The organism is Dysosmobacter sp., assembly GCF_034093755.1.
In the GTDB taxonomy this organism is placed as follows: domain Bacteria; phylum Bacillota; class Clostridia; order Oscillospirales; family Oscillospiraceae; genus Oscillibacter.
Map to the genome: position 1 here is coordinate 1 of NZ_JAXEBZ010000026.1, position 41,891 is coordinate 41,891.

Consider the following 41,891-nt stretch of genomic DNA (forward strand, 5'->3'; position numbering starts at 1 on the left):
CTCCGCCTTGGGGGCGGCGGGAGCGAAGGGCGCCGCCTCCGCCTTGGGGGCGGCGGGAGCGAAGGGCACGGCCTCCGCCTTGGGGGCGGCGGGAGCGAAGGGCACCGCTTCCGCCTTGGGGGCGGCGGGAGCAAAGGGCACCGTCTCCGCCGCGGGTGCGGCAGGAGCAGGCTCGGCCGCGGCGGGCTTTGCCAGCGGGGAGCCGCAGGTCATGCAGAAACGGGAGTCAGCGTCATTTAACGTGCTGCACTTGGGGCAGGGAATCTTCTCGCCGGCTGCGACGGCGTTGATAAAATTAGCTCTCATTTTCGCGTCCATCATCCATTCTCCTTACACTTTAATGCGCCGGTTGGAATCAGCCAGCTTCCGCACGTACTGGTCCGGCGAAATCTGATCCAGGAAATCCACGACTTTCTGGCTTTCGCCGTCCTTGGCGGCGAATTCCGCCCGGAAGTCCACCACTTCGGCCAGCGTCGCGCGGATGATCTCCAGACCGCTCTTCAGCCGCTCTGCGAATTTCTTCTCAATGTTCTGGCGATTGACCTCGATCTTCTTTTTCTTGGAGAAGTGGTTGATGACCATGCCGGCACCGGCGATGGCAGCGATGAGGCCCATAAACAGGCTTCCGGTGACCAGCATACCCAGGCCGAGGCAGGCGATGCCGCCGCCGCCGTAGAGGCAGAACTTGTCGAACCCGCTGAGCACACACTGGGCCAGGGCCTTCTGCTTCTCCGCCTCAATGAGGCCGCTGTACTGCTGCAGCAGCGCGTCCTCGTTCTGACCGTCCGTGGTTTTGGCGTTCAGGAGATCCACATTGATTTCGATTTCGTTGGGAATCTTCATCCGGTTCTGGGCGGTGATGTCGTTATAGGCGTTGGTCACCCAATCCTTGGACAGGGCGATGGCGAATTTCTGGGTGGAGACGCTGGCGTGAGCGCTTTCGGGCTTCATGGCCGCGTCCGTCAGCAGCTGGGTGAAATCCTTGTGGGTTTCAAAGGCGGATTTCTCAATGGCCATGTTCTGGCGCGCCCGCTTCTCGTCGCCGCCGAAATCCACAACGAACTGCTCGAATTTCTCCTGCTTCCGCAGCTCCAGCTCTTCCTCGTCAAAGTCGGTGACCAGGCTGGTCAGAATGTCATCCAGCTGCTCTTTCAGCGTGGCGGTGCTGGCTTCCTGGGCAAAGATATTGGTGAAATAGGACAGGATCTCCGCGTGCAGGTTGGCGCCCTCCAGAATGTCCTCCAGCACCGGCCAGGTGCGGCTGTACTTTTTCAGATAGACGTAGGAGGCCGTGTCGATGGGCTTGCGCTTCAGGTTGATGGCCTCGGACCACTGGGTGGTCTGCTGCTCCACAAAACCGGGCTTGTCGGCCAGGTGCTCCAGCCACTCCGTCATCTGGCGGGAGATGACGCCCTCGGAGTCGGCGCCCAGCAGACCGCTGGCGTAGGCGTCCAGAATGATGACGGCCTTGTGGTCCAGATTCTCCTCGTCCTGATTGGCCAGGTAGCGCTGGGTCCATTTCAGGCAGGCGGCCTTTCTGTCCGCGCGGCGGCAGATCAGGGCGAAGAACAGGGAGGTCTTCTCGTCGCTGCGCTTGATGCCTTCCCGGAGCGCGGTTTCCGCCAGTTCGGGCTGATCGTTGATCCATGCGGCCAGGGCCACCAGGCAGGGGGCCAGCCAGTAGTTGGGGGTGGAGATCATCAGCTCCTCCGTGGCGTTGCTGATGGTTTCCTTCTTGACGATGCCCAGGTCATCCGCCTGCAGGATACCCGTGGTGGTCCGGCGCACGATGTCATAGTGGCCGTACTTCTTTTCAATCTCCTGGCGGATCTTCACCAGACGGGTCTCGGCCTGCACCAGACGATTCTCACGCTGCTGCATGTCGACAAACTCGTGGAACTCCTTTGCAAGGGCGCCCACTTCGTCATAAACCACCTGAACATTGCTGTTCACGGTGCCCACGCCGGTGTCAATGGACTGCAGATCCTTGTGGATCGCTCCCAGATTGTTTTCAATGGTTTTCAGATCGGCCTGCTGAATCACTCTCTCAGACATGTTTCTCTCCCTCGCTTTTGTGTAGTTCTTTCAGATAATCGGCAATGTACTTTTGCCGCTGACCTGCGTTCAGTTGGGGCTGCCGCTCCAGAATGCAGCCGAGGATGCACCGGCGCGCGCAGTCATTTCCCTGGTGGAGGGCCCGGACCGGCCCGGCGTTCAGAAACGCCATCAGCTCCGCCGGACGGTACTGGTGGGCCGCCCACTTTGCCAGCACCTGGTCCACGGCGAGACCGGTATCCACAAAGGCCTTGACAGCCGCATAGTGCCGGCACCGGTTTTCGCAGTAAGCACAGCCCGCGTGGTTGCTGACAACCTGGTCGTATCCGTCGGCAATCCGCTGGACCTTCTGGCGGGCTTCAAGGATGACTTCTCCGCGGCTTTTTTCGTAATAGGAGGTCACCAGGGGGAATTTGACGCACTTGGGCTTGCTGTCCCCCTCGGAGTAGACCGCGGCGTATCCCCGCCGCAGGGAACTGAGATACCCGATCTGATCGTCATTCATGTTCATGGCGCGGCCCATGGTCTCCCGGTCCTCCAGGGCCACGGTGCGGTGGACGATTTTCAGATTGGTGTTCTTGATGGAGTCCGGGGCGATTTTGGTGGGGATCTGGTCGGCGATCATGATTCCCTGGCCGAAGGTGCGGATTTCCGCCAGCAGATTGCAGAAAAACTCTACGGACTTGGCCCGCGTGTTTCCGCCCTCGCCGCCCTCCGGCACGTTTTTCAGCAGCCGGTGCGCCTCCTCCACCATCAGCACGTGGGACAGCTTTTTGGCGCCTTTGGTCATCAGGGATTTCCGGTATTCGTACAGCTGCACCAGAAGGATGCCGATGACGAAGGATTTCGTTTCATCGTCGCCCAGGTCCTCCAGCTCCATGACAACAGGGCGCGACAGCAGCTCGCCGATGGGTACGGAACGCGGCGTGTTCAGCATGGCGCCCTTTCCGCCGATCATCAGGGAATAGATCCGGGCCTGGAGGGCGGCTTTCATGTTGGATTCCACTTCCTGGTGGTATCCCATGCTGTCCACGATCACGTCCACCTTGTTGTACAGGTCGGACAGGGTGGGGTACTCCGTCAGGCCGTACCGGTTCCGGTTTTCCACAATATCCCAGCCGCGGTCGGTGTAGATTTCATAGACGCACTTTTCAAGGATGTGGGGCAGCGGCGGGAACAGGTCGAACGCCGCCTTGAAGGTGGACAGGAGATAGTCAATGTGGGTCTGCAGGGAAATGCCGGGGTTGGTCTCGAAGGGGTTGATCCGGTAGCGGACCGCCGTGCGGGGGTCCTCGGCGCCGAGGGTGAACACCAGAATATCCTCAAAGCCCTTCAGGTTCCGCAGCTCCCAGTACTCCCGCTTGGCGGATTCAATCACCAGGAACGGAACCCGGTCCTTCGGGTCCGGCGTGTTCCACAGCGTGTTCAGAAGGGACTTGGAGGTGTTGGTTTTGCCGCCGCCGGTGATGCCGATGATCAGAGCGTGACGGGTGAGGTCGTCCTTTTCCATAAGGTACTGGTTGTTGGCGTCCTGGGACTGCTTTCTTCCGGCGGTGCAGATGTCCCCGATGACCAGCGGCTCGCGGAGGGTTCCTCTGGTGCGGTTGGAAACGTCAAACTCCACGTAGTCATCGATGTAGAAGCCGGGAAACTCCTTGGTGGGCAGCTGGCACAGCGCTGCCAGCTGGTCGCTGCTCAGCAGCGTCTGGAATTTATAGATGTAGAGGGAGATCTCCTGGCTGACGCCCTCGCGTCTCCAGCGCCCCAGCGGATGCAGGTCCAGCCGGTCGGACAGGTCCGCCATCATATAGGTGTTGACGATGACCTCCCGGATCCGGTTGTATTCAATGACCCGGAAGGGCTCCGGCCGGGAATCCGCGCCGGAGAAGCTGGCCTTGATAATGTTGCCCAGCTTCCTGGCGTCCAGCTGGTTGCCGGCGGCGTAGTAGCCGCTGACACGCCACATGCCTCTGGCCGCGCCCTGCTTCAGGCTCTTTTCCAGAATCTCCAGGTTCTCAAAGTAATCCTTGCTGTAAAAATCCTGGTGCTGGGCCTGCAGGTTGCCCTGGGCGCCGCCGGAAACCGTGCGGTTGATCAGGCCGTAGACGGTCTCCATTTCCTCCAGGAGCCTCTCGTGTCCGAAGGTGACCGCAATGCTGCTGATTCCGGAGGCCAGGATGACGTAGGTGAAATCCCGGCCGGCCATCCCACGGCAGATGTTTTCAATCTGAAATCCCTTTTTCTCGGCGCTGATCTTATCGGTGGGAATGCCGGTGAAGATGCCGCCGTAGGCGGCCGCGCAGGTGCGCAGGGGATTGTCCGGGACATACTCCATGTCCACGCCGGGATACGATGCCTCGTAGGAGGATTTCAGACTGTCCAGCAGCACCTTCAGGGTGCCGATGTAAATCTGAATGCCGTCTTTGCTGCCGCTGATGACATACGCGAAGGGAACGCCGTGGCGCACGCAGCTGTTGAGGATGTCTCCGGTCAGCTGGCTGGCGTCCAGGTCCGGCTCATGCTCCCAGAAGCGGGTGCAGCCGGCGATGCGGCAGAAGGACATGTTGCGGCACTCTTCGTATCCGTTTGACAGGAAATTTCCATTGGGGATCAGGTCCAGTTCTTTGCGGCAGACAGCGTAGTTCTTTTCGGCTGATGTGTAGACAGTCATCTCTCGTGTCCTCCCGGGCAGTCCGCCCCTTTACAGCTTCCGGAACAGGGTGAATATGGCGCCGAACAGAACACTCAGCACCTTCAGAACGGCGGGGAGATTTGTCAGGCAGAGAAGCAGAATGACGGCCCACATCACTCCCAGGGGGCCCAGACTGCCCACAACGGCCCAGACCAGAACGAACAGCAGCACGGTGATGACCCAGACCGCTGCCACGCCCAGAGTGCGTTCGGGGGTGACCGTGGTGCCGCTGGCCTTGTTTTTGATGGTGGTGGCCACGATGTTGTTGTTGGCGTCCCTGCGGCCGTAGACTTCAATGTCGTTGTTCTCCGCAATGGAGCCGTTTTTCAGCTTTCCGTATACGATCACCTGGTCGCAGACGTTGCCCTGGGCGTTCAGCGCGGTTCCCGAATAATCCGGAAACACCTGGAACATGGTGATGTCGCCGTCCAGGGTAAAGGGAACGCCGGAGAACAGCGCCCGGAACCACCGGCGGAGAAACGAGTATTTCTGCACGTCGGAGGAGATGTTTTTCGTAATGCCGCTGGTGATGGGACCCTTGACCGCCTGACCGGCCTTCCCGGAGGCCGCCGGCTGCGCCGGAGCGGCCTGCGTCTGGGGCAGGGGGGCCTGCCCGGGACGGTACACCTGCACATCGGAGGGCTCGTCCTGAGGCTGAAGCTGGTTTCCGTAGGGATCCACTGCCGTCGGCGCGCTGCTGTTGAGCAGGACCCGGCGCCGTTTCCCGGAGGAGACGGGGGATGCCGCCGGCTCCGGATCACCCAGCAGGATCTTCCGGTTGGAGGAGGCGCCGGTGCCGGCGGTCTCCGCACCGCCGCCGTAGCCCGGGTTTACCGCCGCGGCGTACGGGTCTTCTCCGATTGCGCACAGCTCACAAACGTCACCGGGGTTTTCCACATCGTTGAAACCGCAGATTCTGCATTTATAGGCCATAAAATCACCCCTGATTAAAATTCACTCTGTGTCATGTCCGGCAGCGGTTTCACCCCGTGTTTTTCCGGTCAGTGGCCGCAGCCGATAGCTAATGGAAATTATACCATAGCTTCCTGCCGCAGACAAGGGAAAGTGTGTCAAAAAAGGGATGAATTTCCAGAATGTCGTCGATGCTCCGGGGAATGTGACGCAGCCGCCCGACAGACCCTTTTCCACCGGGAAATCGGCCGCCGGTTTCCCTCCGAAAAAGCGGCGCCGGCGAAAATCGAATTGAGAAGTTGACATATTCGATCACAGCTGGCGGAAAGTATTTACATCCGCTCAATTCTTCGTTAAATTGCAATTGTAGACAGCATGGTGAACAAATGAGATGGCGATTCATGCAGCAAATTGTGCAAAAGCACAAAAACGGAAGGGGCGCTGAGGCGCCGCTTTCCGGGGGATCGGAGAGCGGATGGAGGCAGAGCGGTGGAAGTACGGCAGCAGTTGATTCAGATCGGCATCATGATGCTGATGGGGTTTCTGGGGATCAGGCTCCGACTGCTGCGGGAATCCTCCCTGGATGCGCTGGCCGCCTACGCCATGAAAATCGCGATGCCCTGCGTACTGATTTACAAGTTGCCCATGGTTTCCAGCCGTGAGACGGTGCTGTCCTCCGTGCGGGTATTCGTGTTCGCCTTTTTCATGTACGGCGTGATGCTGCTGGCAGGCTGGGCCTGCGGAAAGCTGTGCCGCTATTCCGGCGACCGCCTGCGGGTCCATATGGTGCAGACCGGCATCGGGAACATGGCCATCATCGGGTTTCCCATGATTGCCGCGGCCCTGGGGGATGCGGCCACGATTTATGTGGCCATCATTTTCCTGGTGGACCAGATCTATCTGTACCTGGTGGCGTATCCCCTGTCCTTTCCGGCGGAGAGCGGCGTGAGGATGAACCTGGCCATGCTGCGCAGGATGCTCAGTCCCATGGTGATCGCCCTGTTGGCGGCGGTGGCCATGATTTTCCTGAATCTCCGTCTGCCGGAGGACAGCATCATCACCGCCGCCATCGTGAACGTGGCCAATTCCAGCCAGCCGGTGTCCATTGTGTTTGTGGGCGGCATCGTGGCGGGCCTGCGGCTCGGCAGGAACGCCGGTCTGCCGGGAGCGGCCATGACGGTTGTGGTGCGGATGCTGGTGATGCCCATTGTGGTGTTCCTGGCCGCGGACGCGCTGGGATTCGCCGTAATGGAGAGCAAGACCCTGGCGCTGACGGTGGCGCTGCCCAGCCTGATCTCCATGGCCATCATGTCCCGGGCCAACGGGTCCGACTGTGAATACGCCACGGTGAACACCTGCGTCACCACGGTGTGCTGCTTGGGGACGCTGCCGGTTGTGATCGGGGTGCTGAACCGGCTGGCCTGACGGATTCGCTAATCTTGTAAACCTCGCGGCGGATTTCCGCGGCGCGGCAATAAATCTTATTTTTCAGGAGGAAAAGTTTATGAGCAGAGACAGTGGCGTATGGCCGATTCAGTACATGCATTATATGCCCGGCGAGTCCCTCCGGGTTGAGATGATGCGCGGCGCCTACAAGCTGTGCACCGAGTGCGCGAACATTCAGCCCGGTGAAAACGTTGTGATTTCTTCTGACTTCAACAAGCTGCGCATCGCTGAGTGCATCGCGGGCGCTGCCCTGGCCCTGGGCGCCAAGCCCACCATCGTCATGATTACCCCCACCGGCGCCCACGGCCGTCAGCTGACCAAGCCGGCGGAGGACGCCGTGGCGGCTTCCGACGTGTTCTTCCTGCCCGCCACCTACTCCCAGACCCACACCGACGCCCGGGTCCGCGCCCTGGCCAACGGCGCCCGCGGCACCACCATGTGCGAGGTGACGGAGGACCTGATGTGCACCGGCGCCATGCTGGGCAACTATCTGGAGTGCGACGAGCGGGGCCACAAGCTGGGCGCTTACATCAGCAAGGGCAAGAAGTGGCGCTTCGTCACCAAGGAGGGCACCGACCTGGAGGGCATCATCGAGGGACGGCCCATGCAGTATGAGACCGGCCTGTTCCGGGAGCCCGGCACCTTCGCCGCGTGGCCCAACAGCGAGATCAACATCGCCCCCATTGAGGGCACCGCCCACGGCAAGATCGTGGTGAACGTCCGCATTATGAATATCGGCGTGATGCGGGACGAGCCCACCACCCTGTTTGTGGAGAACGGCCTCATTGTCGGCGCCGAGGGCGCAGGCGGCGAGGAGCTGATGAAGCTGCTGGAGAGCTACAACGATCCCACCGCCTACAACGTGGCCGAGTTCGGCCTGGGCCTGAACCCCGTGTCCCGTATGTATGCCAACAACCTGGAGGATCTGGGCAAGTGGGGCACCGGCCACGTGGGCATCGGCAGCAACTACGCCATCGGCGGCAAGGTCAAGGCTCCCTGCCACGTGGATGTGTCTTTCTCTGACATTCAGGTTTACATCGACGATGTCCTGATCTATGAGAAGGACAAGATCTATGTGTAAGTTCCCGGAGAATCGCTGAAACGAAAATAAAATTTTGATCAGGCGGAGCGGCTCTCCGCCCTCCGCCTGATTCAGAAAGCGAGCGTTGCTGTGCGATTACATCATGTAGCCCTCCATACCAGAGACACGGACCGCGCCATTGCGTTTTACAACCTGTTTGGAGGAAAAATCATCGATCAGACCGTCACGTACATCGCCAATAAGCCGGGCCATTTCTGGAAGCTGACGCTGATGGAGGTGGCGGGCGATTTTGTCATTGAATTCAAGGAGCCCAGCTTTCCGGAACAGATGCCTCTTTCGGACGACGGCTTTTTCAATCACATCTGCCTGCAGGTGGACGACGTGGAGCAGATGATCGACTATCTGAGATCCAGGGGCGTGGACACGTTTATCCCTCCCGTGCTGCGCAAGCATGAGATTTACAGCCCCGGAGGCATCAAAAACACGTTTTTGCGGGGACCCGACGGAGAGCAGATTGAACTCATCGAGTACCTGGAGTGAAACGAAGCGGACACTGAAAAAAGAGAGGAAACAGCCATGAAATTCAGCTATCAAGATCGTGTGGCCATTATTGTGGGCTGCTCCAACACCAAGGGCTTTGCCTATGCCACGGCCAAAATGCTGGGCGAGCAGGGCGCTGTTCTGGTGGCGGCCGACATCAATGAGGAGGGCGCCAGGGCTGTGGCGGAAATCCTGCGCCAGGACGGCTATCAGGCCATTGCCCTGCCGGTGGACGTCACCGACGAGGCCAGCCAGGAAAATCTGATGAAGACCGTGTACGAGAAATACGGCCGCATCGACGTCATTATGAACGTGGCCGGCATCAGCCAGTCCATCCGCACTCTGGAGATGACCACGAAGGCTTGGGACCGTATGATCGCCATCAACCTCACCGGTACGTTCCTGACCATGAAAACCGCCATTCCCTACATGCAGAAAAACGGCTATGGCCGCATTGTCAACCTGGCGTCCGTGTCCGCCAAAAACGGCGGCGGCGTGTTCGGCGGTCCCCACTATATTGCCGCCAAGTCCGGCGTCATCGGTCTGACCCGGGCGCTGGGCAAGGAGTTTGTCCGGGACGGCATCACGGTCAACTGCGTGGCCCCCGGCCCCTGCAACACCGGATTGCTGGACACCGATTTTACGCCGATGGCTGCCGGTATTCCCGCCGGGCGCATTGCCGTGCCGGATGATGTGGCAGCCGCCATGGTGTTTCTGGCCAGCGAGGAGGCCGGTTACATCACCGGCGTCACCGTCAACGTCAACGGCGGTGCGTACATGGGCTGATTCCCCGCGGTTCAAAGGAAGCACATACGGTAAATAAGGAGGGAAACTATGGCATCCATCCTGGAGGAAAGAAAAGTACTGAACAACGGTGTGGAGATGCCCATGATGGGCTTCGGCACCTGGCAGATGACCAATGAGAGCGCCGCGGTGGCGGTGCGTCAGGCAATTGAGGCCGGCTACCGGCTCATTGACACGGCCGCCTTCTACAACGTGGAAGAGGGCGTCGGTCAGGGCATCAGGGACAGCGGCATTCCCAGAGAGGAGCTGTTTGTCACCACCAAGGTGTGGCCGACCATGATCTATCAGGACCGGGTGGAGGAGGCGCTGGAAGGCAGCCTGAAGCGCCTGGGCCTGGATTACGTGGATATGTGTCTGCTGCACTGGCCCGTCAATTACGTGGAGGGCTGGAAGAAGATGGAGCAGCTCTACAAGGCCGGCCGCGTCAGAGCCATCGGCGTCTCCAATATGCGGGTCAAGCAGCTGATGACCCTGATGGACAACACGGAGATCATCCCCGCGTTCATCCAGATCGAGTGCAATCCCCTGGTGAGCCAGTACGAGATCCGGGCGCTGTGCGAGTACAAGGGAATTGCCGTGGGCGGCTGGCAGTCTCTGGGCAGCGGCGCCCAGGGCGGCGTGCTGAACAATGAAATCATCATGGCCATTGCGGAAAAGCACGGCAAATCCACCGCCCAGGTGGCGCTGCGCTGGGCCTATCAGAACGGCGTGATCACCGTGCCCAAGACGGTGACGCCCGCCCGCATGGCGCAGAACGCCGACATCATGGACTTTGCGCTGACGCCGGAGGACATGGCGCAGATCGGAAGCCTGCCCCAGCTGCCCCGCTATGACACGGAGATCGCAGACGTCCCTGTCCGGATCATGGAGCAGGTGAAGCGCGGCGTGTGCTTCGCGGAAAAGGGATACGCAGGCAATCTCACCGTGGATTTTTACAAGGACAAATAACACACCGGAAGTCAAACGGCGAGTCCGTGATCCCAAGGGCGGCGGTTTCCGGTCTGTTGGTGTATCGGCTGTTTTAGGAGAAAAAGATGAAACAATTCTTTAAAATTATGGGCGGTATCGAGGCGGCCCTGTGCTGCACGTGCACGATTGTCATGCTGACGCTGGCTTTCGCCAACGTGGTGGGCAGATATGTGCTCCATTCCTCCATCTCCTTCACGGAGGAGATTGTCTGCGGATTGTTTGTGCTGCTGAGCATGATGGGAACCTCCATTGCCATCAAATACCAGTCCCACCTGGGCTTGTCCATTCTGACGGACAGACTGCCCCGCAGGCTGCAGAGCATTCTGGCTGTGCTGGCCAATCTGCTGGGCGCGGGCGTCGCGGTAATGCTGATCAAGCTGGGCTGGGAGATGATTCAGACCCAGATCCGGCTGGGGAGCATTACGGCAACGCTGCAGTGGCCCGCCTGGATTTACAGCATGGCCATTCCTGTGGGCGGTGTATTCATGCTGATTCGCTTTGTGCAGGCGGCTGTCTGTAAAGCGCTGGACAAGGAGGTGCTGTAAGTGCCGACATTAATTCTGATCGGCGGCTTTTTCCTGCTGCTTGTGCTGAATGTGCCCATCGGACTGTGCCTGATGCTGTCCGCCGTGGCCACGCTGCTCCACGAGGGCATGTCCCTGAGCATGAATGCCACCAACTACTACGCGGCCTGCAACAAGTATCTGCTGCTGGCCATCCCGTTCTTCATCATCGCCGGCAACATCATGGAGAAGGCACAGATTTCCACCCGGCTCATTGACTTCTTCAAGTCTCTGGTGGGCCACAAAAAGGGCGGCCTGGCCATGGTGTGCGTGATTGTGTCCTGCTTCTTTGCCGCCATTTCCGGCTCCGGACCGGCCACTGTGGCCGCGCTGGGCGCCATTGTTATCCCCGCCATGATTACCAGCGGCTACCGCAAGGACCAGGCCTCCGCCCTGATGGCCACCGGCGGCGCCATCGGTTCCATCATCCCGCCTTCCATCACCTTCGTGCTCTACGGTTCCATCACCGGAACCTCCATCGGCTCCCTGTTCATGTCCGGCATGGTGCCCGGCGTTCTGGTGGGCATCTCCCTGTTCTACGCCATGAAGTTTTCCGCCCGGAAGCAGGAGCTGACGCAGCTGCCCAAGGCCTCCGGCAAGGAAATCTGGGACTCCTTCAAGGACGCCATCTGGGCGCTGATGATGCCCGTCATCATTCTGGGCGGCATTTATACCGGCGTATTCACCCCCACCGAGGCAGCCGCCGTTTCCGCGGTGTACGGCCTGTTCGTGGGCGTGGTGATTTACCGGACCGTGAATATGAAGGTACTGTACCACATCTGCATTGACTCCATCCGTTCCACCGGTCAGATCATGTTCATCTGCGCCTGCGCGGCGGTGTTCTCCTGGGCGCTGAACGTGCTGGGACTGGCCGTGGCGGCCAGCAACGGCCTGATTGCCATGGCCGGCGGAAACAAGTACATCTTCCTGATGGTGGTCAACGTCATCCTTCTGATTGCCGGCTGCCTGCTGGACGGCAGCTCCGTGTTCCTGATCTTCACTTCCATTCTGTTCCCCGCCGCAATGAAGCTGGGAATCGATCCCATTCACTTCGGCACGGTCATGGTCATCAACGTGGCCATCGGCCAGGTGACTCCGCCTGTGGGCCTGAACCTGTACGTGGCCTGCGGCATCGGAAAGGTGTCGCTGAAGGAGATCTCCTACGCGGTGATTCCCTTCGTGCTGGCGTCCTTCGCGGTCTGCCTGCTGGTGACCTACTGCCCGATCCTGGCCACATTCCTGCCCAACCTGCTGGCAACCTGAGCCCGGTCCAACTTCATGCATAAGTGCCGCGGCGAAAGCGGCACTGTGTAAATAAAAAAATAAGGAGATTCGTATGAAAAAGTTTTTGTCCGTTCTGATGGCTGTCGCAATGACACTGTCGCTTGCTGCCTGCGGAAGCAGCAATGAACCCGCAAAAAGCTCCGGCTCCGCCCCCGCTGCCTCAAGCGCCAGCAGCGGCCCCGCGTATCCCAAGATTACCATCAACATCTCCACCTCCGGCGCTGACACCGGCATCGACACCCAGGCTGCCAACCGGTTTGCCGAAAACGTGAGCCAGGCTTCCGGCGGCCAGATCACGGCCAAGGTCTATCCCCAGGCCCAGCTGGCCAACGGCGACCAGTCCAAGGTGGTTGAGATGCTGGCTGCCGGCGGCTCCTTCGAGTTCGCCATCGCTTCCGGCGCGAACCTGAGCTCCCTGAGCAGCGCCTTCCAGACCCACCAGCTGCCCTTCCTGTTCTCTACTTATGAAGAGGCTGAGGCCGCTTTCGACGGCGCCGGCGGCGCGGCCTACAACGAGATCCTCAACAGCAAGGGCCTGACCTTCATGGGTGCTCTGCACAACGGCCTGCGCCACTGGACCAACAACACCCGCCCCATCGTCACTCCTGAGGATGTGAAGGGCCTGAAGATGCGGATCCCCTCCGGCGAGGTGGGCATGGCCGTGTTCAAGGCGCTGGGCGCCGACCCCGTCACCATCAACTTCTCCGAGCTGTACACCGCCCTGCAGATGGGCACCGCCGACGGACAGGAGAACGGCTATCAGACTGCCGGCGCCGCCAACCTGTATGAGGTGCAGAAGTACGTGACCGAGTGCGCGTGGCAGTATGACGCCTGGTTCGTCATCGCCAACCAGGCCACCTGGGAGAGCTATGACGACGCCACCCGTCAGCTGCTGGAGGAGACCTGGAAGGAAGCCATCCAGTGGGCCCGTGACGCCATCTCCGAGCAGGACCAGGAGTACAAGCAGATCTTTATCGAGAAGGGCTGCGAAATCACGGAACTGACCGACGAGCAGCTGCAGGCGTTCAAGGACGCCGTCTATGACGTGAAGATGTCCTTTGTTGACAAGTACGGCGAGGATATCTGCAAGGCCTTCGGCGTGATCTGACAGCGGCCGGAGAGCATTCCCGGAATATTCCTTTGTAAACGGATGGCAGTGGGGCAGTTTTATGCCTCACTGCCATTCCCGAAAAATGCGTCTGAATGATTGCACAGCGTGAAAAATGCAAGAGGTGTGAAGCATGTTTGATTCTCTGTTTTCTCCCATTACCATCGGCAGCATGACCCTGAAAAACCGCCTGGTCACCACCGCGATGGAGTCCTGCTACTGTGATGACAACGGCGTTGTCACACAGCGCTATATTGACTATGTAACCGCCAGGGCCAGAGGCGGCTGGGGAATGTTGTCCACGGAGCTGACCTCCGTTTCCAAAACGGGACGCGCCTTCTACCGCTGCTGCGAGCTGTGGGATGACAAATTCATCCCGGGCCACCGGAAGGTGACGGAGGCGGTCCACGCCAACGGCTCGAAAATCTGCATCCAGCTGGCTCACGGCGGCCGCCAGACAGGCTTTGCCGTTACCGGCGTGCAGAACGTGGCGCCCTCCGCGGTTCCCTGCCCTGTCCGGGCCAACAACCCGGCGGATGTACCCAGAGAGCTAACGGTGGGGGAGATTCAGGAGCTTGTCAACGATTTTGCCCGGACTGCGCGCCGGGCCAAGGAGGCCGGGTATGACGCCATTGAGATTCACGGCGCCCACGGCTACATGATCCAGCAGTTCTTCTCCCCCTTCTCCAACAAGCGCACCGACCAGTACGGCGGCAGCCTGCGCAACCGGGCCCGCTTTGCCCTGGAGGTGATCGCCGCCGTCCGCAGGGAAGTGGGAGAGGATTTCCCCCTGATTTATCGTCTCACCACCACTGAGATGATGGGCGCCGCCCGTCTTGAAATCGGCGACACCAGGGCACTTGCCATTATGCTGGAGGAGGCGGGAATCAATGCGATCAACGCCTCTGTCGGCTCCCATTCCACTGCCGGCTTCACGCCCAATGTGCCCGCGGCCGTTGCCCACGGATACAATCTGGATTACACGGAGGAGATCAAGAAGGTTGTCTCCATTCCTGTTTTCGGCAACGGGCGGATCAACGACCCCTACATTGCGGAAGCGGTTCTGCGCAGCGGCAAAGCCGATGTGATCGGCATGGGGCGCGCGTCCCTGACGGATCCGGAATTCCCCAATAAGGTGAGAGAGGGCCGGATTGATGAAATTGTGACCTGCGTTGGCTGCTCTCAGGGCTGCACCGGCAACATCAAGCGGGGAAGCACGCCCATTGAGTGCCTGGTGAACCCGATTCTGGGCCATGAGGGCGAGTATACCTTCCAGCCCGCGGAGAAGAAAAAGAAGGTTGCCGTGGTTGGCGGGGGCATCGCCGGCTGCGCGGCGGCCATTGCCGCCAGACGCCGCGGACACGATGTGGAGCTTTTTGAAAAGAGCGACCGTCTGGGCGGCCAGTTCAGCCTTGCGGCGGTCCCCCCCACCAAGCAGGAATACACAACCCTGATTGTGTGGCAGGAAAATGAGCTGAATCGCCTGGGTGTTCCCGTCCACTGCGGCGCGGAGTTTACCAAAGAGACCGCTGTGGAGGGCCGGTACGACGCAGTCATTCTGGCCACCGGCGCGGTTCCCATCATCCCCCGCATTGAGGGTGTCGATCTGCCGGAAGTCATGCTCGCGAACGACGTGCTGAACTTCACCGCTAACCCCGGCCGCAGAGTGGCGGTGATCGGCGGCGGCCTGGTGGGCGCCGAAACGGCGGCCTTCCTGTCCCACCAGAGCAGGGAAGTGGTTGTTCTGGAAATGCGGGATAAGATTCCGACGGAGGGCGAGCCCGGTCCCAACTACTACATGACCAGGGACTTCGCGGTGCACAATGTGGAGCTGATTCCTGACGCGACCGTGAAGAGAATCACCGCGGACAGCGTGATTTATGAGAAAAACGGCGTTGAGCAGGCGGTTACCGGCCTGAACAATACGATTCTGGCCATCGGCTCCCGCGCTTACAATCCGCTGGAGAGTGAGCTGGCCGGCGTTGTGGAGAAGGTGGTTGTGGCCGGTGACGCGGAGCAGGCCGTCATGTCCGGTGAGGCCGGAAAGAACGGCAGAGGCCTGATTTCCCATGCCCACGGCTTCCGCGCGGGATACTATATCTGATATTTGCCGCAGCAGAAAGGAAGTGCAGCGATATGTATACACGGGCGCAGGACTGCCCTGTGCGTGAGGGCTGCCTGCATCATGGCAGCGGAATTACCAAAATTACGGATCTGGCCACCCGGGAGCAGATGTACAACACCGCCCGGCTGTTTGCCCGGATTACCCTGGAACCCGGCTGCAAAATCGGGTATCACCTCCATGAAAACGAGGTGGAGTTCTATTACATCCTCCAGGGGGAGGCCGTCCTGGTGGACAACGGCCAGGAAGTGATTCTCTACCCCGGCGACGTCAGCGCCACCGCCTCGGGGGAGTCCCACAGCCTGGAAAACCGGGGGACGGAAACCGTGGAGCTGATGGCGCTGGTGGTTCTGCAGTAAGAACCCCCGCGAAGCAGAAGACCGAAGACCCCGGAAGCCGCCTGCAGGCGGCTTCCGGGTTCTTTCCACGCAAAAAAGGGACCGCGGCGGCGGAAGCGCCCCGCGGTCCCCTCACCTGAAGGATCAGATATAGACGTAATGCTCAGAGGAGTATTTTGCGTATTCGCTGGGGGACATTCCGGTTTTTTTGCGGAATGTGCGGATAAAGTGGGTGTACTCGTTGAAGCCCACCTTGGAGTAAATCTCCCGTTCGCTGAGCCCCTTTTTCAGCATGCAGCAGGCCTTCTGAATCCGGTAGGCAATGATGTAGTTGCCGATGGAAATGCCGGTGGCGTTTTTGAAAATCTGGCTCAGTCTGGATTTGCTCAGGTAAAACTGCCGGGAGATGGTCTCCAGGGAGATGTTGTTCTGATAGTTCTGGGCGATGTAGGACAGGATGTTGTCCACCACGGAGGGCTGATCGTCGGAGACGTGGGGGGCGATATTGCTGTGCTGCGCCACGCTGAGCATGGAGAGCATGAACTGCTGGAAAATGATGTCCCGGGAAAAATCGTTTCCCATTTCGGAGGAGGGCTCCTGCTCCAGAACGCGCAGGTAATTCAGCACGGCGGTGAGGTCCGGCGGAGAAAGCTGGGTCACCAGGGGAGCGTTCTCAATGGCGTCGATGAAGTTGGTGCGCTTTGTGGAGATGTCCTTCAGCGTGTCCCGGGGCAGGTAAATGGTGTGGCACTCGTAGGTGTTGTCCTGGTTGCAGGTGAAGCGGTGAATGTCCTGAGAACTGAAAAAGCAGGCCTGACCGTACCGGGCGGGATAGCTTCGCTCGTGGACATAAAAGGTGGCATTGTTGTTCAAAGGGATCATGATTTCATAGTATTCGTGAAAATGTGGCCTGACATCGGTGGTCCAGCAGTTGTGATAAATGGCGTAATGCAAATCCACGGCAAGATCCCTCCTTCTGAGAATCTGCGAAAAATGATAAAAATTTAACAAAATAGCAAAAATACCGCATTTTATCGTCCAATTATAACATAAAGTATCCGGGAAAGCAAACTGAAAAATGGAAATATCATACTGGACGGCTGCGCCTTTTCCGCGGGGCGGTCAGGGCGCCGCGGGAAAACTGACGCTTGACAATTGAATTGGAATTGATATAATAATCTTAGAATTATTCTAATTTTGAACGGATAGATGCCACATGACAAAGTACGAGAAAGCAATTTACGACATCGTTGTCACGAGTCATGAGCACCTGACGGTGAACCAGGTGTATGAGCGGCTGAGGGAGCGCTACCCCAGGGTGGCGCCGGCCACGGTTTACAACAATCTGAACAAGCTGTGGGAAGCCGGACTGGTCCGGAAAGTCTCTGTTGAGGGCATGCCGGACCGGTATGACTGGATGCAGAAGCACGATCACCTGGTCTGCAGGCGCTGCGGGAAGATCATGGACATCTCCTTTGACGATCTGACCGCCCCTCTGCGCAGTCAGCTGGGGGAGGACTTCCTGTTCTATGACCTGAAGGTGTACTATCTCTGCCCGGCGTGCAGGGCGGAAAACGAAAAGCGCTGACCTGGAAAAGCGGTACATGCGGGCGCGGAAGCGGCCTGTAAATATGAATGAGAAGGAGCAGAAACCATGAGAAGCATTACGACATTGGATCTTCAGTATGCCCACAGATTTTACGGATTCAAGGGTGAGGCCCAGTATCTGCACGGCCACACGGGCGTGCTGACCATTGAGGTGGAGGACACGGTTGAGCCCGGCGTGAACATGGTCTTTCCCTGCAACGAGATTCAGAAGACCGCCTGGGAGGTTCTGAAGAACTTCGACCACGCGCTGATCCTGCGGGAGGATGATCCCCTCCTGCCCGCGATTCTCGATGTGTATGAGAAGCAGGGCATCCGGAACGGCGCGCCCACCAACAAGATGAAGGGCCCCGCCTTCAAAACGGAGCTGGCCACTGCCTATCCCGAGTGCCGTCTGGTGGTCACCAAGGAGACCATGACCGTGGAAGGCATGATCAAGATTGTCTACGATCTGCTGAAGGACAAGCTGAACATTGCCAAGCTCACCTTCACCAGCGGCGTCAACGCGGCCTCCGCGGAATTTGAGACGAAGAATCAGATCGACCGCTGCCCGCTGTGCGGCATCGCATTGAATGAGAACGGCGTCTGCCCGAAGTGCGGATACAAGAAGGGCTGATGGGAGACATTTCCATAGTATTTCCATAGGAAGAGAAGCGCCGGGGTGTCCCCCCCGCCGCTTCTGATTGTGTTAGTTTCACGGGAATAAAAGAACGTCGGAGCAAAGCGGACTTTGCTCCGACGTGTTAAGTGGCTTCATTCCGGATGTTTTTGTTCCTCACCCGAACCGGAATCCAGCGGAGCGAATCCGGTTCGGAAGCGAGGAGCAGCAGAATGAGCGCGGGATGACTTTTTGATGCGGCGCATAAAAAACTCGTCGCAAGCGATATGGCGCTTGCGACGAGCTGGTGCCGGTGGTGGGACTCGAACCCACACGCTGTCGCCAGCGGCGGATTTTGAATCCGCTACGTCTACCATTCCATCACACCGGCTTAAGCCTTATTACTATACCATACCCGCCGGGGAAATTCAAGCCTGATTTTCCCGGGCGGAAGGGGAAGGGAAAAGATGACCATTCTGTAAAATGCGAAAGAAGTGGCTACCCAAACGGGAAAAAAGGTGCTATGATGTATTCGTTGGATTCTATTCATCTGCCGGAAAGGGGGAAGGGCCATGGGAAGCTGGAAAAAGCTGTGGGCGGTGTGCTGCCTGGCGGCGGCGTGCTGTCTGTTTGCCGGCTGCGCTCCCATCAAGTTCCGCCTGGCGGCGCCGGAGGAGCTGTACAGCCTGCCCAGCCTGCCGGTGGAGTACACGGAGCTGAACAACTGCATCAAGGCCCTGCTGGACCAGGGGGCGGAGTACGCCGCGCCGGTGTCCGGCGCCAACACCCAGTCGGTGCAGCTGGTGGACCTGGACGGCGACGGCCGGGAGGAGGCGCTGGCGTTCCTGCGCAGCGGCTCCGAGGAAAAGCCGCTGAAAATCTACATTTTCACCCCCGTCGGCGAGGGCTACGAGCAGTCCATGGTCATTGAGGGCAGCGGCACCTCCTTTTACAGCGTGTCCTACCGGGACCTGGACGGCGACGGCCGCATGGAGCTGCTGGTGGGCTGGAAGGTGGGCACCAACCTGCAGGCCCTGACGGTCTACGCCCTGCGGGGAAACCGGGCCGAGGAACTGCTGCGGACCAACTATGTGAAGTATGCCGCCGCCGAGCTGGACCCGGACCGGGAGGGCACGGAGCTGGTGGTGCTCCAGCCCGACGAGGAGGGCGACGGCGTGGCGGACTTTTACACCTGGGACCGGACCGCCGGCCCCGCAGCCCTGACCCGCACCTCCAGCGCCCGGCTGTCCATGAACATGGCGGAGCTGAACTCCGGCCGGGTGGTTTACGGGGCGCTGCAGGACAGTGTTCCGGCGCTGTTTGTCACCGGCGTCAGCGACTCCAGCGTGGCCATCACCGACATTCTGGTGACCAAGGAGGGGGAGCTGACCAACGCGGTGCTGTCCGACACCACCGGCGTGTCCACGGCACTGTTCCGCCACCAGATGCTGTTTCCGGCGGACATCAACGGCGACGGCGTGACGGAGGTTCCGGCGCCCTCCACGCTGCCCTCTCACGGCGGCGGGGCGGATTATCTCATCAACTGGCGGCAGTACAGCCGGGACGGCTCCGGCACCACGGTGTGCTTTACCTACCACAACAACGATGACGGCTGGTACCTGGAGGTGCCGGAGGGCTGGGTGAACCGCATTGTGGCCACCCGCAGCCAGAACGGCGTGGGCGAAAGCGCCGTGACCTTTTCCATCCGGGGCGTCACCGAGGAGGATGACAGGGATTTCCTGCGCATCTGCGCCATCACCGGCGACAGCCGGGAGATCCGCGCCACCCGGGGCGACCGCGTCATTCTCAGCCGGCAGACGGAGACCATCTACGCCGCGGAGCTGCTGGACGCCAACCGCCAGTGGAGCGGCGGCATCACGGAGGACGAACTGCGCAGCCGGTTCAACCTCATCACCACCGAGTGGAGGGCGGGGGACAACTGATCCCCCGCTGACGGAATATCACGCGGGCCCCGGCGGGCCCCGCAGAAAGGAAGCATCATGAAGAAGGTTCTGGTTCTGGAGGATGAATCCAGTATTCGCAGTTTTATTGTGATCAATCTGCGCCGGGCCGGGTATGACGTCATTGAGGCGGAGACCGGCGAGGAGGCGCTGGAGCGGCTGAAGGAGCATCGGGACACCAAGGTGGCCCTGCTGGACATCATGCTCCCCGGCATCGACGGCTTTGAGGTCTGCCGCCGCATCCGGGCCGTCAATACGAAAATCGGCATCATCATGCTCACCGCCCGCTCCCAGGAGATGGACAAGGTGACGGGCCTGATGACCGGCGCCGACGACTATGTCACCAAGCCCTTCTCGCCGGCGGAGCTGACCGCCCGGGTGGACGCCCTGTTCCGCCGGGCCGGCGGAGAGGAGACCGCCCAGACCGGCGAGATCCGGCAGGACCCCTTCCTGCTGAACACCCGCAACCGGACGCTGGAGAAAAACGGCCAGCGCATCAAGCTGACCCAGGTGGAGTACTCCATTATGAAGGTGTTTATGGAGAACCCCGGCAAGGCCCTGTCCCGGGAGGAGATTCTGGACATGGTCTGGGGCCGGGACTACTTCGGCGAGCTGAAGATCGTGGACGTGAACGTCCGACGCCTGCGGCTGAAGATCGAGGACAATGTCCAGAACCCCACCTATATCACGACTGTGTGGGGCTACGGCTATAAATGGGGCTTCTGAGAATTCCGGGAGACATTGTCCCCGCCGTGCCGAAGGGCGCGTACAAGCGTTTTGCGGAGCAAAACCTTGGCGCGGCGGAATTCATTTCCGCCGTGCAGGTGAAATGAAAAGGGCTCCCATGAAGCGGCGCTTCATGGGAAATCAATGTCCAGAACCCCACCTATATCACGACTGTGTGGGGCTACGGCTATAAATGGGGCTTCTGAGCGCATATCACCGCTGACGGGAGGGACCGCCCATGAGGGGACGGAAACAGTCTACGGCCTGGGAAAAGGAATACCGGGAAAACTGGCGGCGGGAACAGAAATTCCTGCGGGACCACAGGGAGGCGCGGATTTCTCCCCTGGACCGGAAGCTGGATGAGCTGGCGCCGGAGGCGCTGTCCGGGACCCTCCACGCCGCCTTTGTCAAGGCGTTTGAAGTGGTGTTTCAAAAGGGCACCGGCGTCATCGGCCGGGTGGGACGGCGGGAAAACCGCCGGATGGACGCCAAAATCCGCCAGTACAAGGCGGAGCTCCGGGAAAACCGGCGGAATCTCCGGGCCTTTTCCCGGGCTGCGGACCGTTCCGGCCTGGGCAACACCCTGGCTGCCGGCGCCGCCGGCGCGGGCATGGGCCTGTTTGGAGTGGCGCTGCCGGATGTGCCGCTGTTTACCGCCATGCTCCTGAAAAGCGTGTATGAGACGGCGGAGAGCTTCGGCTTCGGCCATGAGACGCCGGAGGAGCGGCGGTTCGTGCTGCTGATCATGGAGACGGCCCTCTCCGGCGGGCCGGAGCTGGAGGACGGCGACCGCCGCCTCAACGAGTTTATGCGGGATGGCGCGTGGCGGCCGGAGGAACCGCCGCTGGGAGAGCAGGTGCGCCGCACCGCCCGGCGATTGTCGGAGGCGGTGCTGTATGGAAAGGTGCTGCAGAACATCCCCGTGGTGGGGGTGGCCGGCGGCCTCCGGGACGGCGTGCTGGTCAGGCGGGTGCAGCGATACGCCGCCATCAAATACCGGCGGCGGTTTCTGCTGGCCCGGCGAAAACACTGACATCAGGGAGAGGAGGGAATGCCGGTGAGCGCTCCCATCCAGGGGGAAAACAGAAGAAAGCGCAGCCGCCACATCCGGGGCCTGCGGGAGCGGTGGATCATCAACACGGTGATGCCGGTGTTCCTGCTGGTGATTTTCATTGTGGCGGTGGCCTCCGTGGGCATTGCCTCCTATTACTATCAGGGCATGCGCACCGGACTGGAAAACCGGGCCCAGGCGGCCTCCGACTCCTTCAACAGCTACTTCATGAACAGCTACACGGAGTACTACCAGAAGGCCGTCAGCTACGCGGACAATTTCGAGGACAAGGATTACATCGAGCTGCAGTTCATCAGCGCCAGCGGCCGGGTGCAGGTGTCCTCCTCCAATCTGACGGCCGGCTCCTCCCCGGGAACCGATGACATCTCCACGGCCCTGACCCAGGGCGCCATGGAGTCCTTCCGGGGAGTGGACCCCCAGACGGGGGAGGAGATCCTGTCGGTGACGTCGCCCCTGTTTTTCAACGGGCGCATTGTGGGCGCCATGCGGTACGTCACCTCTCTCAGCAAGGTCAACGCCCAGATTCTCTTCTCCGTGGCCATCATCCTGCTGGTGGCGGTGCTGTGCATGGCCATGGTCATCATCTCCAACCTGCTGTTCATCAACAACGTGGTGGAGCCGGTGGCGGTGGTGTCCGACGCGGTAAAGCGCATCTCCGCCGGCAGCTACGGCGTGCAGGTGGAGAACAAGTACACCGGGGAACTGGGGGAGCTGGTGGACAACATCAACACCATGTCCCTCACCATCGGACAGAACGAGAAAATGAAAACGGAGTTCATCTCCTCCGTGTCCCATGAGCTGCGGACCCCCCTGACGGCCATCAACGGCTGGGGCGAGACCATTCTGGAGGACACCGCGGAGAATCCGGAGGAGATGCGCCGGGGCATCCGCATCATTCTGAAGGAGGCCCGCCGCCTGACCACCATGGTGGAGGAGCTGCTGGAATTCTCCAAAATGGAGGACGGCCGCTTCACCCTCCGGATGGAGGAAGTGGATCTGCAGGCGGAGTTTGAGGATGCCATTTTCACCTATCAGAAGCTGTTCCGCCAGGAGGACATCAAGCTGGAATACGAGCCCTCCGACGAGCTGATGGACCCGATTCCCGGCGACCCGGAGCGGCTGAAGCAGGTGTTCTGCAACGTGCTGGACAACGCCGCCAAGCACGGCGGCGCCGGCAAGCGCATCGCCGCCTCCATCCAGCGGGAGGGCGACATGGCGGTGATCCGGGTCCGGGACTACGGCCCCGGCATTCCGGAGGCGGAGCTGCCCTACGTGAAGCAGAAGTTCTACAAGGGCTCCTCCAAGGCCCGGGGCAGCGGCATCGGCCTGGCGGTGTGCGACGAGATCGTCCACCTCCACAACGGAACCTTCGACATCGGCAATGCCGAGGGCGGCGGGTGCATCGTCACCATCCGGCTGCCCATGAAAAACGAGTGAGAAAAATCGAACAAATGTTGCATTTTTAAGGGAAATACGGTACAATACGGGAAAGGGATACTATGGCAGAAAATCAGAAAGCCTGCTTCCGCACCAGCATCGGCGGACAGGCCCTCATTGAGGGAATCATGATGCGGGGTCCGGAAAAGCAGGCGGTGGTGGTCCGGGACCAGGACGGCCGGCTGGTGGAAAAGGTGGAGGAGCTGAAATTCATCAAGGACCGCTACCCCATTCTGGGCTGGCCGCTGATCCGGGGCCTTGTGAACTTCCTGGGCGCCATGGTCAACGGCGTCCGGGCGCTGATGTACTCGGCGGACTTCTATCCGGAGGAAGACGAAGGGGAGCCGTCCCGGCTGGAGCAGTGGCTGGAGGCCCATCTTTCCAGCAAGAAGCTGGAGAGCCTGATCCTGGGTCTGGCGGTGGTGATGGGCGTGGGCCTGTCCCTGTTTCTCTTTATGGTGCTGCCCACCTTCCTCACCGGCGGACTGCTGTACTTTTTCCCCGGCTTCCCCCTGTGGGGGCGGAATGTGCTGGAAGGATTGATGAAGATCGCCATCTTCCTGCTGTACCTGTGGGCCTGCTCCCGGATGAAGGATATGCGCCGGGTGTTCCAGTACCACGGCGCGGAGCACAAGACCATTTTCTGCTACGAGGCGGGCCTGCCCCTGACGGTGGAGAACGTGCGGGTGCAGCCCCGGCACCATCCCCGCTGCGGCACCAGCTTTCTGTTTGTGGTGATTTTCGTGTCCATCCTGGCCTCCGGCGTGGTGTTCGGCATCTGGCCCGTCACCAACGTGTGGCTGCGGACGGCGGTGCATCTGCTGCTGCTGCCGCTGGTGGTGGGCGTCACCTATGAGTTCAACCGCTGGGTGGGCCGCCACTCCCAGGAGGGGGGCCTGGCGGCGGTGCTGACCGCCCCCGGACTGTGGATGCAGAATTTCACCACCTTTGAGCCGGACGACTCCATGATTGAGGTGGCCATCCGGTCCCTGGAGCTGGTGCTGCCCAGCCAGCAGGGCAAAGACGCGTGGTAAAATAATCCGACGTGACCCAGCGCAGCGGTCACGGAGGAAGAGGAGGAGCAAGGGAGCGGACGGAGTTTTCGCGGGCAGCGGAAACGGAGTCCGGCGGACTTTGCGACGACGTTATGGCTACGACATATAACAATTTGTATTTGGATGTCCGCCGGAAGCTGCGGGGCGCCGACGTGGGAGACCCCACGCTGGAGGCCCGGGAGTTGGTTTGCTTCGCCACCGGCAAGAGCCGGGAGGAGTTTTACCGGGACGGCGGGCTGTACGCCTCGCCGGAGCTGGAGCAGCGGACGTGGGCGCTGGTGCAGCGCCATCTGGACGGCGAGCCGGTGGCCTACCTCATCGGCGAGTGGGAGTTCTACGGACTGCCGCTGGACATCTCCCGGGACGTGCTGATCCCCCGGCCGGACACGGAGGTGCTGGCCGCGGAGGCCATCGCCTACTGCAATACTCTGGGAGAGTGCCGGGTGCTGGACCTGTGCGCCGGCAGCGGCTGCGTCGGCCTGGCGGTGGCGGCCAACGTGCCCAAGGCCCGGGTGGTGCTGGGTGAGCTGTCCGACGGGGCGCTGAAGGTCTGCCGCCAGAACATCCGCCGCAGCGGCCTGACCGGCCGGGTGGTGCCCATGCAGGTGGACGCCATGGAGAAGCCCCCCGCCAACCTGGGGGAGTTTCATTGCATCGTCTCCAACCCGCCCTACATCCCCACCGGGGACATTTCCGGCCTGGACGCCTCCGTCCGGGATTACGAGCCCCACATGGCCCTGGACGGCGGCGAGGACGGTCTGCAGTTCTACTGCGCCATCACCCAGCTGTGGCGGGACGCCCTGGTGCCCGGCGGACGGGTGTACTTCGAGGTGGGCATCGGCCAGGCGGACACCGTGCTGCGGGTGATGCGGGCGGTGGGCTTCGGCGACATCCAGGTGGTGAAGGACCTGAACGGCATCCCCCGGGTGGTCTACGGCACCCTCTGCACGGAGGTATGACGGAACCCGTACTGCGCAGAAATCTGCGCAGTGTGAAGTGATATCTTTCTATATAGAGCAACAGCACCCGGCGGAGGCCGGGAGGACATACAAGGAGGAAGAGAACTATGGCAAAAGAAAAGGCACCGCTGCCCACGGCCGCTCCGGCGGAGGACAAGAAGAAGGCCATCGATACCGCCATGGCCCAGATTGAGAAAATGTACGGCAAGGGCTCCATCATGCGCTTCGGCGACCAGACGAACCTGAACGTGGATTTCATCCCCACCGGTTCTTTGAACCTGGACCTGGCGCTGGGCATCGGCGGCCTGCCCAAGGGCCGCATTGTGGAGATCTACGGGCCGGAGTCCTCCGGTAAGACCACCCTGGCCCTCCACGTGGTGGCGGAGGCCCAGAAGCGGGGCGGCGAAGTGGCCTTCGTGGACGCGGAGCACGCCCTGGACCCCACCTACGCCCGGGCTCTGGGCGTGAAGGTGGAGGAGATGCTGATCTCCCAGCCGGACACCGGCGAGCAGGCGCTGGAAATCACGGAGGCGCTGGTGCGCTCCGGCGCCATCGACGTCATCGTGGTGGACTCCGTGGCGGCCCTGGTGCCCCGGGCGGAGATTGAGGGCGAGATGGGCGACAGCTATGTGGGCCTCCAGGCCCGGCTGATGAGCCAGGCCCTGCGGAAGCTCACCGGCGCCGTGGGCAAGACCAACACCATCGTCATCTTCATCAACCAGCTGCGGGAAAAGGTGGGCGTCATGTACGGCAACCCGGAGGTCACCACCGGCGGCCGCGCCCTGAAGTTCTACTCCTCCGTCCGCATTGACGTGCGGCGGGTGGAGGCTCTGAAAAACGGCTCCGAGATCATCGGCAACCGCACCAAGGCCAAGGTGGTGAAGAACAAGGTGGCGCCCCCCTTCCGGGAGGCGGAGTTTGACATCATGTACGGCGAGGGCATCTCCCACGTGGGCGAGCTGGTGGACCTGGGCGTGAAGCTGAACCTGGTGCAGAAGTCCGGCTCCTGGTTCTCCATGGGCGAGGTCCGCATCGGCCAGGGCCGGGATGCCGCCAAGCAGTATCTGAAGGACCATCCCGAGGAGGCGGAGCGCCTGGACGGTGAGATCCGGAAGAATTTCGACAAGCTGATGAGCAGCCAGTCCAAGGTGGCTGCCAGGGCCGCCGGTCGGGCGGTGGACGTGAGCGCCGACGATTTCAACGATGAGAATTGACCGCATCCAGCCCTCCCGGCGGAAACGGGGCCGGGTACTGGTGTTTCTGGAGGACGGCGCCCTGCTGAAAATCACGGAGCAGGAGCTGCTGGACTTCGGCCTGCGGCCGGGAGACGACCTGACGGGGGAGACGCTGGAGCGGCTGAAGGCCGCCGCCGGCGTGTCCGACGTGAAAACCACGGCGGCGGACCTCATCGGCCGCCGGGCCATGTCCCGGGCGGAGCTGGAGCGGAAGCTGCGGGAAAAGGAAGCGTCGGACAGCGACGCCCGGTACGCCGGGGAGTGGCTGGAGGCCATCGGCGCCCTCAATGACGCGGAATACGCCGCGCTGCTGGTGCGCCACTGCGGCCAGCTGGGTTACGGTCCCGCCCGCGCCCGGGAGAAGCTGCGGGAAAAGGGCGTGCCCAGGGAGCTGTGGGAGGACGCTCTGCGGGAGCTGCCGGACCCGGCGGAGGCCATTGACGCGTTTCTCCGGAGCAAGCTCCGGGGGGAGCTGGACCAGCGGGAGAAAAAGCGGCTGTCCGACGCCCTGCTGCGCCGGGGCTTCGCGTGGCCCGATGTGAAGGCGGGCCTGAACCGCCTGGGGGCGGAGCTGTACGAGGAGTGAGGAGACATGGTGCTCTATGAGCTGCATTTTTCCCGCCCGTCGCTGGCGCCGGTTTGGATGTCCATTGCCCTGGCGTTTCTGGTGTTCTGCCTGTGGGGCCTTTGGACAACAATCGGAGAGGTGCGGCGCCGCCAGGAAAAGAGGCGGAAACTGCTGGGGCCGGGTTTGCTGGCTCTGCTGGGTCTTCTGGCATTCCGGGGGATCTGGATCAGCCCGGTGACGGAGTATCTTTCTCTGCGGAGCGCCTGTGAGAGCGGCGCTGTCAGAACCGCGGAGGGTGCGGTGAGCGGCTATGACTGCCGGCGGGGCGGAAACGGTATCTGGTATGAGCGCTTTACGGTAAACGGCGTGGAATTTACATGCGATAACTGGAATGACTATCCCGGCTATGCCGTGCGGGGCGGCGTCTTCTCGCCGAAAGTCAGCGCCATCACCGGCGACGGCCAGCAGCTGCGGGTCACCTATGTGCCGGACTGGCCCTATGAGGATGGCAGAATCAACGCCATTGTCAGAATTGAAGAATTATCCTAACTGACGGAGGATCGGATTTTGAGCTACAAAGTATCATTCATCTCCCTGGGCTGCGCCAAAAACCAGGTGAACTGCGAGCAGATGATGGCCACGGTGCAGGCCGCCGGCCACACCATCGTCATGGACCCGGACGGGGCCGACGTGGCGGTGGTGAACACCTGCGGCTTCCTGGCCAGCGCCTGCGAGGAGGCCATTGACAACATCCTGGAGATGGCGGAGCTGAAAAAGGCCGGCCGGCTGAAAAAGCTGCTGGTCACCGGCTGCATGGCCCAGCGCTACAAGGAGGACGTGCTGGGTGAGCTGCCGGAGGTGGACGGCATTCTGGGCACCGGCAGCTACGGTGCCATCGCCCAGGCCATTGACGAGGTGATGGCCAGGGGCCTGCGGCCCTGCCATCTGGGCAACATCCACACCGCCAACCAGAGCGGTGAGCGGATCCTGTCCACCCCGCCCTGGTACGCCTATCTGCGGATTGCCGAGGGCTGCGACAACCACTGCGCCTACTGCGTCATTCCCTCCCTGCGGGGCAAGTACCGCAGCCGCCCTATGGACGAGCTGCTGGCGGAGGCCCGGGAGCTGTCTGACGCCGGGGTGCAGGAGCTGCTGGTCATCGCCCAGGACATCACCCGCTACGGCACGGACCTCAACGGGGAGCACCAGCTTCCGGCGCTGCTGCGGGAGCTGTGCCGGCTGAATTTCCGCTGGATCCGCCTCCACTACCTCTATCCTGACCAGATCACCGACGAGCTGATCGACGTCATCGCCGGGGAGGAGAAAATCCTGCCCTATCTGGACATCCCCATCCAGCACTGCAACGACCGGATTCTGGAGGCCATGAACCGGCGGGACACCAAGGCTTCGCTGCTGGAGCTGCTGGGGAAGCTGCGGGAGCGCATCCCCGGTCTGGTGCTGCGCACCAGCCTCATCACCGGCCTGCCCTACGAGGACGAGGCGGCCTTCGAGGAGCTGTGCGATTTCCTGCGGCAGGTGCGCATTGAGCGGGCCGGCGTGTTCCCCTTCTCTCCGGAGGATGGCACCCGGGCCGCGCTGATGGACCACGTCAGCACCGAGGAGGCCCAGCGCCGGGCGGAGCTGCTGGTGGACGTGCAGTCCGACATCATTGACGCCTATAACGACAGCATCCTGGGCCAGACCCGGGAAGTGCTGTGCGAGGGCTTCGACCAGCAGGCCCAGATGCTGGTGGGCCGCAGCTATGCCGAGTCCCCGGACATCGACGGCCGCATTTACTTCACCGCCGACGGCGCCGTGGAGCCGGGTACCTTTGTCACCGTCCGGCTCACCGGCGTCATGGACGGCGAGCTCACCGGCAAGCAGGTGGAGGAGTAAGGCAGGAAAGGATGGTATCCCATGAATTTGCCCAATAAATTAACTCTTTTGCGCATTTTATTGATCCCTGTGTTTATGGTGGTACTGTATTGGGGCTTTCCCGGCGCCAATTACGCGGCGCTGGCCATCTTCATCATTGCCAGCTTCACCGACATGCTGGACGGCAAGATCGCCCGGAAGTATCACCTGGTGACGGACTTCGGCAAGTTCGCCGACCCCCTGGCGGACAAGATGCTCACCACCGCCGCCATGCTGTGGTTTGTGGAGAACGGCCAGATGGCCGCCTGGGCGCTGCTGATCGTGGTGTGCCGGGAGTTCGCCGTCAGCGGGCTGCGGATGCTGGCCGCCGACAAGGGCAAGGTCATTGCCGCCGGATGGTCCGGCAAGGTGAAAACCGCCTCCACCATGGTGTGCATTGTGCTGATGTTCCTGAACATTCCGCCGCTGCTGAACACCCTGTGCGTGTGGGTCATCGTCCTCACCACCCTCTACTCCGGCGTGGAGTATTTCCTGATGAACAAGGACGTCATCGCCACCGCCTGAACTGAAAAGCGCCGGCCCGGCCGGGACGGCGCTTTTGCATATATGTCGGACTTACAGCCGGGTGAGGAAGCTCCACAGCAGCTTCCCGCCGTAGAACAGGATCACGGCGCCGCAGACCCGGTTGATGGCCCGCAGCACCCGGGCGTTGAACTGCTCCCGGAATACGGAGATCATCCAGGTGAGGGAGGGGAACCAGAGGCAGGAGGCGGTGGCCACGCCGGAGATGAAGGCGGTGGACTGGGCCGGCGGCAGCGACGCGTGGAAGGCACCCAGCATCATGGTGCCGTCCAGAATGGCCTGGGGATTGCACCAGGTGACCACACAGGCGGTGGAGATGGTTTTCCAGAGGGAGATTTCCGCTGCCGGGGCGCGGATGTCCTCCGGCTGCGAACGGAGCAGCGTCACGCCGATGAACAGGACAATGAGGCTTCCCGCCAGCAGAATCACCTTCTGCAGCCACGGATACCGCACCATCACCGCGCCGACGCCGAAAAAGCAGGCCAGCGCCAGCGTCACGTCGAAAAAGATGACGATGAGGGAGGTCAGCAGGGCGCGTCTGCGGGAGGAGGACAGGGCCGAGTGGATGACAAACAGGTTCTGCAGCCCTACGGGGGCCACGTAGGCCAGCCCCATGGTCAGCCCCTGAAGATAATATGCCACGGCTCTCCCTCCCATCCGGTTCCGCGCGGTACCGGCCGCGTTGTTTCTGTTACAGTATACCGCACCGTCCGCCCCAAGGCAAGAAAAAACGGCGTCCGGCGGGAGGAAACCGGCGCTGGCTTCCTGCGCTGATTCTGGTTTTCGGGAAATCGTTCATCAGAATGACAGAACGGGATTCGTTTCCAGGCCGGCCAATCCCGTTCCGCTGTCCGATAAAGCGGAAATTGTCGAGCTGAATTATACAGGTGTTCCGACTTCAATCAGATTTCCGTCAGGGTCATAGAATCTGACCACCTTTTGTCCCCAGCTGTGTGTCATCAGGTGATTGACGTATTCGGTTTCCGGGTAAAGCGTCTCAAGACGTTCTGCAAATTGTTCTATGTCAGGCTCTTCAAAATATAATTCGGACTGATTACTGTTTGGAATGATGCTTCTTTTCGTGAATTGTTCCCAGTAACCTGATTCCTGTAAATACAGGTTATCTGTCAATTCCATATTTCCATCGTTGTCCTGAAGCAGTTGAAACCCAAACATATCACTGTAGAACTTCAGCGCACGGTTGCAATCTTTCACAACAATAAGCGTTCCTTTGTATTTCATATGTGTTCTCCTCCACAAATTCCGATTTGTTGACTGACTTCCATATTACTATATTTCTCTGCCCGGATCAAGGATTGGCAAACTGCCGCGGTTTGCGCCGCCAACATTTCAAGTTCATTGCCTCCGGCGCTTCTCCGCTTGACAACGGGCAAAAATCCTGCTACGATACTATCCGAAATCGAATAGCGCAATGAACGGAAAGAGTAACAGACCGCCTGAAGGGCAGAGAGGACGCGTCACCGGCTGCAAGCGTGTCCACGGAGGGAGCTGCGAAGTGCGTCCGGGAGCGCGGGGGATGTGGAAGCCCTCCGTCCGGCCAGCGTCAATGGCCTCCTTGAGCGATAAAAGAGAGTGGAACCGCGATTCGTCGCCTCTCGTACCTTGGTACGGGAGGCGTTTTTTCATCCTCCCGACCACACACACAAGGGAGTGTTTGTAACCATGCGCATGACCCGACTGGGCGGCCTTCTGGCCGCCTACCAGCGCCGCGACCCCGCGGCAAGAAGCAAGCTGGAAATCTTCCTGCTGTATCCCGGCGTCCACGCGGTGATCTACCACCGCATCGCCCACTGGCTCCACTGTCACAAGCTGCGGTTCCTGGCTCGGGCGGTGTCCCAGTGGAGCCGGTTCTGGACCGGCATCGAGATTCACCCCGGCGCCGCCATCGGCCACCGGCTGGTGATTGACCACGGCATGGGCATCGTCATCGGCGAGACCGCCGAGGTGGGAGATGACTGCCTGCTGTATCAGGGGGTGACTCTGGGCGGCACCGGCAAGGACCAGGGCAAGCGCCACCCCACGCTGGGCAACAACGTGCTGGTGGGCAGCGGCGCCAAGGTGCTGGGCCCCTTCACCGTGGGAGAGAACGCCCGCATCGCCGCCGGCGCGGTGGTGCTGGAGGAGGTTCCCCCCAACAGCACCGCCGTGGGCGTTCCCGCCCAGATCGTCCGGGTGGACGGCCGCCCCGTGTATTACGCCGACGATGTGGACCAGATCCACATCAAGAACCCCACGCTGGAGAAGCTGAACGCCCTCACCGCCCGGGTGGAGGAGCTGGAGCGCCGGCTGCGGGAAAAGGAACAGCAGTGATCCGCGGACCTTCCGCGGCGAAAGGAACACACCATGGAACTGAGCATTCACCACACCGCCATCATCGCCTCGGACTATCAGGCGGCCAGGACATTCTACGTGGAAAAGCTGGGGCTGCCGGTGCTTTCGGAGCGCTTCCGCCCGGAGCGGGGCGACTGGAAAATCGACCTGCAGGCGGGAAACAGCCGGATCGAGCTGTTTGTGATCCCCACCGCGCCGCCCCGGCCCAACTACCCGGAGGCTCTGGGCCTGCGGCACCTGGCCTTCCGGGTGACGGACCTGGACGCCGCCGTCCGGGAGCTGGAGGGCAAGGGCATTCCCTGCGAGCCCATCCGGACGGACCCGGTTACCGGCTGCCGGTTCACCTTTTTCAAAGACCCAGACGGGCTGCCCCTGGAGCTGTACGAAAATCAAGGATGAAGGAGAAGCATCATGTATCTTTACAATTCTGCCACCCATAAGAAAGAGGAGTTCAAAACCCATACCCCCGGCCACGTGGAGATGTACACCTGCGGCCCCACGGTGTATCACTTCGCCCACATCGGCAACCTGCGGTCCTATATCATGGAGGACGTGCTGGAGAAGTATCTGCGCTACGCCGGCTATGACGTGAACCGGGTCATGAACATCACCGACGTGGGCCATCTCACCTCCGACGCCGACGAGGGCGAGGACAAGATGCTCAAGGGCGCCAAGCGGGAGCACAAGTCCGTCATGGACATCGCCAAATTCTACACCGACGCCTTTTTTGAGGACTGCCGGAAGCTGAACATCAAGCGCCCTGACGTGGTGGAGCCTGCCACCAACTGCATCGACGAGTATATCAAGATCGTCTCCGGCCTCATGGACAAGGGCTACGCCTACTTCGCCGGCGGCAACGTGTATTTCGACACCTCCAGACTGGACCACTACTATGTGTTCAATGACCACAACGAGGAGGACCTGGCGGTGGGCGTCCGGGAGGGCGTGGAAGAGGACACCAACAAGCGCAACCGCAATGACTTCGTGCTGTGGTTCACCAAGTCCAAGTTCGAGGACCAAGCCCTGAAGTGGGACTCCCCCTGGGGCGTGGGCTATCCCGGCTGGCATATTGAGTGCTCCGGCATCTCCATGAAGTACAACGGCGAGTATCTGGACCTCCACTGCGGCGGCGTGGACAACGCCTTCCCCCACCACACCAACGAAATCGCCCAGTCCGAGTCCTATCTGGGCCATCCCTGGTGCCCCCAGTGGTTCCATGTCCACCACCTGAACACCGCCACCGGCAAGATGTCCAAGTCCAAGGGCGAGTTCCTGACGGTGTCCCTGCTGGAGGAGAAGGGCTACGATCCCCTGGCCTACCGGTTCTTCTGCCTCCAGAGCCACTACCGCAAGGCGCTGGTGTTCAGCTGGGAGAACCTGGACAACGCCCAGGGCGCCTACAACAAGCTGCTGAAGAAGATCGCCGCCCTCACCGACACCGCCGGCACGGTGGATGAGGAAGTGGCCGGGACCTTCAAGGAGAAGTTCATCCAGCAGCTGGGCAACGACCTGAACACCTCCATGGGCATCACCGCCCTGTACGACGTGCTGAAGGCCAAAACCAACGACGTCACCAAGCGGGCCATCCTGGCCAGCTTCGACGAGGTGCTGGGCCTGTCCCTGCTGGAGAAGGCGGACGCCCTCCGGGAGAAGGAACAGAAGGCGGCTACCGCCGTGGGCGGCTACACCGTCACCGGCGAGGGTGACCCGGCCATTGACACACTGGTGCTGGCCCGGGGCGAGGCCAAGAAGGCGAAGAACTTCGCCGAGGCGGACCGCATCCGGGAGGAACTGAAGGCCCAGGGCATCGAGGTCACCGACGTCCCCGGCGGCGCCGTGTGGAAGCGCGTCTGAGAAACAGCAAAACCGGCAGAGGGGGCTTTCACCCTCTGCCGGTTTTTCCGCCCTTGACAAAATCCGACAAAGCGCCTAAGATATAGGAGAAATCGCACAATATAATGGCCTTTTGCCGGAAAGGACGGCTGTGAATATGGAACTGAACCGGGCGGTGGCCGCCAACATCAAGCGCATCCGCAAGCAGCAGAAGCTGAGCCTGGAGCGGACGGCGGAAGCCGCCGGCGTGTCCCGGAGCATGCTGGGACAGATTGAGCGGGGGGAGGCCAACCCCTCCGTGGCGATTCTGGGAAAGCTGGCGGCGGCGCTGAAGGTCCCGGCGGAGGAGTTCCTCCGCTGCGACGCCTTTGAACCCACCCTGCTCTCTCGGGAGCTGGACAACAAGCCCCAGCGGCTGGACGGCGGCAAGGTGGTGCTGCGCCGCTCTATGCCCTACGAGGAGGGGACCCGCAGCGAGACCTGCTTTCTGGACGTGTACATCAGCGGCACCTACACCCCGGACAGCGCTGTCACCGGCAGCCTCTGCACCGTCACCATGATTTCCGGCACCGGCTTTCTGACGGTGGACGGGGAGACCTATACCCTGCAGGAGCGGGACGCCATGCGCTTTGCGGCGGACCAGCCCTGGTCCCTGCGGAACCAGGGCAACGCCACGGTGCGGGCCATGCTGCTGTGGCAGTATCGAAAGGAAGGATAACCCATGGAACTGATCCGAAATGCCGTTCCGGCGGACGCGGAGGCCCTGACCGCCATTGAGGCGGCCTGTTTCCCGGCGGCGGAGGCCGCTACCCGGGAGGAGTTCGCCGCCCGTCTGGCGGTGTACCCCAACCACTTCTGGGTGATGGAGGAGGACGGCCGCATTGTGGCCTTTGTCAACGGCATGGTCACCGACGAGCCCACCATCCGGGACGAGATGTTCGCCGACGTCTCCCTCCACAACGAGAAGGGGGCGTGGCAGGCCATTTTCGGCGTCAACACCCTGCCGGAGTACCGGCGGCAGGGCCGGGCCGCCCGTCTGCTGAACCGGGCCGCCGATGACGCCCGGGCCCAGGGCCGGAAGGGCTGCATTCTCACCTGCAAGGACCGGCTGGTCCACTACTACGCCTCCCTGGGCTACGCCAGCGAGGGCGTCTCCGCCTCCGTCCACGGCGGCGCGGTGTGGTACGATATGCGGCTGACGTTCTGAGGTCAGCGGGAAGGAGGCGTGTGCCATGGCGGATCATCACGGAAAAAAGCAGAATTACGCCGGGGGAGTGGGACTCCTGCTGGCCACCGTCTGCGTCTGCTACCAGGCGCTGAAGCGGGTGGAGGCCCGCCTGAAGGAAAAGGCGGAAAAGAAGAAATAAACGGAAGGGACGCAAGTCCCTTCCGTTTATTTTAATATGTGGCATTCCGGTCCTTTTCCCGGCAGAGCTCCGCCCAGCGGCAGTCTCCGCACACGGCGGACAGCTTGCCGGGCGCCAGAATGCGGCTGACAACGGCCTCCCGGAAATCGCCCCAGGTGAGGGTCTGGCCCGGCTCCAGACCGCACAGCTCCAGCACCCGGCGGTCATAGTCCCCGGCGTCGGGGCAGGGGGCGAACCGGTTGGGGCAGCAGGCGCACAGCGTGTCATGGCCCTCCGTCAGGCGGATGGGGGTGTCCGGCGTCAGCTCCGAGAGCACCGCCGCCATGTTGCGGCTGAACTCGCCGCTGTACCCCTTTCCCTCGAAGAACCCCAGGCACAGCCCGTGGTGAGGCCGCAGGGCGCACTCACCTGACATGGCGTCTCAGCACCCGGCTCAGGGCGATGGCCATGGCGATTTTCACCAGATCGGGAATGATGAAGGGGAACACGCACCAGCCCAGGGCGGTGACCAGACCCACGGCGCCGGAGGTGCGGGCGTAGACGATCATGAACCAGGCGGTGCCGAAGGCGTAGCACAGCGCCAGACCCAGCACCATGGTGACCGCCACCACAGGGGTGCTGGTGCCGAGGCGGGCGGTGAGGAACCAGTACAGCAGGCCCACCAGCAGATAGCTCAGCAGGTAGCCGCCGGTGGTGCCCAGCAGGGCCCCCAGGCCGCCGGAGAATCCGGCGAACACCGGCAGGCCGATGGCTCCCAGCAGCAGGTAAACCAGGATGGCGGTGGTGCCCCGCCGGCCTCCCAGCAGGCCCAGCACCATGAAAATGCCGAAGATCTGCATGGTGAAGGGGACGGTGGCGGGAATGGTGATCCAAGCGCAGACGGCGATGATGGCGGCGGACACGGCACAGTAGACCAGATCGCGGGTGCGCTGGGCGGAAGCGGATGCAGACATAACAAGACTCCTTTCAGGCGGAAAAACTGGAGTCATTCTACCACGGGATTCGCTGACTGTCAACTCTGTTATCTAAATTGGGTTGACAGAATTGACAAAGCCACAGGCGGGACTCTTGTCCCGCCTGTGGCTTCAGATTTTCGTTCGCTGGCAGATGGCCCGGACGTGGGCCTGGATGGATTTCAGGTCCTCGAAGGTCTCCGGCCGCTTGGACACGTCCCGCAGCAGGGCGGAGGGGTGGTAGATGGCGGTCATGTGGACGCCGTTTCGCTGGAACCACTGGCCGTGCTCGGCGGTAATGCGGAAGTCCTCCCGGATGATCTCCTTGGCGGCGATGCGCCCCAGGCAGACGATGATTTTGGGCCGCAGCAGCGCCGTCTGGCTGCGCAGCCAGCCCAGACAGGCCTCCTGTTCTACGTTCAGCGGGTCCCGGTTCTGGGGCGGGCGGCACTTGACGGTGTTGGTGATGTACACCTTGGTGCGGTCCAGGCCGATCATGGCCAGCATGTCGTCCAGCAGCTGTCCCGCGGGGCCTACAAAGGGCACGCCCTGCTCGTCCTCCCGCTGGCCCGGCCCCTCGCCGATCAGCAGGATTTCCGCGTCCCGGGCGCCGTCGCCGAACACCACGTTGGTGCGGGTCTCCCACAGGGCACAGCCCCGGCAGTTGAGGCAATCCCGTTTCAAGTCCTCCCAGGCAGCCATGATGGTCCCTCCTTTGCGTTTTTGCCATTGTAGCATATTTTCCCTACCGGCACAACCGGCATATTCCCGTCCCGGCCGGAGACACTGTGGGAAAAGGGGGATGGCGATGGCACTGGCGCTGTGGGAGTTCTGGACATACAGTTTTCTGGGGTATCTGCTGGAAAAGGGGTTCGCCGCCGCCACCCATGCCCGCCAGCAGACCCGGAAGGGGTTTCTGCTGCTGCCCCTGTGCCCGGTGTACGGCCTGGCGGTGACGGCGGTGCTGGCGCTGCCGCCGGAGCTGACGGCCACCTTCGGAGGCCGGTTTTTCTGGGGCGGCCTGACGGCCACGGCGGTGGAGTACGCCGTCCACCTGCTGTATGACCGGCTGCTCCGCGTCCGGTTCTGGGACTATTCCGGGCTGCCGGGAAACCTGGTGGGGCGGGTGTGCGTCCCGTTTTCCGCCGTATGGGGGCTGCTGCTGGCGGCGGCGGTTCCAAGCGTCCAGGCGGCGCTGGCGCCGCTGCTCTCGTCCGTTCCGCCGGGGTGGACCTACGCCATGCTGCTGCTGTTCACCGCCGATGCGGTGGCCTCCGGCCGGGTGCTGCAGGTGACGGGGGACCCGGAGGCCCTGTCTCTGCGGGGGTGAAAAAACGCCGAAGCTGTGCTTCGGCGTTTTTCCGTCATGATTTCCGCCGGAGGAGGGCGGACAGGCTCCGCTTGTACCGGCACAGCTGCTCCTGACAGTTCCGGCACCGGAGGGCGTCATTGCCGCACTCCAGAAACCGCTCCGGATGACGGCGGCAGGTGACCTCCCACCGCAGGAAAATCGCCGCCGAGAGCAGGCAGGCGCTGACGCTCAGGGGGCCGGGGACGGCCAGCAGGGGCGTGCACAGCATCAGGTAGTCCCAGTCGAAAATGCGGCAGGTGGTGCAGCAGCGGTTGTGCATCAGCCAGGACTGGAAGGGGCAGTAAAACAGGATGCAGAAGATGTCACACACGCCGTAAAGTCCCGCCAGACACACCAGAAACCGGCGGCCCACCCAGCCCCTGGCATACAGCAGGAAAAAGGGCAGGTTGACGGCAATCCACAGCAGGGCGGACTTCCCCGTGCCCCGGTTTGCCGCCCGGATTTCCTCCGGCGGGGGGAGGGCGCCGGTGGGGCGGAAACGGGCGGCGTATTTTTTCTGGCACCCCAGACTCTCCCGCCGGGAGGGAAACAGCCGCAGCGCCATGGACGCCATCAGCCCCAGCCAGGCCAGGGTCAGGGGCGTCAGCCCCCGGGGATGGGACAGGTCTGCAAGAAAGGCCTCCGGCGCCGCCAGGGCGTACCACACCAGCAGGAAAAAGATGGCGGCGCGGAGGAGGAAGCAGAACAGATAGTATTCTCGGGTCCGGGAACGGTTCATGAGACGGCGGCTCCTTTCAGCTGTTCCTCCAGCCACAGCCGCAGGTCGTCGTACACTGTCTCCCGCCAGCAGTCATTGAGAATCTCATGGCGGGCCTCCGGGTAGAGGTGCATGGTGACCTGCCGCATTCCGGCTGCGCGGAAGGATTCAAAGGCCTTCCGGACGCCCTTTCCCATGTCCCCCACCGGGTCCATGGCGCCGGAGACGAAGTGGATGGGGGTGGCCGGGTCCATTTTCCGCAGGTTCGACGGCCGGGTGATGAAGCCGATGCCCCACAGCATCTCCCGGAACAGCCCCACAGAGGCGCTGCCGCCGCACAGGGGATCGCTGATGTACCGGTCCACGTTGTCCTCGTCCACCGACAGCCAGTCGCTGCCGGTGCGGTTGGGGGCGAAGGGGCGGTTGTAGGCGCCGAAGGCCAGCTTCTGCACCAGGGGACTGATGCGGTCGGCGCCGATGCGGAGGGCCTCCAGGGCCGCCACCAGCCGTCCGCCCAGAAGCAGGAGGGGACCCTGCTGGCCGGTGCCCATGACGATGGCACCGTCCACGGTGCCGGGATAGCGGATCAGGTAGGTGCGGGCCAGGAAGGACCCCATGGAGTGGCCCAGCAGGAAGCAGGGCACACCGGGGTAGTCCCGGCCGATGCGGCAGCGGGTCTCGTACAGGTCATCCACCACCGTGTTCCAGCTGCCTTTGGGACCGAAGTACAGCCGGGGGGCGCCGGGAGCCACCGACTCCCCGTGGCCCAGATGGTCATTGCCCACCACGGCGAAGCCGTGGCCTGTCAGGTACGCCGCGAAGGGCTCGTACCGGTTGACGTACTCCGCCACGCCGTGGGAAATCTGCACCACGGCCCGGACATCCCCCTCCGGCCGCCACTCCACCGTGTGGATGGGGGAGCGGCCGTCCCGGGAAAGACGGGTGGATTCGGTTTTTTGCATGGAAAATCCCTCCTCCGTGTGTTATCATAAAAGAAGTATAACACGGATTGCCGAAAAACGCAAAACCCACATGCAGACAGGAGGAGTCCTATGGAAACCTATGTGATGGCCCTGGACCAGGGCACCACCAGCTCCCGCGCCATCCTCTTCAACCGGGCCGGCGAAATCGTGGCCCGGGCCCAGTACCCCTTCCGGCAGATCTATCCCCAGCCCGGCTGGGTGGAGCACGACCCCATGGAAATCTGGGCCACGGAGAAGCGGGCACTGGCGGAGGCGGTGGACGCCGCCCACATCGACCCCCGGCGCATTGCCGCCATCGGCATCACCAACCAGCGGGAGACCACCATCCTGTGGGACGCCCGGACGGGGGAGCCGGTGCACAACGCCATCGTCTGGCAGTGCCGCCGCACGGCGCCGGAGTGCGACCGGCTGAAGGCGGAGGGCCTGGGGGAGACGGTGACGGACAAAACGGGATTGCTGATTGACGCCTACTTCTCCGGCACCAAGATCCGCTGGATGCTGGACAACGTCCCCGGCGTCCGGGAACGGGCGGAGCGGGGCGAGCTGCGGGCCGGCACGGTGGACAGCTGGCTCATCTGGAACCTCACCGGCGGCAAGGTCCACGTGACGGACTACTCCAACGCCTCCCGCACCATGCTGTTCAACATCCACACCCTCCAGTGGGACGAGGAGCTGTGCCGGGCGGTGGGGGTGCCCATGAGCCTGCTGCCCCAGCCCCGGCCCAACAGCGAGGTCTACGGCGCCGTGGCCCCCGGCATCCCCGGCCTGGAGGCCCTGGCGGGCATCCCCATCTGCGGCAGCGCCGGGGACCAGGCGGCGGCGCTGTTCGGCCAGGCCTGCTTCCGCCCCGGCCAGGCGAAGAACACCTACGGCACCGGCTGCTTCACGCTGATGAACGTGGGCGCCGCGCCGGTGCGGTCCAGAAACGGGCTGGTGACCTCCGTGGGCTGGTGCCTGAACGGGGAGCTGACCTATGCCCTGGAGGGCAGCGTGTTCAACGCCGGCAGCGCCATCCAGTGGCTGCGGGATGAGCTGAAGCTGATTTCCAGCGCCCCGGAGTGTGACCGGCTGGCGGAGAGCGTGCCGGACTCCGGCGGCGTGTATCTGGTGCCTGCCTTCACCGGTCTGGGCGCCCCCTACTGGGACATGTACGCCCGGGGCACCATTGTGGGCCTGACCCGGGGCACCACCCGGGCCCACATCGCCCGGGCCACCCTGGACGCCATCGCCTTTGAGGTGACGGACCTGGTGCTGGCCATGCAGGCCGACGCCCCCTGCCCCGTCACCACGTTGCGGGTGGACGGCGGCGCCTCCGTCAGCGACATCATGATGCAGACCCAGGCGGACCTGCTGCGCCTGCCGGTGGACCGGCCCGCCATGGTGGAGACCACCGCCTTCGGCGCGGCGGCCCTGGCGGGCCTGGCGGCGGGAGTCTGGAGCGGCACGGAGGAGTTGGAGCGCCTGCGCCGCAGCCAGCACGTGTTCGCGCCGCTGCGGGACGGGGAAGCCTGCGCCGCCGACTACCGCCGGTGGAAACGGGCGGTGGAGCGGTCCACCGCCTGGGCGGAGCGGGAGACCTGAAACTTTTTTTGAATAAAGCGTAAACGATGGGCAAACCGGTTGCGCTTTTCAAAGTTCTGCGGTATACTGTTCCCAGAATCCGGGGGAGAACCGGGGACCCGAAGCTGAAAGGAGTACGAGCATATGGCATTTTTTGACGAACTGAGCAAAAAGGTGAAAGAGACTGCCTCCGTCGCCGGGGAAAAGGCGAAGGACGCGGCGGAACTGGCCAAGATCAACGTGGCCATTGCCGGTGAGCAGCGGGAGATGGAGAAAAACTTCCGTGCCATTGGCGAGTGGTTCGTGAATGAGTACAGCGGCGAGATCCCCGAGGCGGTGAAGGATCTGGTGGAGGCGGTGGCCGCTTCCAAGGAGAAGATCGCGGAGCTGGAGGCCAGCAAGCCCGGCAAGGACGAGCCTGCCGCCGAGGAGCCCAAGTCCGCCCTGAAGACCTGCCCCATCTGCGGCGCCCAGTCGGACAGCAAGTTCTGCCCCCAGTGCGGCGCGCCCATGGGCGAGTGAGTCTGCCGAAGGAACTGAAAACGCCGCCGTCCGGCCGGACGGCGGCGTTCTTTTGCACGCGATTGGGGTTATGACGGGTCATCGTCCCCGTCCAGACGGTCCTTCAGGGCCTCCAGCTTCTCCCGGGCGCGGGTCAGATAGTCCTGCTCGGCGCCCTTGCGGCTGGGCACGAAGTTCATGGCGGCGCTCTTCTGCTGGCCCTGGCCCCGGGCGTAGAAGAAACCCACCACGGAGAACACCAGCGCACCGATGAAGTTCACGAACAGGTCCTTCATGGTGTCGATGAGGCCGATGTCCAGATACCCGCCGATGCCCAGGCTCTGGCCGTTGACCACCGTGTCCGTGATGCCCTTGATGGAGACGGTTTTGTTGGAGTTGGTGGGGTCCAGCAGCACGGAGTTGATGGAGTGGATGATGGTGTCCTTCTGCATGTCCACGTGGAGCAGCATGTCCATGCTGAACTCGAAGAACTCCCACAGCACGCCGATGGTCATGGAGAAGCAGAAGGCCACGATGGCCATGTACACCGGAGAGAGGGACAGAGAGACTCGCTTGTTGCGGTTGCACATGTCCACCAGGGAGAAGCCGATGGCGGCGCACAGGAAGCCGTTGATGGTGTGCAGCATGGTGTCCCAGTAGGCAAAGGTGGTGTAAAAGGCCCGGATCTCGCCCAAAATTTCCGCGGCGAAGATAAACAGCAAAAT

The 41,891-nt window shown here is 62.0% G+C and carries 45 protein-coding genes and 1 tRNA gene; 32 read left to right on the plus strand and 14 right to left on the minus strand.

The window, feature by feature from the left end; genetic code table 11:
- The 4 genes from SOX55_RS03225 to SOX55_RS03240 form a co-directional block, all read right to left on the minus strand.
- Window positions 1–306 (minus strand): zinc ribbon domain-containing protein (locus tag SOX55_RS03225; RefSeq protein ID WP_325285996.1); only part of this gene is annotated, 306 nt, incomplete at its 3' end.
- A 24-nt stretch (window positions 307–330) separates the two neighbouring features.
- On the minus strand, window positions 331–2,055 hold the full coding sequence (locus tag SOX55_RS03230; protein ID WP_325285997.1) for a hypothetical protein: 1,725 nt from the start codon (window positions 2,053–2,055) through the stop codon (window positions 331–333).
- A complete protein-coding gene (locus tag SOX55_RS03235; protein WP_325285998.1) occupies window positions 2,048–4,726 on the minus strand; it encodes an ATP-binding protein in 2,679 nt (892 codons plus the stop codon). Before SOX55_RS03235 ends, SOX55_RS03230 begins: the two co-directional genes overlap by 8 nt.
- 30 nt (window positions 4,727–4,756) lie before the next feature.
- Window positions 4,757–5,680 carry a hypothetical protein gene (locus SOX55_RS03240; RefSeq protein ID WP_325285999.1) on the minus strand — a complete coding sequence of 308 codons (924 nt, stop codon included), beginning with the start codon at window positions 5,678–5,680 and terminating at the stop codon, window positions 4,757–4,759.
- 468 nt (window positions 5,681–6,148) lie between these two features.
- On the opposite strand from SOX55_RS03240, the gene SOX55_RS03245 reads away from it, so the two are divergent.
- The 10 genes from SOX55_RS03245 to SOX55_RS03290 all read left to right on the plus strand — a co-directional run bounded on the left by SOX55_RS03245 (window position 6,149) and on the right by SOX55_RS03290 (window position 15,896).
- Window positions 6,149–7,084 (plus strand): AEC family transporter, encoded by a 936-nt coding sequence (locus SOX55_RS03245; RefSeq protein WP_325286000.1) that lies wholly within the window; start codon window positions 6,149–6,151, stop codon window positions 7,082–7,084.
- A gap of 79 nt (window positions 7,085–7,163) precedes the next feature.
- Window positions 7,164–8,186 (plus strand): aminopeptidase, encoded by a 1,023-nt coding sequence (locus tag SOX55_RS03250; protein WP_325286001.1) that lies wholly within the window; start codon window positions 7,164–7,166, stop codon window positions 8,184–8,186.
- A gap of 90 nt (window positions 8,187–8,276) precedes the next feature.
- A complete protein-coding gene (locus SOX55_RS03255; RefSeq protein ID WP_325286002.1) occupies window positions 8,277–8,687 on the plus strand; it encodes a VOC family protein in 411 nt (136 codons plus the stop codon).
- A 36-nt stretch (window positions 8,688–8,723) separates the two neighbouring features.
- Complete coding sequence (locus SOX55_RS03260) at window positions 8,724–9,473, plus strand: SDR family NAD(P)-dependent oxidoreductase (RefSeq protein WP_325286003.1); 750 nt, start codon at window positions 8,724–8,726, stop codon at window positions 9,471–9,473.
- Window positions 9,474–9,521: 48 nt separating this feature from the next.
- Window positions 9,522–10,439 carry an aldo/keto reductase gene (locus SOX55_RS03265; RefSeq protein WP_325286004.1) on the plus strand — a complete coding sequence of 306 codons (918 nt, stop codon included), beginning with the start codon at window positions 9,522–9,524 and terminating at the stop codon, window positions 10,437–10,439.
- A gap of 107 nt (window positions 10,440–10,546) precedes the next feature.
- Entirely contained in the window at window positions 10,547–11,005 is a 459-nt protein-coding gene (locus tag SOX55_RS03270) for a TRAP transporter small permease (protein ID WP_325286005.1), read from the plus strand.
- Window positions 11,006–12,286, plus strand: a complete 1,281-nt coding sequence (locus SOX55_RS03275) for a TRAP transporter large permease (RefSeq protein ID WP_325286006.1) — start codon at window positions 11,006–11,008, stop codon at window positions 12,284–12,286.
- 73 nt (window positions 12,287–12,359) lie between these two features.
- The gene (locus tag SOX55_RS03280; protein ID WP_325286007.1) at window positions 12,360–13,415 is read left to right on the plus strand and encodes a DctP family TRAP transporter solute-binding subunit; all 1,056 of its coding nucleotides are present in this window, start codon (window positions 12,360–12,362) and stop codon (window positions 13,413–13,415) included.
- A gap of 133 nt (window positions 13,416–13,548) precedes the next feature.
- Window positions 13,549–15,519 (plus strand): FAD-dependent oxidoreductase, encoded by a 1,971-nt coding sequence (locus SOX55_RS03285; RefSeq protein WP_325286008.1) that lies wholly within the window; start codon window positions 13,549–13,551, stop codon window positions 15,517–15,519.
- Window positions 15,520–15,551: 32 nt separating this feature from the next.
- Window positions 15,552–15,896 carry a cupin domain-containing protein gene (locus SOX55_RS03290; protein WP_325286009.1) on the plus strand — a complete coding sequence of 115 codons (345 nt, stop codon included), beginning with the start codon at window positions 15,552–15,554 and terminating at the stop codon, window positions 15,894–15,896.
- A 123-nt stretch (window positions 15,897–16,019) separates the two neighbouring features.
- Here the strand turns inward: SOX55_RS03290 and SOX55_RS03295 are convergent, their stop codons facing one another.
- Window positions 16,020–16,835 (minus strand): AraC family transcriptional regulator, encoded by an 816-nt coding sequence (locus SOX55_RS03295; protein WP_325286010.1) that lies wholly within the window; start codon window positions 16,833–16,835, stop codon window positions 16,020–16,022.
- A 256-nt stretch (window positions 16,836–17,091) separates the two neighbouring features.
- On the opposite strand from SOX55_RS03295, the gene SOX55_RS03300 reads away from it, so the two are divergent.
- Together SOX55_RS03300 and SOX55_RS03305 are read left to right on the plus strand one after the other, a co-directional pair.
- Entirely contained in the window at window positions 17,092–17,463 is a 372-nt protein-coding gene (locus SOX55_RS03300) for a Fur family transcriptional regulator (protein ID WP_325286011.1), read from the plus strand.
- A gap of 66 nt (window positions 17,464–17,529) precedes the next feature.
- Window positions 17,530–18,096, plus strand: a complete 567-nt coding sequence (locus SOX55_RS03305) for a 6-carboxytetrahydropterin synthase (protein ID WP_325286012.1) — start codon at window positions 17,530–17,532, stop codon at window positions 18,094–18,096.
- Between the two features lie 287 nt (window positions 18,097–18,383).
- On the opposite strand, the gene SOX55_RS03310 is transcribed toward SOX55_RS03305, so the two are convergent.
- Window positions 18,384–18,469: transfer RNA gene (locus tag SOX55_RS03310), tRNA-Leu, on the minus strand.
- 181 nt (window positions 18,470–18,650) lie between these two features.
- On the opposite strand from SOX55_RS03310, the gene SOX55_RS03315 reads away from it, so the two are divergent.
- The 11 genes from SOX55_RS03315 to pgsA all read left to right on the plus strand — a co-directional run bounded on the left by SOX55_RS03315 (window position 18,651) and on the right by pgsA (window position 29,530).
- A complete protein-coding gene (locus tag SOX55_RS03315) occupies window positions 18,651–20,021 on the plus strand; it encodes an FG-GAP repeat domain-containing protein (protein ID WP_325286013.1) in 1,371 nt (456 codons plus the stop codon).
- A 57-nt stretch (window positions 20,022–20,078) separates the two neighbouring features.
- Window positions 20,079–20,765: a response regulator transcription factor gene (locus SOX55_RS03320; protein ID WP_325286014.1), complete on the plus strand. Its 687-nt coding sequence runs from the start codon at window positions 20,079–20,081 to the stop codon at window positions 20,763–20,765.
- 238 nt (window positions 20,766–21,003) lie between these two features.
- Window positions 21,004–21,798, plus strand: a complete 795-nt coding sequence (locus tag SOX55_RS03325; RefSeq protein ID WP_325286015.1) for an EcsC family protein — start codon at window positions 21,004–21,006, stop codon at window positions 21,796–21,798.
- Between the two features lie 24 nt (window positions 21,799–21,822).
- Window positions 21,823–23,274, plus strand: coding sequence for a sensor histidine kinase (locus SOX55_RS03330; RefSeq protein ID WP_325286016.1), 1,452 nt, complete (start codon window positions 21,823–21,825; stop codon window positions 23,272–23,274).
- Between the two features lie 62 nt (window positions 23,275–23,336).
- Window positions 23,337–24,308, plus strand: a complete 972-nt coding sequence (locus tag SOX55_RS03335; protein ID WP_325286017.1) for a DUF1385 domain-containing protein — start codon at window positions 23,337–23,339, stop codon at window positions 24,306–24,308.
- A gap of 113 nt (window positions 24,309–24,421) precedes the next feature.
- Window positions 24,422–25,288 carry a peptide chain release factor N(5)-glutamine methyltransferase gene (prmC, locus tag SOX55_RS03340; RefSeq protein ID WP_325286018.1) on the plus strand — a complete coding sequence of 289 codons (867 nt, stop codon included), beginning with the start codon at window positions 24,422–24,424 and terminating at the stop codon, window positions 25,286–25,288.
- 107 nt (window positions 25,289–25,395) lie between these two features.
- Entirely contained in the window at window positions 25,396–26,502 is a 1,107-nt protein-coding gene (recA, locus tag SOX55_RS03345) for a recombinase RecA (RefSeq protein ID WP_325286019.1), read from the plus strand.
- Window positions 26,492–27,109: a regulatory protein RecX gene (locus SOX55_RS03350; RefSeq protein WP_325286020.1), complete on the plus strand. Its 618-nt coding sequence runs from the start codon at window positions 26,492–26,494 to the stop codon at window positions 27,107–27,109. The genes recA and SOX55_RS03350 overlap by 11 nt, the downstream gene beginning before the upstream one ends.
- A gap of 6 nt (window positions 27,110–27,115) precedes the next feature.
- Window positions 27,116–27,640 (plus strand): hypothetical protein, encoded by a 525-nt coding sequence (locus SOX55_RS03355; protein WP_325286021.1) that lies wholly within the window; start codon window positions 27,116–27,118, stop codon window positions 27,638–27,640.
- Window positions 27,641–27,658: 18 nt separating this feature from the next.
- Window positions 27,659–28,987 (plus strand): 30S ribosomal protein S12 methylthiotransferase RimO, encoded by a 1,329-nt coding sequence (gene rimO / locus SOX55_RS03360; RefSeq protein WP_325286022.1) that lies wholly within the window; start codon window positions 27,659–27,661, stop codon window positions 28,985–28,987.
- Between the two features lie 21 nt (window positions 28,988–29,008).
- Window positions 29,009–29,530, plus strand: coding sequence for a CDP-diacylglycerol--glycerol-3-phosphate 3-phosphatidyltransferase (gene pgsA, locus SOX55_RS03365; RefSeq protein ID WP_325286023.1), 522 nt, complete (start codon window positions 29,009–29,011; stop codon window positions 29,528–29,530).
- Window positions 29,531–29,581: 51 nt separating this feature from the next.
- Here the strand turns inward: pgsA and SOX55_RS03370 are convergent, their stop codons facing one another.
- Together SOX55_RS03370 and SOX55_RS03375 are read right to left on the minus strand one after the other, a co-directional pair.
- Entirely contained in the window at window positions 29,582–30,190 is a 609-nt protein-coding gene (locus SOX55_RS03370) for a LysE/ArgO family amino acid transporter (protein ID WP_325286024.1), read from the minus strand.
- 237 nt (window positions 30,191–30,427) lie between these two features.
- Complete coding sequence (locus tag SOX55_RS03375) at window positions 30,428–30,790, minus strand: VOC family protein (protein ID WP_325286025.1); 363 nt, start codon at window positions 30,788–30,790, stop codon at window positions 30,428–30,430.
- Between the two features lie 447 nt (window positions 30,791–31,237).
- Here SOX55_RS03375 and epsC point away from each other — a divergent pair, with 447 nt between their 5' ends.
- The 6 genes from epsC to SOX55_RS03405 all read left to right on the plus strand — a co-directional run bounded on the left by epsC (window position 31,238) and on the right by SOX55_RS03405 (window position 35,100).
- Window positions 31,238–31,879 carry a serine O-acetyltransferase EpsC gene (epsC, locus tag SOX55_RS03380; RefSeq protein WP_325286040.1) on the plus strand — a complete coding sequence of 214 codons (642 nt, stop codon included), beginning with the start codon at window positions 31,238–31,240 and terminating at the stop codon, window positions 31,877–31,879.
- A 33-nt stretch (window positions 31,880–31,912) separates the two neighbouring features.
- Window positions 31,913–32,299 carry an SMU1112c/YaeR family gloxylase I-like metalloprotein gene (gene gloA2 / locus SOX55_RS03385; RefSeq protein ID WP_325286026.1) on the plus strand — a complete coding sequence of 129 codons (387 nt, stop codon included), beginning with the start codon at window positions 31,913–31,915 and terminating at the stop codon, window positions 32,297–32,299.
- Window positions 32,300–32,311: 12 nt separating this feature from the next.
- The gene (gene cysS / locus SOX55_RS03390; protein ID WP_325286027.1) at window positions 32,312–33,754 is read left to right on the plus strand and encodes a cysteine--tRNA ligase; all 1,443 of its coding nucleotides are present in this window, start codon (window positions 32,312–32,314) and stop codon (window positions 33,752–33,754) included.
- Between the two features lie 136 nt (window positions 33,755–33,890).
- Window positions 33,891–34,451 (plus strand): helix-turn-helix domain-containing protein, encoded by a 561-nt coding sequence (locus tag SOX55_RS03395; protein ID WP_325286028.1) that lies wholly within the window; start codon window positions 33,891–33,893, stop codon window positions 34,449–34,451.
- 3 nt (window positions 34,452–34,454) lie between these two features.
- Complete coding sequence (locus SOX55_RS03400) at window positions 34,455–34,940, plus strand: GNAT family N-acetyltransferase (protein ID WP_325286029.1); 486 nt, start codon at window positions 34,455–34,457, stop codon at window positions 34,938–34,940.
- A gap of 25 nt (window positions 34,941–34,965) precedes the next feature.
- Complete coding sequence (locus tag SOX55_RS03405; protein ID WP_325286030.1) at window positions 34,966–35,100, plus strand: hypothetical protein; 135 nt, start codon at window positions 34,966–34,968, stop codon at window positions 35,098–35,100.
- 31 nt (window positions 35,101–35,131) lie between these two features.
- Here SOX55_RS03405 and SOX55_RS03410 read toward each other — a convergent pair whose 3' ends face one another.
- The 3 genes from SOX55_RS03410 to SOX55_RS03420 all read right to left on the minus strand — a co-directional run bounded on the left by SOX55_RS03410 (window position 35,132) and on the right by SOX55_RS03420 (window position 36,755).
- Window positions 35,132–35,515, minus strand: a complete 384-nt coding sequence (locus SOX55_RS03410; protein WP_325286031.1) for a DUF1284 domain-containing protein — start codon at window positions 35,513–35,515, stop codon at window positions 35,132–35,134.
- Window positions 35,505–36,053 (minus strand): biotin transporter BioY, encoded by a 549-nt coding sequence (locus tag SOX55_RS03415; protein WP_325286032.1) that lies wholly within the window; start codon window positions 36,051–36,053, stop codon window positions 35,505–35,507. The genes SOX55_RS03410 and SOX55_RS03415 overlap by 11 nt, the downstream gene beginning before the upstream one ends.
- 132 nt (window positions 36,054–36,185) lie before the next feature.
- Complete coding sequence (locus SOX55_RS03420; RefSeq protein ID WP_325286033.1) at window positions 36,186–36,755, minus strand: uracil-DNA glycosylase; 570 nt, start codon at window positions 36,753–36,755, stop codon at window positions 36,186–36,188.
- Between the two features lie 106 nt (window positions 36,756–36,861).
- On the opposite strand from SOX55_RS03420, the gene SOX55_RS03425 reads away from it, so the two are divergent.
- Window positions 36,862–37,383, plus strand: a complete 522-nt coding sequence (locus SOX55_RS03425; protein WP_325286034.1) for a putative ABC transporter permease — start codon at window positions 36,862–36,864, stop codon at window positions 37,381–37,383.
- Between the two features lie 34 nt (window positions 37,384–37,417).
- On the opposite strand, the gene SOX55_RS03430 is transcribed toward SOX55_RS03425, so the two are convergent.
- Window positions 37,418–38,143: a hypothetical protein gene (locus tag SOX55_RS03430; protein WP_325286035.1), complete on the minus strand. Its 726-nt coding sequence runs from the start codon at window positions 38,141–38,143 to the stop codon at window positions 37,418–37,420.
- Window positions 38,140–39,084 (minus strand): alpha/beta hydrolase, encoded by a 945-nt coding sequence (locus SOX55_RS03435; RefSeq protein ID WP_325286036.1) that lies wholly within the window; start codon window positions 39,082–39,084, stop codon window positions 38,140–38,142. Before SOX55_RS03435 ends, SOX55_RS03430 begins: the two co-directional genes overlap by 4 nt.
- A gap of 90 nt (window positions 39,085–39,174) precedes the next feature.
- Here SOX55_RS03435 and glpK point away from each other — a divergent pair, with 90 nt between their 5' ends.
- Entirely contained in the window at window positions 39,175–40,686 is a 1,512-nt protein-coding gene (glpK, locus tag SOX55_RS03440) for a glycerol kinase GlpK (protein WP_325286037.1), read from the plus strand.
- Between the two features lie 123 nt (window positions 40,687–40,809).
- Window positions 40,810–41,187: a zinc ribbon domain-containing protein gene (locus SOX55_RS03445; protein WP_325286038.1), complete on the plus strand. Its 378-nt coding sequence runs from the start codon at window positions 40,810–40,812 to the stop codon at window positions 41,185–41,187.
- A gap of 68 nt (window positions 41,188–41,255) precedes the next feature.
- Here the strand turns inward: SOX55_RS03445 and SOX55_RS03450 are convergent.
- The coding region (locus SOX55_RS03450; protein WP_325286039.1) for a hypothetical protein at window positions 41,256–41,891 on the minus strand (636 nt) is incomplete at its 5' end.

What these genes read in the sequence shown, in the direction of transcription:
- SOX55_RS03250 (WP_325286001.1), top strand. Translation starts at nt 7,164, where the DNA reads ATGAGCAGAGACAGTGGCGTATGGCCGATTCAGTACATGCATTATATG.
- SOX55_RS03235 (WP_325285998.1), bottom strand. Translation starts at nt 4,726, where the DNA reads ATGACTGTCTACACATCAGCCGAAAAGAACTACGCTGTCTGCCGCAAA.
- SOX55_RS03435 (WP_325286036.1), bottom strand. Translation starts at nt 39,084, where the DNA reads ATGCAAAAAACCGAATCCACCCGTCTTTCCCGGGACGGCCGCTCCCCC.
- SOX55_RS03335 (WP_325286017.1), top strand. Translation starts at nt 23,337, where the DNA reads ATGGCAGAAAATCAGAAAGCCTGCTTCCGCACCAGCATCGGCGGACAG.
- SOX55_RS03305 (WP_325286012.1), top strand. Translation starts at nt 17,530, where the DNA reads ATGAGAAGCATTACGACATTGGATCTTCAGTATGCCCACAGATTTTAC.
- SOX55_RS03265 (WP_325286004.1), top strand. Translation starts at nt 9,522, where the DNA reads ATGGCATCCATCCTGGAGGAAAGAAAAGTACTGAACAACGGTGTGGAG.
- SOX55_RS03400 (WP_325286029.1), top strand. Translation starts at nt 34,455, where the DNA reads ATGGAACTGATCCGAAATGCCGTTCCGGCGGACGCGGAGGCCCTGACC.
- gloA2 (WP_325286026.1), top strand. Translation starts at nt 31,913, where the DNA reads ATGGAACTGAGCATTCACCACACCGCCATCATCGCCTCGGACTATCAG.
- SOX55_RS03410 (WP_325286031.1), bottom strand. Translation starts at nt 35,515, where the DNA reads ATGTCAGGTGAGTGCGCCCTGCGGCCTCACCACGGGCTGTGCCTGGGG.
- SOX55_RS03320 (WP_325286014.1), top strand. Translation starts at nt 20,079, where the DNA reads ATGAAGAAGGTTCTGGTTCTGGAGGATGAATCCAGTATTCGCAGTTTT.
- cysS (WP_325286027.1), top strand. Translation starts at nt 32,312, where the DNA reads ATGTATCTTTACAATTCTGCCACCCATAAGAAAGAGGAGTTCAAAACC.
- glpK (WP_325286037.1), top strand. Translation starts at nt 39,175, where the DNA reads ATGGAAACCTATGTGATGGCCCTGGACCAGGGCACCACCAGCTCCCGC.
- prmC (WP_325286018.1), top strand. Translation starts at nt 24,422, where the DNA reads ATGGCTACGACATATAACAATTTGTATTTGGATGTCCGCCGGAAGCTG.
- SOX55_RS03415 (WP_325286032.1), bottom strand. Translation starts at nt 36,053, where the DNA reads ATGTCTGCATCCGCTTCCGCCCAGCGCACCCGCGATCTGGTCTACTGT.
- SOX55_RS03290 (WP_325286009.1), top strand. Translation starts at nt 15,552, where the DNA reads ATGTATACACGGGCGCAGGACTGCCCTGTGCGTGAGGGCTGCCTGCAT.
- epsC (WP_325286040.1), top strand. Translation starts at nt 31,238, where the DNA reads ATGACCCGACTGGGCGGCCTTCTGGCCGCCTACCAGCGCCGCGACCCC.
- SOX55_RS03240 (WP_325285999.1), bottom strand. Translation starts at nt 5,680, where the DNA reads ATGGCCTATAAATGCAGAATCTGCGGTTTCAACGATGTGGAAAACCCC.
- SOX55_RS03355 (WP_325286021.1), top strand. Translation starts at nt 27,116, where the DNA reads ATGGTGCTCTATGAGCTGCATTTTTCCCGCCCGTCGCTGGCGCCGGTT.
- SOX55_RS03445 (WP_325286038.1), top strand. Translation starts at nt 40,810, where the DNA reads ATGGCATTTTTTGACGAACTGAGCAAAAAGGTGAAAGAGACTGCCTCC.
- SOX55_RS03230 (WP_325285997.1), bottom strand. Translation starts at nt 2,055, where the DNA reads ATGTCTGAGAGAGTGATTCAGCAGGCCGATCTGAAAACCATTGAAAAC.
- SOX55_RS03395 (WP_325286028.1), top strand. Translation starts at nt 33,891, where the DNA reads ATGGAACTGAACCGGGCGGTGGCCGCCAACATCAAGCGCATCCGCAAG.
- pgsA (WP_325286023.1), top strand. Translation starts at nt 29,009, where the DNA reads ATGAATTTGCCCAATAAATTAACTCTTTTGCGCATTTTATTGATCCCT.
- SOX55_RS03425 (WP_325286034.1), top strand. Translation starts at nt 36,862, where the DNA reads ATGGCACTGGCGCTGTGGGAGTTCTGGACATACAGTTTTCTGGGGTAT.
- SOX55_RS03280 (WP_325286007.1), top strand. Translation starts at nt 12,360, where the DNA reads ATGAAAAAGTTTTTGTCCGTTCTGATGGCTGTCGCAATGACACTGTCG.
- SOX55_RS03430 (WP_325286035.1), bottom strand. Translation starts at nt 38,143, where the DNA reads ATGAACCGTTCCCGGACCCGAGAATACTATCTGTTCTGCTTCCTCCTC.
- SOX55_RS03350 (WP_325286020.1), top strand. Translation starts at nt 26,492, where the DNA reads ATGAGAATTGACCGCATCCAGCCCTCCCGGCGGAAACGGGGCCGGGTA.
- SOX55_RS03300 (WP_325286011.1), top strand. Translation starts at nt 17,092, where the DNA reads ATGACAAAGTACGAGAAAGCAATTTACGACATCGTTGTCACGAGTCAT.
- SOX55_RS03375 (WP_325286025.1), bottom strand. Translation starts at nt 30,790, where the DNA reads ATGAAATACAAAGGAACGCTTATTGTTGTGAAAGATTGCAACCGTGCG.
- SOX55_RS03325 (WP_325286015.1), top strand. Translation starts at nt 21,004, where the DNA reads ATGAGGGGACGGAAACAGTCTACGGCCTGGGAAAAGGAATACCGGGAA.
- SOX55_RS03315 (WP_325286013.1), top strand. Translation starts at nt 18,651, where the DNA reads ATGGGAAGCTGGAAAAAGCTGTGGGCGGTGTGCTGCCTGGCGGCGGCG.
- SOX55_RS03285 (WP_325286008.1), top strand. Translation starts at nt 13,549, where the DNA reads ATGTTTGATTCTCTGTTTTCTCCCATTACCATCGGCAGCATGACCCTG.
- SOX55_RS03420 (WP_325286033.1), bottom strand. Translation starts at nt 36,755, where the DNA reads ATGGCTGCCTGGGAGGACTTGAAACGGGATTGCCTCAACTGCCGGGGC.
- SOX55_RS03405 (WP_325286030.1), top strand. Translation starts at nt 34,966, where the DNA reads ATGGCGGATCATCACGGAAAAAAGCAGAATTACGCCGGGGGAGTGGGA.
- SOX55_RS03260 (WP_325286003.1), top strand. Translation starts at nt 8,724, where the DNA reads ATGAAATTCAGCTATCAAGATCGTGTGGCCATTATTGTGGGCTGCTCC.
- SOX55_RS03270 (WP_325286005.1), top strand. Translation starts at nt 10,547, where the DNA reads ATGGGCGGTATCGAGGCGGCCCTGTGCTGCACGTGCACGATTGTCATG.
- recA (WP_325286019.1), top strand. Translation starts at nt 25,396, where the DNA reads ATGGCAAAAGAAAAGGCACCGCTGCCCACGGCCGCTCCGGCGGAGGAC.